This is a genomic window from Cryomorpha ignava, assembly GCF_010686655.1.
GTDB lineage: Bacteria > Bacteroidota > Bacteroidia > Flavobacteriales_D > Cryomorphaceae > Cryomorpha > Cryomorpha ignava.
Map to the genome: position 1 here is coordinate 1 of NZ_JAAGVY010000027.1, position 57,671 is coordinate 57,671.

Annotated in this window: 46 protein-coding genes and 1 pseudogene (1 of these 47 running past the window's edge); 30 read left to right on the plus strand and 17 right to left on the minus strand. The window is 39.9% G+C overall.

Going from position 1 to position 57,671, the window contains the following annotated elements; genetic code table 11:
- Nucleotides 1-55: 55 nt before the first annotated feature.
- The 3 genes from asnB to G3O08_RS13320 are packed head-to-tail and all read right to left on the minus strand — an operon-like array spanning nucleotide 56 to nucleotide 4,277.
- Nucleotides 56-1,909 carry an asparagine synthase (glutamine-hydrolyzing) gene (gene asnB, locus G3O08_RS13310; RefSeq protein ID WP_163285877.1) on the minus strand — a complete coding sequence of 618 codons (1,854 nt, stop codon included), beginning with the start codon at nucleotides 1,907-1,909 and terminating at the stop codon, nucleotides 56-58.
- Nucleotides 1,909-3,027 carry a glycosyltransferase family 4 protein gene (locus G3O08_RS13315; RefSeq protein WP_163285878.1) on the minus strand — a complete coding sequence of 373 codons (1,119 nt, stop codon included), beginning with the start codon at nucleotides 3,025-3,027 and terminating at the stop codon, nucleotides 1,909-1,911. Before G3O08_RS13315 ends, asnB begins: the two co-directional genes overlap by 1 nt.
- The gene (locus G3O08_RS13320; RefSeq protein ID WP_163285879.1) at nucleotides 3,006-4,277 is read right to left on the minus strand and encodes a hypothetical protein; all 1,272 of its coding nucleotides are present in this window, start codon (nucleotides 4,275-4,277) and stop codon (nucleotides 3,006-3,008) included. Before G3O08_RS13320 ends, G3O08_RS13315 begins: the two co-directional genes overlap by 22 nt.
- A gap of 693 nt (nucleotides 4,278-4,970) precedes the next feature.
- Between G3O08_RS13320 and G3O08_RS13325 the strand changes: the two genes are divergently transcribed.
- The 6 genes from G3O08_RS13325 (at nucleotide 4,971) to G3O08_RS13345 (ending at nucleotide 8,615) form a co-directional block, all read left to right on the plus strand.
- Entirely contained in the window at nucleotides 4,971-5,222 is a 252-nt protein-coding gene (locus G3O08_RS13325) for a type II toxin-antitoxin system ParD family antitoxin (protein ID WP_163285880.1), read from the plus strand.
- Nucleotides 5,215-5,514 (plus strand): type II toxin-antitoxin system RelE/ParE family toxin, encoded by a 300-nt coding sequence (locus tag G3O08_RS13330; RefSeq protein ID WP_163285881.1) that lies wholly within the window; start codon nucleotides 5,215-5,217, stop codon nucleotides 5,512-5,514. The genes G3O08_RS13325 and G3O08_RS13330 overlap by 8 nt, the downstream gene beginning before the upstream one ends.
- Nucleotides 5,515-5,584: 70 nt before the next feature.
- Nucleotides 5,585-7,144: an outer membrane protein assembly factor BamB family protein gene (locus G3O08_RS13335; RefSeq protein ID WP_163285882.1), complete on the plus strand. Its 1,560-nt coding sequence runs from the start codon at nucleotides 5,585-5,587 to the stop codon at nucleotides 7,142-7,144.
- Between the two features lie 276 nt (nucleotides 7,145-7,420).
- Nucleotides 7,421-7,762, plus strand: coding sequence for a hypothetical protein (locus G3O08_RS21215; RefSeq protein WP_239541218.1), 342 nt, complete (start codon nucleotides 7,421-7,423; stop codon nucleotides 7,760-7,762).
- A 219-nt stretch (nucleotides 7,763-7,981) separates the two neighbouring features.
- Complete coding sequence (locus tag G3O08_RS21220) at nucleotides 7,982-8,164, plus strand: hypothetical protein (RefSeq protein WP_239541220.1); 183 nt, start codon at nucleotides 7,982-7,984, stop codon at nucleotides 8,162-8,164.
- 22 nt (nucleotides 8,165-8,186) lie between these two features.
- Nucleotides 8,187-8,615 (plus strand): PIN domain-containing protein, encoded by a 429-nt coding sequence (locus G3O08_RS13345; RefSeq protein ID WP_163285883.1) that lies wholly within the window; start codon nucleotides 8,187-8,189, stop codon nucleotides 8,613-8,615.
- 135 nt (nucleotides 8,616-8,750) lie between these two features.
- Here G3O08_RS13345 and G3O08_RS13350 read toward each other — a convergent pair whose 3' ends face one another.
- Nucleotides 8,751-9,197, minus strand: a complete 447-nt coding sequence (locus G3O08_RS13350) for a hypothetical protein (RefSeq protein ID WP_163285884.1) — start codon at nucleotides 9,195-9,197, stop codon at nucleotides 8,751-8,753.
- Nucleotides 9,198-9,835: 638 nt separating this feature from the next.
- On the opposite strand from G3O08_RS13350, the gene G3O08_RS13355 reads away from it, so the two are divergent.
- The 20 genes and pseudogenes from G3O08_RS13355 to G3O08_RS13450 all read left to right on the plus strand — a co-directional run bounded on the left by G3O08_RS13355 (nucleotide 9,836) and on the right by G3O08_RS13450 (nucleotide 35,546).
- Nucleotides 9,836-10,396, plus strand: coding sequence for a restriction endonuclease subunit S (locus tag G3O08_RS13355; protein ID WP_163285885.1), 561 nt, complete (start codon nucleotides 9,836-9,838; stop codon nucleotides 10,394-10,396).
- Nucleotides 10,397-10,399: 3 nt separating this feature from the next.
- Nucleotides 10,400-11,971: a type I restriction-modification system subunit M gene (locus G3O08_RS13360; RefSeq protein WP_163285886.1), complete on the plus strand. Its 1,572-nt coding sequence runs from the start codon at nucleotides 10,400-10,402 to the stop codon at nucleotides 11,969-11,971.
- Nucleotides 11,971-13,191, plus strand: coding sequence for a restriction endonuclease subunit S (locus G3O08_RS13365; RefSeq protein ID WP_262888963.1), 1,221 nt, complete (start codon nucleotides 11,971-11,973; stop codon nucleotides 13,189-13,191). The genes G3O08_RS13360 and G3O08_RS13365 overlap by 1 nt, the downstream gene beginning before the upstream one ends.
- An 11-nt stretch (nucleotides 13,192-13,202) precedes the next feature.
- Entirely contained in the window at nucleotides 13,203-13,445 is a 243-nt protein-coding gene (locus tag G3O08_RS13370) for a DUF2188 domain-containing protein (RefSeq protein ID WP_163285888.1), read from the plus strand.
- Nucleotides 13,446-13,447: 2 nt separating this feature from the next.
- Nucleotides 13,448-14,464, plus strand: coding sequence for a CBASS cGAMP-activated phospholipase (locus tag G3O08_RS13375; RefSeq protein WP_163285889.1), 1,017 nt, complete (start codon nucleotides 13,448-13,450; stop codon nucleotides 14,462-14,464).
- Nucleotide 14,465: 1 nt separating this feature from the next.
- Nucleotides 14,466-15,482 carry a CBASS cGAMP synthase gene (locus G3O08_RS13380; protein ID WP_163285890.1) on the plus strand — a complete coding sequence of 339 codons (1,017 nt, stop codon included), beginning with the start codon at nucleotides 14,466-14,468 and terminating at the stop codon, nucleotides 15,480-15,482.
- Nucleotides 15,479-15,907 carry a hypothetical protein gene (locus G3O08_RS13385; RefSeq protein WP_163285891.1) on the plus strand — a complete coding sequence of 143 codons (429 nt, stop codon included), beginning with the start codon at nucleotides 15,479-15,481 and terminating at the stop codon, nucleotides 15,905-15,907. The genes G3O08_RS13380 and G3O08_RS13385 overlap by 4 nt, the downstream gene beginning before the upstream one ends.
- Nucleotides 15,908-16,771: a cyclic GMP-AMP synthase DncV-like nucleotidyltransferase gene (locus tag G3O08_RS13390; protein WP_163285892.1), complete on the plus strand. Its 864-nt coding sequence runs from the start codon at nucleotides 15,908-15,910 to the stop codon at nucleotides 16,769-16,771.
- On the plus strand, nucleotides 16,735-17,544 hold the full coding sequence (locus G3O08_RS13395; protein ID WP_239541222.1) for a GGDEF domain-containing protein: 810 nt from the start codon (nucleotides 16,735-16,737) through the stop codon (nucleotides 17,542-17,544). Before G3O08_RS13390 ends, G3O08_RS13395 begins: the two co-directional genes overlap by 37 nt.
- 65 nt (nucleotides 17,545-17,609) lie before the next feature.
- Nucleotides 17,610-18,689: a Fic family protein gene (locus G3O08_RS13400; RefSeq protein ID WP_163285893.1), complete on the plus strand. Its 1,080-nt coding sequence runs from the start codon at nucleotides 17,610-17,612 to the stop codon at nucleotides 18,687-18,689.
- Between the two features lie 221 nt (nucleotides 18,690-18,910).
- Nucleotides 18,911-22,138, plus strand: a complete 3,228-nt coding sequence (locus G3O08_RS13405) for a type I restriction endonuclease subunit R (protein ID WP_163285894.1) — start codon at nucleotides 18,911-18,913, stop codon at nucleotides 22,136-22,138.
- The gene (locus G3O08_RS13410; RefSeq protein WP_317164074.1) at nucleotides 22,135-22,833 is read left to right on the plus strand and encodes a M48 family metallopeptidase; all 699 of its coding nucleotides are present in this window, start codon (nucleotides 22,135-22,137) and stop codon (nucleotides 22,831-22,833) included. Before G3O08_RS13405 ends, G3O08_RS13410 begins: the two co-directional genes overlap by 4 nt.
- Before the next feature lie 171 nt (nucleotides 22,834-23,004).
- Nucleotides 23,005-27,387, plus strand: coding sequence for an AAA domain-containing protein (locus G3O08_RS13415; protein ID WP_163285895.1), 4,383 nt, complete (start codon nucleotides 23,005-23,007; stop codon nucleotides 27,385-27,387).
- A 209-nt stretch (nucleotides 27,388-27,596) separates the two neighbouring features.
- Nucleotides 27,597-28,361, plus strand: a complete 765-nt coding sequence (locus tag G3O08_RS13420) for an HNH endonuclease (protein WP_163285896.1) — start codon at nucleotides 27,597-27,599, stop codon at nucleotides 28,359-28,361.
- 168 nt (nucleotides 28,362-28,529) lie between these two features.
- Nucleotides 28,530-29,567, plus strand: coding sequence for a hypothetical protein (locus G3O08_RS13425; RefSeq protein ID WP_163285897.1), 1,038 nt, complete (start codon nucleotides 28,530-28,532; stop codon nucleotides 29,565-29,567).
- Nucleotides 29,568-29,639: 72 nt separating this feature from the next.
- The gene (locus G3O08_RS13430) at nucleotides 29,640-30,527 is read left to right on the plus strand and encodes an energy transducer TonB (RefSeq protein WP_163285898.1); all 888 of its coding nucleotides are present in this window, start codon (nucleotides 29,640-29,642) and stop codon (nucleotides 30,525-30,527) included.
- Between the two features lie 111 nt (nucleotides 30,528-30,638).
- Nucleotides 30,639-30,890 (plus strand): hypothetical protein, encoded by a 252-nt coding sequence (locus G3O08_RS20915; RefSeq protein ID WP_204336879.1) that lies wholly within the window; start codon nucleotides 30,639-30,641, stop codon nucleotides 30,888-30,890.
- Between the two features lie 123 nt (nucleotides 30,891-31,013).
- Nucleotides 31,014-32,011 (plus strand): annotated as a pseudogene (locus G3O08_RS13440) (virulence RhuM family protein).
- 224 nt (nucleotides 32,012-32,235) lie between these two features.
- The gene (gene pta, locus G3O08_RS13445; RefSeq protein WP_163285899.1) at nucleotides 32,236-34,344 is read left to right on the plus strand and encodes a phosphate acetyltransferase; all 2,109 of its coding nucleotides are present in this window, start codon (nucleotides 32,236-32,238) and stop codon (nucleotides 34,342-34,344) included.
- A gap of 14 nt (nucleotides 34,345-34,358) precedes the next feature.
- Complete coding sequence (locus G3O08_RS13450) at nucleotides 34,359-35,546, plus strand: acetate/propionate family kinase (protein WP_163285900.1); 1,188 nt, start codon at nucleotides 34,359-34,361, stop codon at nucleotides 35,544-35,546.
- Between the two features lie 474 nt (nucleotides 35,547-36,020).
- Here G3O08_RS13450 and G3O08_RS13455 read toward each other — a convergent pair whose 3' ends face one another.
- From G3O08_RS13455 to G3O08_RS13505, 11 genes are all read right to left on the minus strand, one after another.
- Nucleotides 36,021-37,817, minus strand: coding sequence for an acyl-CoA dehydrogenase family protein (locus G3O08_RS13455; RefSeq protein WP_163285901.1), 1,797 nt, complete (start codon nucleotides 37,815-37,817; stop codon nucleotides 36,021-36,023).
- 210 nt (nucleotides 37,818-38,027) lie between these two features.
- Complete coding sequence (locus tag G3O08_RS13460) at nucleotides 38,028-39,203, minus strand: acetyl-CoA C-acyltransferase (RefSeq protein WP_163285902.1); 1,176 nt, start codon at nucleotides 39,201-39,203, stop codon at nucleotides 38,028-38,030.
- Between the two features lie 77 nt (nucleotides 39,204-39,280).
- Entirely contained in the window at nucleotides 39,281-39,664 is a 384-nt protein-coding gene (locus tag G3O08_RS13465; protein ID WP_163285903.1) for a four helix bundle protein, read from the minus strand.
- 200 nt (nucleotides 39,665-39,864) lie between these two features.
- Complete coding sequence (locus tag G3O08_RS13470) at nucleotides 39,865-42,273, minus strand: 3-hydroxyacyl-CoA dehydrogenase/enoyl-CoA hydratase family protein (RefSeq protein WP_163285904.1); 2,409 nt, start codon at nucleotides 42,271-42,273, stop codon at nucleotides 39,865-39,867.
- 15 nt (nucleotides 42,274-42,288) lie between these two features.
- Nucleotides 42,289-42,744 carry a MarR family winged helix-turn-helix transcriptional regulator gene (locus tag G3O08_RS13475; RefSeq protein WP_163285905.1) on the minus strand — a complete coding sequence of 152 codons (456 nt, stop codon included), beginning with the start codon at nucleotides 42,742-42,744 and terminating at the stop codon, nucleotides 42,289-42,291.
- A gap of 321 nt (nucleotides 42,745-43,065) precedes the next feature.
- Nucleotides 43,066-43,455, minus strand: a complete 390-nt coding sequence (locus tag G3O08_RS13480; protein ID WP_163285906.1) for a type II toxin-antitoxin system VapC family toxin — start codon at nucleotides 43,453-43,455, stop codon at nucleotides 43,066-43,068.
- The gene (vapB, locus tag G3O08_RS13485) at nucleotides 43,452-43,661 is read right to left on the minus strand and encodes a type II toxin-antitoxin system VapB family antitoxin (RefSeq protein WP_163285907.1); all 210 of its coding nucleotides are present in this window, start codon (nucleotides 43,659-43,661) and stop codon (nucleotides 43,452-43,454) included. Before vapB ends, G3O08_RS13480 begins: the two co-directional genes overlap by 4 nt.
- A gap of 255 nt (nucleotides 43,662-43,916) precedes the next feature.
- Nucleotides 43,917-46,085 (minus strand): choice-of-anchor L domain-containing protein, encoded by a 2,169-nt coding sequence (locus G3O08_RS13490; protein WP_163285908.1) that lies wholly within the window; start codon nucleotides 46,083-46,085, stop codon nucleotides 43,917-43,919.
- 319 nt (nucleotides 46,086-46,404) lie between these two features.
- Nucleotides 46,405-47,535: an ATP-binding protein gene (locus G3O08_RS13495; RefSeq protein ID WP_163285909.1), complete on the minus strand. Its 1,131-nt coding sequence runs from the start codon at nucleotides 47,533-47,535 to the stop codon at nucleotides 46,405-46,407.
- A 100-nt stretch (nucleotides 47,536-47,635) separates the two neighbouring features.
- On the minus strand, nucleotides 47,636-49,699 hold the full coding sequence (locus G3O08_RS13500; protein WP_163285910.1) for a T9SS type A sorting domain-containing protein: 2,064 nt from the start codon (nucleotides 49,697-49,699) through the stop codon (nucleotides 47,636-47,638).
- A gap of 170 nt (nucleotides 49,700-49,869) precedes the next feature.
- A complete protein-coding gene (locus G3O08_RS13505) occupies nucleotides 49,870-50,322 on the minus strand; it encodes a DUF1573 domain-containing protein (protein WP_163285911.1) in 453 nt (150 codons plus the stop codon).
- Nucleotides 50,323-50,475: 153 nt separating this feature from the next.
- Here G3O08_RS13505 and G3O08_RS13510 point away from each other — a divergent pair, with 153 nt between their 5' ends.
- Both G3O08_RS13510 and G3O08_RS13515 read left to right on the plus strand, forming a co-directional pair.
- Nucleotides 50,476-53,106, plus strand: coding sequence for a valine--tRNA ligase (locus G3O08_RS13510; protein WP_163285912.1), 2,631 nt, complete (start codon nucleotides 50,476-50,478; stop codon nucleotides 53,104-53,106).
- A complete protein-coding gene (locus G3O08_RS13515) occupies nucleotides 53,103-53,999 on the plus strand; it encodes a Ppx/GppA phosphatase family protein (protein WP_163285913.1) in 897 nt (298 codons plus the stop codon). The genes G3O08_RS13510 and G3O08_RS13515 overlap by 4 nt, the downstream gene beginning before the upstream one ends.
- Nucleotides 54,000-54,058: 59 nt before the next feature.
- Here the strand turns inward: G3O08_RS13515 and G3O08_RS13520 are convergent, their stop codons facing one another.
- Both G3O08_RS13520 and G3O08_RS13525 read right to left on the minus strand, forming a co-directional pair.
- Entirely contained in the window at nucleotides 54,059-54,610 is a 552-nt protein-coding gene (locus G3O08_RS13520; protein ID WP_163285914.1) for a toxin-antitoxin system YwqK family antitoxin, read from the minus strand.
- Nucleotides 54,603-55,595: an isoaspartyl peptidase/L-asparaginase family protein gene (locus G3O08_RS13525; RefSeq protein ID WP_163285915.1), complete on the minus strand. Its 993-nt coding sequence runs from the start codon at nucleotides 55,593-55,595 to the stop codon at nucleotides 54,603-54,605. The genes G3O08_RS13520 and G3O08_RS13525 overlap by 8 nt, the downstream gene beginning before the upstream one ends.
- Nucleotides 55,596-55,706: 111 nt before the next feature.
- Here G3O08_RS13525 and G3O08_RS13530 point away from each other — a divergent pair, with 111 nt between their 5' ends.
- Together G3O08_RS13530 and G3O08_RS13535 are read left to right on the plus strand one after the other, a co-directional pair.
- Nucleotides 55,707-56,300 carry a YqaA family protein gene (locus tag G3O08_RS13530; protein WP_163285916.1) on the plus strand — a complete coding sequence of 198 codons (594 nt, stop codon included), beginning with the start codon at nucleotides 55,707-55,709 and terminating at the stop codon, nucleotides 56,298-56,300.
- A gap of 603 nt (nucleotides 56,301-56,903) precedes the next feature.
- Nucleotides 56,904-57,671: the beginning of an ATP-dependent helicase gene (locus G3O08_RS13535; protein ID WP_163285917.1), read on the plus strand. 1,554 nt of this gene lie beyond the right edge of the window; only the first 768 of its 2,322 coding nucleotides appear in the window; its start codon is at nucleotides 56,904-56,906; its stop codon lies beyond the right edge, outside the window.

Sequence of the window (57,671 nt, forward strand, 5' to 3'; positions counted from 1 at the left end):
GACGCGAGCGTGTGCGTGTGTGCCGTCGCTCGTGTCTCGTGTGTGTGCATGTGCGCTAGAAGTTTATTTCTTCCCAAATCCGAAAGGAAATCAGTACGTAGAGAAGAGCGGATTGATCCTGCTGGCCGGATTTGTGGGCAGTGATAAGCTTTTTAATTGCGTCGGCATTGAAGTATGGGCGGTCGCCAAAATAGTCGAGAGGGAGAAGGCGGTTTAGCACTTCGTCTTTCGCAAGCAGGCTGCGCAGAGGCATTCCAAATCCGGCTTTGCGACGTTGGGTTACATAAGCGGGGATTTCGGCGGAGTAAGCTTCTTTCAGGATCTTTTTCGATTTCATTTTCCAGTTTAGCTTGTAGTCTGTGGGCAAGCCCGCAGCAAATGTTACCAGCTCATGGTCTAAAAAGGGTACCCGGCTTTCGAGTCCGAAGGCCATGCTAGAGGCATCGAGGTAGTGAAGGTTTTTGACCAGAAAGTTTTCCATTTCAAAGTCGAATAAGGCATCAAAAGGATCTTTGCCGGAAGAGAAATATGGGGCGACATATTCGTCAAATCCCGCATCGCCATTGAATACAGAGAGTGCAGAATCCACATCGCCTACTACGCTGTAGCGGCTTGCTTCATACTTTTTGCCCATGTTGTTGCCCCACTTTTGCAGGTAGCGGCGGTAGGCTTTGAAAGGGCCTTTGCCGGCATTGACAGAGCGCATCGCAGAACCTATAACGGGCTTGAGTCCGGGAATGCGCTGCGACATTTGGCTTAGCCGAAGCAGAAAATGTCCGTTATAACCCAAGAAGAGTTCGTCGGCACCCATACCACTTAGCACCACGCGGTGATCTGTGGCTGCTTTTTGGGCAATGAGCATGGCTGGAATGATTGATCCATCGGCAATTAAATCGCCGCAGGAACTTACAGCATTGCGCAGATTTTCTTCGGTAAGGGTGTCTTGACCAATGCTGATTTTGCGTAGGTCTAGACCCCAGTCGGCGGCCAGCTTTGCGGCGTAATATCCATCTGATGTTGTGCCCTCGGCCTGCAAATCGCTTTGATTTTTTACAGCGCAGAAATGCACATTGTCACCACCTTTTAAGTAGTGGGCAATAATAGAGCTGTCGAGCCCGCCCGAAAGGTAATTGGCAATGGGTACATCGCCGATCAGGCGGCTCTTTACTGCGTTTTCTACAAGATGCCTCAGTTCAGATTTGGCATCAGCGTACGAACCTTTAAACGGAACGATTTCACGCGATAGCTCCCAATATTTTGAGGTGTTTTGTCTGCCGGTGCTGAGGTCAAATTCAAGTATGGAGGCCGGCATGAGTCTGCTTACTTCCGTAAATAGGGTTTCACTGCCCGGCGAATACTTAAAAGCCAGATACCGCCCAATTCCCTGCGTATTCAGCGAAAGCGAAAGACCGGCAGCCTTAAAAGCACTGATTTCGCTGGCAAAGGCGAAGACACCTCCATGCTCATAAATGTATAATGGCTTTACGCCCATACGGTCGCGTACAAGGAAGATTTCTTGCTTTCGCCTGTCTAATATGGCAAGTGCAAAATCGCCACTTAACTTATTCACAAAATCAATTCCATAGCGGATATAGAGTTTTAGAATTACCTCCGTATCTGTTTGTGAATGAAATGCCTCGCCGGAAAGGTAGGTGCGGCGCAGCTCTTCAAAATTATAGACTTCGCCATTGTAAATCAGGGTAACGTGGTCTTGGGTCATGGGCTGGTTTCCGGCGGCGCTCAAATCTATAATTGACAAGCGACGATGCCCTAGCCAGACCCGGCTGGCAGCGCAGGTTTCGGCTACAAAACCATCAGAATCGGGGCCGCGATGTTCCAGGCTTTGGAGTGCTGCAGCTGTGTTTATCCCATCCAGGCTGGGCGCAATAAATCCGACTATTCCACACATTAGCTTTCCAGAATTTGGTTAAAAACAGTACCGAGATTCTTGACCATCGCGGCGGCGGTAAATTCGGCTTCGTACATAGCCCGCGATTTGGCACCCATTTCTTCGCGTAAAGCGGCATTTTCAATAAGGGCAATTAATTTTCCGGCCAGGATTTCCGGAAACGGATCCGCGAGTAAATATCCATTTTCGCCATTTAATACACTTTGCGAAATCGCTCCTCTGTCGGTGGTAATTATTGGCAGCCTGGCAGCCATGGCTTCCACAATACTCCAGGGGTGTCCTTCGGGCATGGTGGGCGCAAAAACAAAAATATCGGTATCGGCTAGCACCTGCCATTTGGCCGAGCCACTCACTGCTTGGTTTAGTGTAACTTGGGGCAGCCTTCCGGCGATGGATTCGCATTGGGCGCGATAGGCTGGGTTGTCCCAGTTGCCATATCCATTAAATTCAAAGGTGGGCAAGTTGCGCTGCTGCGAAAGCAATTCAAGCGCCTGGAGGAGTTCCAGAATTCCTTTTCCCGGAAGGTAATTAGCGAGATAAGTAATGCGCAGCCCTGTTCTTACCCTGTCGACTGTTAAGGAGTGCGTAGGTACGGGGAATGTATAATCGGCGCCGTTGGGAACCGTAAATATCTTTTCGTCGGCAATCAATCCTTCAAATATTGGACGGAGATTATCGCCCAGCACAATAGCTCCGCTCACCCTGCTTAGGCTTTTCATTACCGCCATTCGCCGAAAGGCACCCGAACTGTTAAACCAGCTACGCCATGCGCTCCCGCGGAGTTGGATGACAACCTTTGCTCCCGATTTTGCTGCCATGCGGATAAAGGGCATATCTTTAAAAAAGCCTGCTGTGGTTTGACCAATGGGAATGAGCACAAGCTGCGGCTTTACCTCTTTAAGCATCGCTTTAAATGCCCGGTACTTACGGCGAATGATCTGAATTTTAGCCAGTTTTAACCTACCCATATCAGCCACCGATTCGTTGATGCGCGTATCGAAATGGTGCAAATTATACTCTTCGCGCAGGCCTGAGCCCAGAATAATCTCCGTAGCCAGCGCAGGACCCATAACAGGCGGCGGGAGCTTGCCGAGAATCAGTACGCGCGGTTTTTCCATTGTGTAAGTTTATTTCCCGTTAGAGCGACATACGCAAAAACAGTTAAGACGAAGTACATAAACGGAGCGTATAACGTGGGCGTGACGCTGATGCTGTAAAACAAAAGAGCTGTAAAGCTGGCGGTGAGCAGGTAGCGCTGGGCGGGGCCGAGAAACACACGGCGCATCCAAAAGTTAACCAGGAGAAACAGGTAGAGAAATAGGCCTACAATACCCGTTGAGAAAAGGATGCGTACAAAATCGTTGTGAGAGCCGATGCCTATAAACTGATAGACATAATCTAGCTTGAGCGGATAACCAAAAAACTGGATGGCTACCGACTCTGACGAGAACTTTCCGAGCATCATACGCCAGCGCCCCACGCGGCCGTGTAGCAGGCGATCTGAATCTTGAACACCTGAATATACCTCAATATCTGTTTGCACCAAAGGTGAAATTTGCTCATTGATAATTTGCGATCCCCAGAAGCTGATGACTACCCCGGCTACAAAAATGATGGCAATGGCTACGCTTCGGTTTTGTAAACGGAAATTGAAAAGAATAAATAGCAAAAGGAGCAGAACGAATACTGTATAAGAGGCAGTGTGATGGATGTTTGCAAGACCCAATAGTGCAAGTAAGGTTACGGCAATAACGAGGATAAGTCGGCGATTTTTAGTGATCAAATGCTGGCGGGCAAAGAAATAATAGGAGGCTACGATGAGCGAAAACGTAATATACATTCCGTAGCTTACCACATCGCCAAAGCTTGCTTGAATGCGCACCATTCCACGGCTTTCTTCTATTCCAATTGGGTTAACGAATACTTCGTAAACGAGTAAAACGGCTACGAAAATGGTCGAAAAAAGAAAGCTTTGCAATACGCCGTGAAGATCGCGCAAATCTGTAATAAACAAGCGCAAAAAGAAATAGATGTAAACAGGCATTGATAGTTTGAGCACAAACTCAATAGTGAGCAGCGAAAACGGATCGTAAAATAGCAGCAGGAGTACCCCAAAAATCACGGCCACACTCCAGTACAAAAAGGCTTTATCGGCGGTATTAAACTTTGGAAATTTATACCTTACGAAAGCATTGATACAAAGTATTGGCGTAAGCACACCCACAATATACGGCGGCGAAAGCACCGGGCTCACCTCTTTAAGAAAGTAGAGATTGTCAATAACAGGCCTAAGGATGACCAGCACCGGAAACCACTTAAAGGCCCATGGCAAGTCTTTTAACCAGGCAGTCCATTCAGTAAATGTCACTCAATTTGTTTAAGGAGACAAAGTAAATCATTTTTGGTTCTTTGTTCTTTGTTTTTGGTTTTTAGTGTTTGGTTTTTGGTGATTTGCTGATGGAGAATGGGTGGAGAGGATGTGTGGATGCGTTGCAGTGAGCGGCGGTTATCGAGTGGTTATTGAGCTTGTCGAAATGCGAATATGAGATGAGTCGAAGTGTGCGGGGTTGCGTGCGACCTGAAAGGTATTTCTCTCCTCATGGCTTCTGCCATGCCGATGGCTTGATCCAAGGACTTGATCCGAGTTTTGAGATCTTTTTGGATTATTTGTTGGAGAGTAGCCTGCGGCTTGATCAAAAGACTGGCGCGCTTATGGTTTTTCACGCAAAGACGCAAAGACGCAAAGAAAGAGAGTTTGACGTGTTTGGTAGCTTTGAGGGCGCGCCGTACGGACTCTTTGCAGTCGAAAGGGTGCAAGCACGCTGAGAAGGTCGCAAAGGGGTGGCGATCCTGACGCTTTGTAGGTTTTTAAAGGTGATGGGTTTGTTGGTTGCAGCCTTGCAACCACCGGGCGCCCGTATGGGCTATTGAGCTTCATGATCCAGCCACTTGAGTGTATTGACAGACTCTAAGTAAAATTGCATGTATCTTTTTGTTGTGTGTAATTTGATGATTTGGATATTATACCATTTTTTGGTATGTTTGAAACAACAATAACAAAATGAACAAAAACACATCAGTATCACTCGGAAACTATTTCGACGAGTTCGTTCAGAGCCGAATAAAAGAAGGCCGATTCAAAAATGTTAGCGAAGTTATACGTGCAGGATTAAGGCTTTTGGAAGAGGAAGAAAGCCAAGTAACTGCTTTAAGAAACGCGATTCAAGAAGGAATTGACAGCGGAATTGCGTACGACTTTGACCCTAAAAAACACCTTGAATCTTTAAAAGCAAAAAAGCATTTGAATGGCTGAATATAAACTGACCAATAAAGCGGTTAGGGATTTAGCTAAAATTTGGGATTACACATTTGAGGTTTGGTCGGAGAAACAAGCCGACAATTATTACCAATCTCTTATTTCTAATTGTCAGGAAATTGCAGACAATCCAGATTTAGGCAAAAACTATGAGGGAATAACTCAAAGTTTACTCGGACTGAAAGCAAATCGACATGTCATTTTCTATCGACCCCTGAATAAAGATTATATTGAAATTACGAGAATTTTACATGAGAGAATGGATTTAAAAAAGAGAATAGCCGAATAATAACCACACACAATAAACAATATACGTCATTAAAAAACGGCGCATATTATAGTCGTTAAAAAATTGACCTATGAAACTTAGTTTGATAAAACTGCTTCTTTTTGTTTTGATTTTATTGCCTTTGGAAATGTGGGCGCAGGAAAGTCCGATGCTTTTGAGGTCTGAATGTAATTCCTGGCGGGGTACTGAAATTACTGCTGGTACCGAGTCGCTGTGTTTTTCTGCGACGGGTGTTGTTCAGGAGATTCATGTGGATTCATCTCACGCTATCTTATATGCGCTTATTCGCGAAAGCAAAAGAGGTAATTTGAAGAGAGACGGACATGTGGTGGCGTATGATCTTGGTCAGAGCCGGGAGCTATGGACTATCCCTTTTGACTTTATTCGCGATCAATTTTTTCTGGTGGATAGTTTGCCTGTCATTACGGGAAGGGATGAAACTTTTTGCGTAAATCGACAATCTGGTGTGGAGCTGTGGCGTGTTAATTTCGAAATCGGTTTGGTAACGAAGCGAGGTGTAGGCTTAGGGAAGGATTTTAATGTTTTATTGGGTTTAGATTTGCGAAATGGAAAGGAGCTTTGGCGGAAGTCGGGCAAATTTGATGAAATAGAATCTTTTGAAATTCATGGTGATACGGCGGCTGTTTTTTTGAGAAAGGGATTAAACTTTCTGGATTTGCAAACGGGTGCGGGTTTTGTTGTGGAGGCTAAAACACTGGAAGGAGCGAATGCGGCGAGCGGAGCAGGAATAGGAGCAGCGGCTGCATTTGGAGCATTAGGCGGACTCGTAGGCGGACTGCTTTTAGGCGTTGCTGTAATAGTCGTTTCTGCCGATGCCGGTCCAGCAAACCAACGAGCTGATAATTCGCTAACCTCAATTTACATTTATGAAGAACACGTATTTTTTACTTCAAAAACAGAATTGTATAAAGTAAATCTGAATGGCGACGTAGTTTGGAAAGAACCTGTTGAAAAAGCGATTGGCTCTGCCCGAAAAGTGTTTGTAGTCAATGATGCCGTTTATTTGATTTCTAAAGGAGTCCTTTCTACACCTAATGGACCCATCTATAGCGATGCGGTGCTACATAAAATGAATGTGGATGGAAGGGGATCTATACTTGGCGTACAGCTCAACACCGGAAACCGGGAGTATGTGGAGGATTTTTTGATAAAAGACTCGACCATTGTGATTGCGCTTAAGAATAAACTTGTAGAAATAAGACTTGATGATTTGAGTACGATGCAGGAGGAGTCTTTTGGAAGATCTAATCAACATGCGGGTTTTGGGGCTATTCTCAATCCGCCGGCTATTCTTTTTTCCGATTCGACTTTTGTAATGGCTGCCGAAAAATACCCGGGCGATTTTTTTGTGGCAAATACCGGTGGAATGAAGATTCGGTTTTCGGAAGGATTAGCGCCGGTGGAAGCTATTCGCGAAAAGAATTATTTTGCAATACGCCAGAAGGTAAACGGGAATGATATGTTTATAACCAATGGCACCGATGTTTACTTGGTAGATTCAAAAGGTGAAAGGTTGAGTGATTTTAGTTTTACTACTGGGATGAAATATGTTGGTGGGAAGGTTCATGATTTTGAAGATAATCGGATTTTTGTTGTTGAGGGTTTTTGAGTTAGGATGCGCTGATACTGACGCTTCGGTCAGCAAGTTCCATATGCTGATGTGCGAATGTTCTGATGGCGAGTATGGTGGAGAAAGTTTATTAAGGCGTTGATCTGAGCTGTCGATATGCCTTTCAAAATGTACCGAATGTACTTCATGTTCTCCGAGAAGACTGGCGATTAAATTCAAAACGTTATCGTTTGTTTCATCATCAAGACGGAACATTTCAATCGATTTGCCACGAATTAAAACTGGTATTAAAAAAGAAGATTATATTTGTTGTAAGTGGATAAAATAGGCGACATAGAAATCAGAGTGATTGGGAAGTCAGGAAATATGGACTTGACACCTGATAATTATGACATCAGTCAAATAGCTTCTATTCTTAAAAATGTGGAAGATTTATTGTTTCCCACGAGCAAAAAGGACAGACCGCTGGTAACTTACAACATTGAAGAAGGCTCGGTGCGTCATATATTTAAAACCTCTATTCAAACGGTTATTGGCTTTAGTGCGGTGATCGCACAGGTTCAATCCGCAAACTCGATAGAATTTCTTGATTTAAAATCGGCCAGAGCATTTGAGAATATTCAAAGCCTTGCACGACAGAAAGACTATGAGTATTAGATAAAGACTTCACTAAATATAAATGCGGAACTCATTATTAGCCCAAATACTCATTTCGTTCGTATTAAAAATCTTTGGGTTGAGGCGTAGCTTTATTTTTATGGTATTATAAAAGACGCAGGGGGGAAGAATAAAGCTAATATTCACATTGATACACCTGACGGATACATTGCAATTGAGACCGGAGAAGATTTCCTAAAAGGACAAGAAGAAAACCTTTTGTACAAGAAATATGGTGTTCGCGCAGTTGGGCTTCAAAACATTGAAACAGGAGAAGTCGATACAAAATCTCTGAAGTTGAAAGAATTGATTGACTACAGTCCTACTTATGATTCTGCTTATCTGGACGGGCTTATTAATCGCGCAAAACAGAGCTGGAAGAATATAGACCCTGATTCATAGTTATTAAATCTTCGCGGTGGGTATGAAGCATAGTGTATTGCTTGACACGAGCTTTTTTATTCGATTCCTTAACAGCGAAGATGAACTTCACTCCAATGCTAGGGGATATTTCAAATACTTTTTGGAAAATGAAATAACCCTTAAGGTATCGACCATTTCAATCGCAGAGTATTGTGTAGTCGGACAGCTTCAAGATTTGCCCTTAAGGAATGTCCAAATTCTTCCATTTAATTTAAAAGACGCAGAGAGAACCGGCGAATTTGCTAAAATTATTTTTTCTGAAAATCATATGAGTTCAGAAAAATTGTCGCCTCGAGCCATTATACCAAATGATTCAAAGCTTTTTACTCAAGCCGATATTGATGAAACGATTACGCATTTGGTTACTTCAGACAGTCGATCCAAAAGTACTTTGTCATTACTTAAAAGGAGAACAAACCCAAAGTTTTAATTTATTAGCATTGATATTCCTTTTAATGTAAAATTTGGGATTTGGGATATTTGATATCTGGCGTATTTAATTCTGTGAATTTCAAAATTAGAAATTTGTCTACAGAATTATCCAAACACCAAAACTAAAAACCAATCACCAAAAACTAATGAGGGTGGTTGGGTCTGTTTCGGCAATATGAGGTTTTTCCCTGATAGTATTCATGGCCGGAGGATTGAACTGATAATCTACCAATTGCATCATGGCAGTTTCAGTTGGCTTTCTCTTTCCTTTGGGATTTTCTTTGTCGTATTTCGCGAAGATGCGCAGCTTGCCAACCATCTTTTCGTGTGCGGTTCCCTTGATGTTGGCCTTAAATTCCTTTCTGTTTATCGTGTTGTAAATGGCAGTGGCCATGAGGGATGCTTTGCCAAATTGGGTTGAATTATTAAAGACCTCTATGTACTTGTCATCTTTGCCATTCTTGAGACCCTCTGATGTAAAGCCTCCAGGCAGGGAGGTTATAAAAACTCCGTTTAGTTTGCGGCCTACTACCTCTCCGAGTTTGCCGGTAAATGGGTTGATTCCGTGTTGCTTCGCCATGATTTCTTCCTATTTGCGAATAGTCAGAAGAATAAGGGTAAAATGGTTCTAACTACTTGCTGGTGTTTAGTTAGCTAACGGTTAATTAGGGGTTGTAGTATGGTTGTATAGGAGTTGCACCGCCAGCAACCCGCTAGCATGGCGCTATGATCGCGCTAGCATCGCGCTATGACCTGTTTGTTTTTTGGTTGTTTTTAGAAGGATGTGTGGCGGGTGACGTGACCATTTTTTGTTTTTTTGAATATTATGTAAGATAGGGAAATAGTTTGAGAAATGGAACTATGCGGGGAGAAAATTTATTTTTCTTACTTAATGAAAGCAACTGGTGTTATGCTTTAAGGGGTCTGTCAGTAAGCCTCTCTTACCTTCCTATAATTGGGAAGTTTAGAAAATTTCTCTCAGAGTTGATTGTCAAATTATATGCAATTGCCATTCCCAAGCTTTCAATATGTATTAATATATTTTTTTTGATATGGATTTTGCCAATGTTCCTTAGAAAACATCAAGATAGAGACCATCTCAATGGGGGATTTCGTAATTTGTAATCATTCTACTTAAAAATTAAATCACTTTTTTACTTGTCTTATTGAATTTTCATTTTATATTTGTAGCCGTCGTACTCAATAAATAAGACAGAAATGAAAACAGAGTTGAAAAATATTGCTAATATCCAAACCGGAGTTTTTGCTAAGGCTGTAGCAAAAGGGGATATGGTGTATTTACAACCCAAGTACTATGATGAAGACGGAAACCGGGTTACCGAAGTTGTCCCGGATCTGAATTCAATTGGGATTTCAGCTAATCACCATTTGCAACCCGGAGATATATTGTTTTCATCTAAAGGTACTAAGAATTTTGCGACCTGTTTTGATGATGAAGACATGAACGCTGCGGCATCTACTTCTTTTTTTGTTGTCCGGTTGCAAGATAGGAATGTGCTCCCAGAATTTTTAACTTGGCACCTGAATCAACCAACAACCATGTCTTATTTAAAAGCCTTTGCGAAGGGTTCTTCGATACCTTCCATTTCAAAAGAAGTGCTCGGCAAAACGGAAATTACGGTTCCAAGTATTCAGAAGCAACAGTTGATCTGTAAAATAGCTAAGCTAACTACTTATGAAAAGCAAATCCATTCAAAGCTTATGGAACTCCGAAATGAATTTTACCAACAAAAACTTTATACCGCTTTAAACAACTAAAAAATGGCAAACAAAATTACACAACAAGTCATTAATAACGCAGTTTGGAAAGCCTGCGACACATTTCGGGGAAGTATAGATCCAAGTGTTTATAAAGACTATGTGCTTACCATGCTTTTCATCAAATATCTTAGCGATGTGCATGACGACAAGTACGCAACGTATCTTGAAAAATACAATGGAGATGCAGAACGTGCGAAGCGCAGCATGCAGCACGAACGCTTTGTAGTTCCAGAGCAAAGCCATTTTAAATTCCTTTACAACAGCCGAAATGAATCTAATATTGGTGAGTTGATCAATATTGCTCTAACAGATTTGGAAGAGGCCAACCGCGAAAAACTTTACAGCGAAGATGGTGCGGGGATATTCCAAAACATCGATTTTAATAATAGCAAATTGGGCGAGCCAAAAGACAAAAATACCCGGCTTAAGAATCTACTGTTAGACTTCAATTCAGATAAACTGGATTTACGTCCATCACATTTGGATGGAAATGATATTATTGGCGGAGCTTATGAATACCTGATTGCCAATTTTGCCAGCGATGCGGGGAAGAAAGCGGGAGAATTTTTCACTCCAAGCGAAGTTTCAACCCTCTTGGCCAAACTCACTAAATCTAAGCCCGGTTCGCGCATCTGTGATCCAACTTGTGGTTCAGGATCATTGCTGATAAAAGCCGGAAATGAAGTTGGCTCACCCAATTTTTCGCTTTATGGACAAGAAGCCAATGGAAGCACCTGGGCTTTGGCTGTGATGAATATGTTTTTGCATGGATTTGACAATGCCACGATTCGTTGGGGAGATACCATTCGAAACCCGAAACTGAAAGAAGGGGATGAATTAATGAAATTCGACACGGTAATAGCAAACCCCCCGTTCTCATTAGATAAATGGGGTAAGGTAGAAGATAAAGAAGAAGGTAGAAACACCACTTCTTATGATCCTGAGACAGATCAATACAATCGTTTTTGGAGAGGTGTTCCACCTAAGAGCAAAGGCGATTGGGCATTTATAACCCACATGATCGAGACCACCTACGAAGGTACAGGCAAGGTGGGAGTTGTCGTGCCCCACGGTGTATTATTTCGAGGGGCGAGTGAAGGAAAAATTCGCAGAAAAGTGATTGAAGAAAACCTGTTGGAAGCGGTCATTGGCTTGCCGGCCAACTTGTTTTTTGGAACGGGGATCCCGGCAGCAATATTGATTTTTAACAGAGGGAAGGCTGATAATACTGACGTTTTATTTGTGGACGCCAGCCAATGTTATGAGTCTGCTAAAAACCAGAATAAACTCCGGATGGAAGAAGACATTATCCCCATTGTAAAAGGCTATGAGGAGTTTAACCAAGGCAAATTAAAACCCGGAGTGGTAAAAGACAAATACAGCTATGTAGCGACTTCTGAAGAAATAGCGGAGAATGATTTTAACCTCAATATCCCTCGTTATGTGGACACTTTTGAGGAAGAGGCAGAGGTGGATATTGCTGCGGTGCAAAGTGAGATTGAAAGTTTGGAAGATGAATTGAAAAGTGTGCAGGAGGAGATAGGAAAGTACTTAAATCAATTGGTGGACTAATGGCAGTTGAGACACTAAAAAGCATACCCTATTATGACATAAGAATTCCAAGTGAATGGGGTGTGTACAGATTGGAAGAAATTGTAAAAAAACCAATAGTTTATGGAATAGTACAGGCTGGTGTAGAAGTTTCAGATGGAGTCCCATATATCAAGAGTACTGATGTTGGTGGTGATATTAATATCGATAAATTGAGTAGAACATCCCTTGAAATCGCAAAGAAATATAAGCGATCGGAAGTTTTCCCAGGGGATATAGTTTTTTCTTTAAGGGGAAATATTGGTGAATTGAGTATAGTACCCTACGCCCTCTCGAAGGCAAACTTAACACAAGGGACTGCGCGAATTTCCGTTGAAAATACCAAAGCGGATAGTCGCTTTGTGTCATATGCGCTTAAATCTTCACAAGTTTATAAAAGTATTATCAAAGCGTCAAAGGGTAGCACATTTAGCGAAATATCTCTTGGTGAATTGAGAAGGATACAAACTGCATTACCATCACTATCAGAACAAGAATCCATCGCAAAAGCCTTGAGTTTAATGGATGAAGCCATTAACACCAACAACCACCTTATCGCTCAAAAAGAGCTGCGCAAAAAATGGTTAATGCAGAATTTATTAACCGGCAAGAAGCGTTTGAAGGGGTTTTGTGGGGAGTGGAGGGAATATTCTTTGGGTGAAATGTTTTCTGAAAGAAATGAAAGGGAAACAGAAGGGCTTACTCTTTTATCTATTGGCCAAAATGGTGTTTACCCGCAAAATCAATCTGTAAAAAAGGATACATCGAATGCTGACAAGTCAAAGTACAAAAAGATTTGCGTTGGCGATATCGGATACAATACAATGCGGATGTGGCAGGGAAGAAGTGCTCTTTCCGGCCTGGAAGGGATAGTTAGCCCCTCATATACGATTGTAAGGGCAAAAAAAGGAGCAGACGCCTTATACTTCTCGTACTTTTTTAAGACTCCAAAAATGGTCAATCTCTTTTGGAGAAATTCCCAAGGTTTGGTTGGTGATACATTGAATTGTAAGTTCAAGGATTTCTCAATTGTAAAAGCAATCCTACCGCAAAAGGAAGAACAAGTGGCGATTGCTCGATTACTTCAAAAGGTGGATGAAGAAATGAATATTCTGAGATCAAAAACCGAAAAATTAAGCGATCAGAAGAAATGGATGATGCAGGTTTTATTGACGGGTAAGAAACGATTAAAAATAAACTAAAATTGAAAATTATGCCAAAAAGGAAAGAAATACATGTAGTACCTAATGGTGATAGAGGTGGCTGGGATGCAAAAAAGAATAATGCTGAAAGAGCATCAAAGCACTTTGATAAAAAAGATGAAGCGATGCAATGGAGCAAAGAGAGAGCGAAGAAAGATGGAGCAGAATTGATTCCCCATAAACGAGATGGGAAAATTCAAAACCCAAACAGCTATGGCAATGATCCAAATCCGCCAAAAGACAAAAAGCACTGAGTATGTCGGAAAATAAACCGTTTAAAATATTATCAATTGATGGGGGCGGTATAAAAGGGCTGTACAGTGCTACCGTACTCTCGCGACTCGAAGAAAAGGCAGGAAGAAGGGCAGGAGAATGCTTCGATATGATTTGTGGAACATCTACTGGAGGTATAATAGCCTTGGGAGTTGCATCAGGTGAAAAGGCTACAGACTTAGCTAAATTATATTCTGAACATGGGAAAAGTATCTTTCCCACAAGTAACTATCGTTTCTTTAGATATTTTCAATCTAAAATACAAGCTTTAAAACAAACTCTGTTTTGGGGAAAGTATTCGGCAAAGCAGTTAAAAAAACAACTAACCAATACATTTAAGGAAAAGAAATTAGGTGAGCTTGACAATTTAGTATGTATTCCAAGCTTTAACTTAACTTCTGGATTGCCACGCGTCTTCAAGTTCCCGCATAAAGAAGGTGGATTCTTTATGGACAAGGAAATTCCATTAGTTGACGCTGCTTTAGCAACCTCTGCTGCTCCTACATATCTACCCATACATGAGTATAACGACACAATGTTTGTAGACGGGGGTGTCTGGGCAAATAACCCTTCATTGTGCGGTTTGTTAGAAGCTTTAAAATTTTTTGTTGGTGATGAAGGCAAAAATTATACCCACGTTGAGCTTTTGTCTATTGCCAGTATATCTCAGGCCAGCGGATGGGCGGCTAAATCAAGAAAGAGAAGGTCTTTTATTGGATGGAAATCAAAGCTCATGCAAACATCCATGGATGGGCAAGCTTATTTCACCCATTTCTTTATTCAAAATGCGATAAAAAAAATTGACCCAAGGGCAAAATATGTGCGTATCGAATCTCCAAAACTCTCCTGTGAGCAAATGGAAGTTTTAGAAATGGACAGAGCTGATAAAAGGGCATTAGCGACACTTAAATCATTGGGTAATCAGGATGGATATACAAATGCAAATATTGAAAGTGTAATGAATTTCTTTAAAACAGATAAAACCTATAAAACACAATAATATGTCAAACTGCCACAACCTTTTTCAAACCTTTAATCGAGAATTGAATATCAAGCCAACTAAGAAAAAGAGCTTGATGACATCTCGTGATAATCTAAGAGATGAGATTAGAGACTATTTCAAAAAAAATCATAGTGACTATATTCCTTTTTTCAGAGGGCAGGGATCGTACTCCTTAGGTACTATGATTCGCACCAAGGACGACACATGTGATCTTGATAACGGAGTGTATTTTTTCCCAAAGCCGAGTGCAACAGGAACCGCGCTTCAAGGTTGGGTATGGGATGCTGTTGAGGATGTTACATCGGTAAAGCCACAGCACAGACAGCGATGCATTAGAGTTGTTTACGTAAATGATTACCACATTGATTTACCAGTTTATTATAAGAGTAGTAAAACTGACGACAACGAAAAGCCGCATATAGCAGTCAAAAATGATGAATGGTCAAAGAGTGACCCAAAGGAGTTTAGCGATTGGTTTTACGATGTAAAAGACGCGAATGGTCAATTAGTGAGAATTGTAAGATATTTGAAGGCATGGTGTGATAACCGATCTAAAAAGATGCCAAATGGATTGACAATGACAGTTTTGGCAGCTCAGCAAATAGTATATAATGATCGAGACGATATTTGCCTTAGGGATACGCTTAAGAAAATTAGGACGAGCTTAAAAGCAGATTGGTCATGCGTGATGCCCACGACTCCTAAGGATGATTTGCTTGAGAATTTCGGCGGAAGTAAAGATTACTTTTTCGAATCTCTTCAAGCTCTTATTGAAGATGCGGATATAGCAATAGATTCAGAAAAAAACCAATTAAAGGCGAGTAAACTCTGGAAGAAACATTTGGGATCATACTATCCGGAAGGCGAGGATAAGGATGTTGATAAACAAGAATCTAAATTGTCTTTAATTGCTGCTTCGATTCTCACTGGTAAAGCTAAACTTGATGATCAAGGCATAATTCAGGAAAAGACCGGGGTCGGTCATTTGCCCCATAAAAATTTTGGAGGCCAATGAGTTTTTTTAAAAAGAAATATATCAATCCATTAGTGATTGCGCATCGGGAGATGAAATTGCTAAACGCAAATTATTCATTTCTGGAATGCAAGATTCAAAATAGTGTATTGTACTGTTATGGAAGCATTCAACCAACAGAAGAGTCTATAACATATGACTACCGGATTAGGTACATTCCTTCGATACGACCAACAGTTACAGTCACTAATCCGATAATCGTATACAATGATGATATTCATATGTACCCTGCGGATAATTCATTGTGCTTGTATCACAGCTCCGATTTAGTTTGGAATTCAACTTGCCATTTGTACAATACAATTATTCCATGGACGCATGAATGGTTTGTGTTTTATGAGTTGTATAAAATTACGGGTAGGTGGCTTCATCCATTTGTACCACACAAAAAAGAAAAGAAGAAATAAATGGGGAACGCACACAATCAATTTTTACAGTTTGAAAGGGCGATATCCCTGAGTCCTGTTAAAAAAAGAAAGCTAATAATATCTCGAAGAGCATTGGAGAAGCGTATTCGTGAATACTTTAAGGCGCATGTCAACTTTCTTACGCCAAAATTTTATATTCAAGGCTCATTCAAAATGGGGACAATGGTCATTAAAAAAAATGGTACTTATGATGTTGATGTTGGCGTTTACTTTTTGGAGAAACCTAAGATAAAGGCCTTGAGCTTGCAGGCAAATGTATCGAAGGCAGTAAATGGACACACGCGTGGTGGTGTAGGGCATCGAGAGAAGTGTATCCGTGTCATTTATCAAGGGGCCTTTGATGTTGATCTTCCTGTGTATTACAAAATACCGCAAGACAAGCATCCCTTCATAGCCACTAAGAAAGGCTGGCATCAAAGCGACCCCAAAGAATTGTGCGATTGGTTTGAAAAGAAACGGAAAGAAAAGGATACTGATGGCCAGATGCTGCGGCTGGTGAAATATTTTAAAGCTTGGGCAAATCAAAGGGAGAAAAAAATGCCAAGTGGTATAGCGTTAAGCGTATGGGTGGCGAACCATTACAGGTTTAATAAGAGAGATGATATTGCATTTTTCGAAACTGCAAAGTCTATTAAAAGCAAATTTTGGTGGGAAGTGGTTTGTAAAAATCCTGCAACACCCGGTGATGATTTCTTAGCAAAATTGGATAGAAACCAAGTAAGCAATTTTAAAAAATCCTTTTATCTCTTAGTTAGCGAGGCAGAACAAGCTATCCTGCAAGATAATCACATTAAAGCCTCATATATTTGGAGGCAGCAATTCGGAGAAAAATTCCCCACATGATAAATAATGAAAGGATGAATAGCTACTTTATTGAATCCATTAGAAAGTTCAAGAACGACATATTGTCTAAGGGTATTTATGATATAGTTAAGTGGCTTGTAATCATATTGTTTATATTTGTTTTCACCAATTTGGTTCCTGCTGTTGATAATCTTCTGTCAAGCACACACGTCATTTCTTTGTACTGGATTGTAATATTAGTAATCTCCTTCACTTTATTAACAATAATCATTGTTAGCAGTGTTTTTAGAAACAAAATAAGCAAAATTTTAAAAAAATATCATACTGATGAACTTACGGGATTAAAGAATAAACATGTAATAAAGGCATATTTAAATCAAAAGATCGATGAGTTCAGAACGAAAGATGAATCAATGTCTATTATTTTGTTGGACATTGATAACTTTAAAAAATTTAACACGGAAATGGGTCACAATTCCGCTGATCAGATTATCAGGAAAGTTGGTGAACTTCTTCGAAATGACAAAAGAGTTACCGATGAAACATTCAGATATTTTACTGGGGATGAGTTTCTCGTAGTTGCTTGTTATACAAGTTTAAGCCAAGCATTGCAAGCCGCAGATCGAAAAAGGGATCTAATTCACAAAAATCTATTCGCAGTAAATGGAAAAAAACATATAGTTACCGTGTCTTGTGGTGTTGCTGAATTCAAAAAGGATGATGATTACATATCATTCACGAATAGAGCAATAGAAGCATTGAATGAAGCAAAAAAAGTAGTTGGTAAAAACAATACGAAATCAATAGTTTAATGGGATCTCCAAGTTTCAAAGAGTATTGTTTCAGTTCGTTTTTTCTATAATGAAAAATTAAAAATATGCCATACAAAATCCCACAACTCCCTTTTGATTTCGATATAGAAACCAAAGCCATCATGAAGAAAACAGCAGTTGCGCGAAGTGCTTTGGCAGAGATGAAGGGTGCGGCGTTGAGTATTCCCAATGAAGATATTCTTATTAGTTCGCTTTCGCTGCAAGAGGCGAAGGATAGTTCGGCCATTGAGAATATTATCACCACCCACGATGAGCTTTTTAAGTCTGATTTTATGGCACAGGATTTTACAAGTCTTGCCAGTAAGGAAGTGCATAATTATGCTGCCGCCTTGCGATGGGGTTTTCAAACCGTGAAAAAATTAGGTTTCTTGAGCAACAATCATATTACCGACATACAGGCCGTTTTAGAAGAAACGAAGGCTGGATTTCGGAAAGTGCCGGGGACGGATTTGAAAAATGAGCAAACTGGAGAAGTAGTTTACACCCCACCTCAAACGTATGATGAAGTAGTGGCGCACATGGTAAATCTGGAGAGCTTTATAAATAACGACGATTTAACGGATTGGGATCCATTGGTAAAGATGGCAGTTCTCCATCATCAGTTTGAAAGTATTCACCCTTTTTATGACGGCAATGGGCGTACGGGTAGGATAATAAATATTCTTTATCTGGTAAAAGAAGGCTTGTTGAACTTGCCTATCCTTTATTTAAGCCGGTATATCAATCGGAATAAAGCTGACTATTACCGTTTGCTTCAAAAAGTGCGTACTGAAAATGCCTGGGAAGAATGGATTTTGTTTATCCTCGACGGTGTAGAGGAAACCGCATTGCAAACCATTAAAATCATTGAAGGAATTAAAAACTTGATGAAAAGCCACAAGGAAAGAATCCGAACAGAGCTACCTAAAATATACAGTCAGGATCTCCTTAACAACCTATTCCGACATCCATACACCAAGATTGATTTTGTTATGCAAGATACCGGCGTGAGCAGAAAAACGGCTGCCAAGTATCTGGACGAACTGGATAAACTCGGAATCGTATTCAAGCAAAAGATTTGGAAGGACAATTATTATATCAACACAGATTTATTTAACCTTTTGCAGCATGTCAACAAATTATAGTCAGGTGCATAAATGGATAAAACCTACCCACGAGGACTCTCTCATGGGTAAATTATTCCGTTTTTTACCTATGACAAACCTGTCGTGTGTAAAAAGTGCGCAAAAACTGCGCATGAACAACCTAACATGTATAGAAAAGCACCGGAATCTATACATGCCAAGCGTGATATGTATAGAGAATGCCACTTTTCTATACATGAAATAAAGAAATTAAAGAATGTATGGACACACCCAGTTTTAAAGAAGACCACATAAGCCAAATACCGGCATTGCAAATGTTGCAAAAATTGGGGTATCAATATCTCACACCCGATGAGGCTTTGCAGATGCGCGGTGGAAAAACGACCCAGGTTATTTTGGAAGATGTTTTACGTAAGCAGCTCACGGAAATCAACAGCATAAAAGTAAGCGCAAAGAAAACCAGCTTCTTTTCGAATGATAATATTGATCGTGGCATTATGGTCTTGAAAGAGATTTTGATGAATGATGGCTATATAAATGCTTGCGAAACGGCGTATAATCTACTCACCTTGGGCAAGGCGTTGGAGCAAAGTATTGATGGTGACAAAAAGAGTTTCAACTTGCGCTACATTGACTGGGAAAACATGGGAAACAATGTATTTCATGTTACCGAAGAATACAGCGTAATGCGCAGCACCAGCAAAGACCATTACCGACCTGATTTGGTTTTGTTTATTAATGGTATTCCAATTACAATAATAGAATGCAAACGCCCAGATATGAAAGAGCCGCTAAAACAGGCTATCAGTCAGCATTTGCGCAACCAGCAGGAAGATGGCATCCGGGGATTATATATTTATTCGCAACTTACTTTGAGCATTGCAACCCAAGAAGCGGCTTATGCTACCAATGCCACACCAGAAAAGTTTTGGTCGAAGTGGAAAGAAAAGTTTGAATCGAAGCAGGACGAAGAGCAATACAAGGAGACGCTCCATGAGTTAAAGAATAGTCCCTTAACTACCGATCAGAAATCAAAACTGTTTTCAGATCGCTTCCGCTATGTTAAGTCCTATTTTAATGCATTAGAAACCGAGGATATTCTAACAACGGTTCAAGACGAATACCTTTTTGGTTTATGTCGTCCCGAGCGTCTCATGGATATCATGCATAACTTCATTCTGTTTGATAATGGGGATAAGAAAATAGCCAGATACCAGCAGTATTTTGCCGTTAAGAAATCAATGAAACGCATTCAGCATATAGAAGGAGGCAGGCGCAAGGGCGGAGTGATTTGGCATACGCAGGGAAGTGGGAAATCTCTCACAATGGTTATGCTTGCTCAAGCCATTGCGATGGATAAGAATATTCGCAATCCTAAAATTATTCTTGTAACAGATAGAACAGATTTGGATCGCCAAATTACCGGCACGTTTCGTAAATGCGGGATGTTTGTTGAGAATGCTTCTACCGGGCAACGTTTGGTTGAGCTGCTTGAAAGCAAAAGCGATGCGGTGGTTACTACCGTTATCAACAAATTCGTAGCTGCGGTTAAAAAGATTAAAAAACCGCTTCAGAGTCACGATATATTTGTGTTGGTAGATGAGGGGCACAGATCTCAAGCCGGTACCTTTAATATTGAAATGCAAAAGACATTACCCAACGCTTGTTTTATTGCACTCACAGGTACACCGCTTTTCAAAAAGGATAAGAGTACTGCAGCAAAGTTTGGAGGTATTATTGATGATTATACGGTAGATCAGGCGGTAAAAGACAAAGCCGTGGTTCCCTTGTTGTATGAAGGCAGGTTGGCAAAGCAAACAGTTAATGCCAGTCCTTTAGATACTTTTTTTGAAATGGTTTCGGAGCCATTAACAGTTTACCAAAAAGCAGATTTCAAGAAAAAATTTAGCCGCGCTGATCAGCTCAATAGTGCAGAGCAAAAGATTTATGCCATTGCCTGGAATATCAGTTTACATTTTAGAGATAACTGGCAAGGCAAAACTCCATTTAAAGCACAACTTGTATGCGATAAGAAAGTGAATGCAATTCGCTACAAGCAGTTTCTGGACGAGATTGGTATTGTATCAAGCGAGGTGTTGATTTCATCTATTGATGACCGTGAAGGTGAGGACAGTGCTTATGAGAAATCATCAGAAAAGGAAAATCGCTTTTGGAAGCGAATGATGGATGAACATGGGAACCAGAAATTATACGAGAAAAACATAATCAGTCGATTTAAAAACCAAAAGGATCCTGAGATAATCATCGTTGTAGATAAGCTCCTTACGGGCTTTGATGAACCTAAAAACACTGTTCTATACCTAACAAGAAATCTTCGAAATCATAAGCTACTGCAAGCTATTGCTCGGGTTAACAGGATATATCCTGACAAGGAATTTGGCTATATCGTAGATTACTATGGAGTTATTGAAAACTTGGATGATGCTCTCTTGATGTATTCATCTTTTGAAGATTTTGATGAGGAAGATTTGGAAGGTACGCTGACCAACATTGCTGAAGAAATCAAGAAGCTTCCGCAAAAGCATTCTGAACTATGGGATATTTTCAAAACCGTGGCAAACAAGCGAGACGCTGAGGCATATCAGGTTTTGCTTAAAGATGAAGCGATACGTGCAGTGTTCTATGATAAATTGGCTGCATTTGCCAAAGGATTGAAGTTGGCACTTTCATCAATGTTGTTTCACAAAGAAACAGAGGAAAAGGTCATCGATCGATACAAGGAAGACTTGGCGATGTTTATGAAATTAAGAATGTCAGTAGTTGAGCGGTACTCTGATGCTGTAGATTACAAGCAATATGAAGGGCAAATTCAAAAGCTGATCGATACGCACGTCACCAGTGAGAAAGTGGAAGTGATTACTGAGCTGGTAAATATTTTTGATAAAGATAAGTTTCAGGAGGAAGTTGAGAATACAACCGGCAAAGCTGCCAAGGCGGATAAGATTGCCAGCAGAACCGCTAAACACATCTCTGAAAAGATGGATGAAGATCCTGCTTTTTATAAAAAATTCTCGCAGATGCTAAAGGATGCAATTTCCGAATACGAGACGAAGCGGATAAATGAAGCTCAGTATTTACGTAAAGTCCAAGATATTATGGAAAATGTGCTGGCCAGAACCGACAGTGATATTCCTGAAGCTTTGAAAGATAGAGATGTGGCCAAGGCATTCTATGGGTTGACTCTTGAGGCGCTAACGGATAAGATAGAAAATATAAACTTGAGCACCGAAATTGCTTTGCATTCTGCGCTTGAAATTGATGATCTAATAATAAATGCTGTACTTGATAAAGGCAAAGCAATTGTTGACTGGCAGCAAAAATCCAGCATTACCGGAAAACTGCAAATTGAGATTGGAGATTATCTCATTGATGAAGTTAGAGACAAATATCACATTTCATTAAGTTTTGGTGAAATGGATGAGATTGCAAATAATTGTATTGAGGTTGCTAAATTAAGATACAAGTGATATCAGCTAATATTCAATTCGGATCTAAACAGATTGAGTTTAGGGTAGAATACACCGATCGAAAGACGCTTGGAATTACCGTTACACCTGAAATGGATGTGCTGGTTAAGGCCCCGAATGATAGTACGATGCCCAAAATAAAAGAAAAGCTCCAAAAGAAAGCAGCTTGGATTTTAAAGCAGCAAAGCTTCTTTCTGACATTTCATCCGAAGGCAACTGATCGTAAATATATCTCGGGAGAAACGCATTTGTATTTGGGCAGGCAGTACATTCTTAAAGTAGATGAAAGTGATCAGGAATCAATAAAGCTTAAAGGAAAATTTATTGAAGTAAAAGCGCGTAATAAATCAAGAGTTAAAGACTTGATTAAGAGCTGGTATTTGGAACGCGCCAGGTCTAAATTTCATTCGACCGCCCAGCCTCTAATTGAAAAATTCAAGAAATATAATGTTGAGCCGAGCTCAATTGTATTAAGAGAAATGGCAACTCGTTGGGGTAGTTGTACTCCAAAGGGAAAAATTATATTAAATCCTGAATTGATTAAAGCTCCTAAAGGATGTATCGAATATGTGATTATCCATGAGTTATGTCATTTAATTCACCGCGACCATACTCAAAGGTTTATCGATTTGCAAACAAAAGAGATGAAGGACTGGGAGAAGTGGAAGGGGAAATTGGAGAGGTTGTTGGCTTGAAAGGGTTAACGCTATGTGCAATTACTCTATAAAAATCGTAAATTTCGCGCTAAAGCCAAAGATAGAGTGAACAGCATTTAGGATTTCTTGAAAGTTTTAAATATTACTCATGTAGCAATACCATAAACTCACAAGGGATCCAGTTTTTAATGGTTTTGGCAAATAAAAGATATGGAGATAACCGAAAAGCTATTAATTGAGTTACAAAACCGGCTCAAAATTGGTAACCGAAGAGGTGTTCACTTAAATGCCATTCCGGGTCGTTCAAGATATAAATTTGATCTAACACGACTTTCTCATATTGACGAGAATCTCCCGAAGAATTTCATTAATTCTTTGCTGACTGAATTACCTTTAAAGTTTAAAATAAGTTGGAAAGACAATGTTCCTGATTTGAATTCGCTGTTTGAAGAAGATCAAACTCAATTAGTGAAAATCACAAAATCCTTTGAGAATCTAATCAATCAGACTGATGCGATTGAATCAGAAAAGGGATTAAATACGTTTGGTTTTGGTTTTCCAATATTAATACGCAGAGATGAATCAGATAATAAACTAACAGTTGCTCCAATCTTAATCTGGTCTTTAAGAATTAAACGAACAAGGGAATTTAACACTTGGGAAATTCAACGAAGTGAAGATGATCCGATATATATCAATGAGGTTTTAATCAATCATTTACATAATGATTCGAAAATTGGGATTGAACAAATCTCGAGCGAACATTTGGATGATGGATTAATTGACAGGGATGAACTCTTGGATATTTGTGTAAATATTATTGAATCAATAAATAGCACTTCGCCGAGCGACCTACGAGAAACCTTTGCCCAAAAATTAAATAAGATCAAGCCAATAGCTGATAAAAATCATTATGAAAAGCTACCATTAACTTCAAATAATTCATTCATAGATTTCGGAGGGCTATTTTCCATTTTCGAAGTGCAGAAACAAAATATTATTCACGATTATGGAAATCTACTTGAGCTTCAAGGGGCAACAATTAACCTTGAGGATATGGACGAACATTCTTTTCAACCTATTTCATCGGTGGAAACTGACCCATCTCAACAAGGCATTTTACATTCTTTAAAAACCTCGAGGAATATTCTTATTCAGGGGCCTCCCGGAACAGGCAAAAGCCAGTCTTTAACGGCTATTTTGGTTAACGCTCTTGAGAATCATAGGAAGACCATAGTAGTTTGCGAGAAGCGTACCGCTTTGGAAGTTTTATTCAATGCATTGAATGAGAAGGGGCTTGGTGATCAATCCATTTTAATCAAGGATATTGTAAAAGATAGGAGACAAGCGGTTAATTCAGTCAGAGAAAGAGTTGATAATTTTTCCTATCGCAGATCCGGATATGCTTATTCTAAAGAGACGCTCGATAATATAATTGAGAAATCGAAAACTCTCATTGATGCAATAAACAGGAGGCACCAAAAGTTGGATGAGAAGCTTATTGGGAATAAAAATTGGACAGATATTGTAGGTTCCTTACTTCTTGAGTTAAAAGATAATTCTGAAGATTATAATTTGGATTTAAGTAGGGAGAGCTTTTCTTATCAATCGGCTGAACTTAATGGTTTACTTGAAATGATTAGACAGGGTCAAAATTTGTATAACGATTATAAGCCATTTCAGGAACTATCGTTTTTAGAGCCTTCAAATTTAATAGGTGACAATCCTTTTATTATTGAACGTAAAATTGAGGAAGATTTTTCGTTTTATAAAAATGAACTTGAGAGTATTAGGAAGCTAAGCGAAAGCTACGAGCAAGAATTTTATTGTATTCGAATTGAACAGCTAAATAAGCAGGTGTCTGAAATTGATAAAATATCTGGTCTCTTATTTGAAATATTTTCAAAATATGAATCATCTGATGATTTTTATGATGAAGAAAAAACGAGTAGTCTTTTCTTCAAAGCGGTATCCATCTTTTCAAGGAAAAGAAAATTAGCAATTCAAGACCAATTGCAGGTAAATAGTTTGTTTGCCAAATATTTAGAACAATCTAATTCCTGTAAAGACTTAGTACAGATTTCATATGTAGATACCATCAGTAATAAGAAATTAAGTCTTTTAGACCATCAGAAAGTTCTTAAGGACATAAAGAATAACTTTCAGGCTAAAATTTCAAATGAATTTAGCGAGTTAAATGTGCTTAGGGTTGATAGGAAACAATTTGAAACCGACACATTAATTTTTATTATAAAAATGGTTCATGGCTTATTACGCCGCATAGTTGAAGATGATTGGAGTTGTCCAGATCTTAGAGGTGATGATCTGAATTATTATATTGAAAGTATTCAAGAGATTATCAACCAAAAAGAAAGATTCTTTGGAAACGAAAACGACCTCTTTTCGATTGAGTTCAAATGGTTTCAGTATTATAATAGCATTTCGTCTGAAAATAAATTGATTATCGATCAATTAGTTGAAAAATTGGATTGGAGAAAAACATTTTTGCTATTCTATTTAAATTCAATGCTCGTGAATTCAGCTAATATGGATTTGCCCACAAGTGATAATGACCACTTAGAATTGGGTAAGTCTTTATCAGAACTTGAAAAAGAACAAATAAGATACATAAGGGGCCATTGGTTTTCGGAACAAATTGATGCCACACGGGAGTTTTATCTCGATAATCCGAATTTGGCTGTTGAGAATCTCTATAATAAGCGGGCAAGTACAAACCATAAAAGGCTTTCGTTACGAGAAATTGTGAAGATGGATTTGGATTTATTCACTACTTTCTTTCCTGTTATTCTTACAACACCGGATGTTGCAAGTAATCTTTTCAAAGGACAAAATCAATATTTCGATATTGTAATGTTTGATGAGGCAAGTCAATTGAAGTTAGAAGATAATTTGCCAGCGCTATTAAAGGGGAAACAAATAGTAATAGCCGGAGACGAACATCAAATGCCGCCTTCCAATTATTTTAGCAAAATCTTTGATGGTACTATAGATGATGAAGATGAATTCGAAGATGAGGTAGATAGAATTCGAAACGATTTAAGCACTTCTTTACTGGACTGTGAGTCACTTCTTGATTTTGCGTCTGAACTTGGTTTTGAAAAAAAGCATTTAGATTTCCATTATCGTTCGCGACATCCTTACCTGATAGACTATTCAAATTACGCCTTTTATAATCAACGGTTAAAGCCTTTGCCCAATAGCTTTGAATATGTTCCAATAAAATATATTCCTGTTAATGGAACCTATACAAACACTTCGAATGATTCTGAAGCAGAAACGGTTCTTTCAATTCTTGAGAACAATATTGCAAGATTTTCGGATGGAAATTACCCAACAGTTGGGGTTGCCACATTCAACATAAATCAACGAAACTTAATTTTAGGAAAAATAAATGATAGAAGAAAGTTAGAACATTATAAAGACTTTAATGATAAAATCGTTGAGCTGGAAGAGAATGGATTCTTTATAAAGAATTTGGAGAATATTCAAGGCGATGAAAGAGACGTTATTATTCTTTCTACAACATACGGGATTAATAACGAAGGTAAGTTCGCGCAGCGGTTCGGTTCAATTAATCACCAAAAAGGGTATAAATTATTAAACGTAATAATTACCAGAGCAAAATACAAAATATATGTTTGCTCATCTATTCCGCAAGAGGTGTTTCTAAACTACAAAGAACACTTAATTACAGAGGGTTCTAATAATAGGAGAGGTGCTTTCTATGCCTATTTAGCCTATGCCAAAGCAGTAAGTGACCAAGATAATGAGACCAGAATTTCGGTATTGAACGCACTTGCCGAAAACTCAACTAATAAGACGGCTATTGACAATTTCAATGCTGATCTGGAATCACCATTTGAAGAAGAAGTTTATGAAGCGCTAAAAGAGCATTTTGATCAAGACAAAATAATACCACAGCTTCAATTTGCTGGTTTTAGAATTGATTTAGTTTATGACACAAAACGAATTGGTTTACCCAGAATTGCCATAGAATGTGATGGAGCTGCATACCACTCCAGTCAAGAAGCTTATTTACATGACCGACATCGCCAAAAGATTCTTGAAGGACATGGTTTTGTCTTTCATAGAATTTGGAGTACAAATTGGTGGAGAAATCCGAAACGAGAAACCCGTAAACTAGTTGAATTCATTCAAAGCATTGAACATAGCCAGCCATCGCTTTTTGAGGATAATCATAGAACTGGTTTTGCTTTTACTGATGATATAGTCATAAAGGAGAATGACCAAGCCAGGATTGTTACTGATGCCATGGAAAATCTTGAATTCCGAATAAATTCAAAACGTGGAAATGAAACAACTCAAACTGAATTATTCAAAGAAATCATAGGTTTAAATAGTAAAGTAAAAGTCAAATACTTGAATGATAACAAAATATTGAAAGTTCAGTTAGTTGACCAAACAGTTTCAACATTAGAGAAAGTAAGCGGGATTCAAAAAATCAATATAAAATCTTCAATGGGAGTTGCATTAATTGGAAAATCAGTAGGTGATATTGTGAAAGTTGGAGCTTTGGATACTTATGTGGGAATATTGGAGATATTAGAGTAAATCACAGATAAAATTATCATGTCACCAATTTTCGCTTCGTTGCATTCACAGTGTTCTAATAATTAGGCTTTTCCATCGCTTGTCTATTTCATTTCAATAACAATCATCATATGCGTGGGCACTTACCTCTCCTTAATGATGATTAGCTTAAAATGAGTTGCTTCCTTGAACTTTGCCGTCTTACTTGAATTCCTATCTTTCACCACCACATGAGAAACCCTAAATGGCATCGGGATGAAATAATTCTTGCTTTGGATCTATATTTTCAATTAGAACCTGGGCAGATCAATCATTCCAATCCGCGTATTATTGAGGTATCCAAAAATCTAAATCGATTGCCGATTCACGATACCCGTCCGGATGAAGTGAAGTTCAGGAATCCCAATGGGGTGAGTCTTAAGCTCAGTAATTTTTTAGCAATAGATCCATATTATCATGGGAAAGGCATGCAGAGCTTTAGCAAACTTGACAAGAAAGTCTTTGATGAATTTATCACAGACAAAGCACGTCTTCATCGATTAGCTGAACAAATACGATTGGCCACTCAAGATGATGATCGCAATTTCGCCCTTTATGAGATTCCTCAAGCCGAAGAATTTGACCCAATAGAAGTTTGGGAGGGTCAGGTGATTTATAAATTGCATAAACTTCGCGAACGCAATTCTAAGATTAATCAACGAAAGAAAGACACGTTTTATAACCAATTTGGAAAACTCGAATGTGAAGCCTGTACTTTTGATTTTGAGAAATTCTATTTGGAGCTTGGAAAGGGATACATTGAATGTCACCACCGTATTCCTCTGGCCGATTTAGAGGCAGAAAAGAAAACAAGTCTTGATGATTTGGCACTTGTATGCAGCAATTGTCACCGGATGCTTCACAGAGAAATCAGCACGCTATCGGTAGAAGAGTTGAAATGGCGAAACAATGGAAGTAAGTCTTTGTACTTTAATTTTGAGAGAATGCGTTTTTAATAGAAAATCGAAAAGGGCAAGAATGCTGTCAAAACCTCCACAGCCTCCAGTTGCACCTGCTAACTTTCCTATCTTGTAAAAAAAAATACCCAGAGCTTGCCAATATCTGATTAACACACCCGAAAAAATCCGTTAACCTTTGTATTTTAGCCATGCCTAATTACTGCTATGTCAAAGATATATTTTACCATCTTGTTTTTTGCCTTTACGGGATTTGCTTTTGCACAAACAGATACCACTTCATCTCCCCCTGAGCCCTTAGGCGGAATAGAGCGATTAGCGCTGCGGTATTACGACATTGAATTTACACCCGAGCAGCGACAATTACTGAAAGGTGTGGATGTGGAAATGATATATTTTGTGAGTGATTCAGGTGTAGCGCGGCTTGAATCGGTAAACGGAATTCTGAATCGAGCCATCAGGGACAGTCTTTTTTCGCGGACCGATGACCTGCCGCGCTTTAAGCCGCAGATGACCCGGGGTATTGCAAAGCAGTCACTTTACTTTATGCAGATGCAATTTCCGGAATATATCATCCGGCCACAAGACCCTTTGTACAATTCACCGATGTACTTACAAAAACTCGAAATGGATGATTTCGAATTTATTGAATTGTCTGAAGCCAGGTTAGATATGGTCATCGGTGGCATGGTAAATACCTTTATTGGTAGTCCTGCAGATTATCTCAACACGGGTGGCGGAATGAAGTTGCTGCTTGCGGCGACGGGTGAAAACAAGATGTTTTATGGAATGAATATGAATTTTTATGGCAATAAACGAAAGGCACAATACGACGTGAAGAGCACCCTCGAGCAGTATGAGAATCCTGGCACATTATTTATTGGAATTACCGCGGGTAGATGGTTCAATCCGTTTTCGTTGCAGGTAGATTTGAATTATGCTATCCAGAATATTACAGAACGCAAGGAAGACGATGATTCGGAATGGATTCAATTCCGCGGATTCAGTCCGGGTCTGATAGCTCATTATCCGCTGCAACTTGGCAAAGATAAATTATCAGTCAACGCACTCTATGGTCGCCCTAGCTTTGTAGCCCATTACCTAAGCTTTAGTTTTGGTATGCGTTACATGTTTATGAACCACTCTGCTGCAAGCGGCCTCATGGCTGAGGTGGGAGTTAGTTATCGCCTGACCACGAAAATGGTTGAGTCGTATAAAATTAAAGATTCATTTTATGAGCGGTGATGTTCGTGATAAAGGTTCAGTCTTTATTTTTTAAACGAAGAGTTGTTTATCTTGTTCCATCAAACTACTCCCATGATAAAACATACCATTTCCATATTCCTCTTTTTTCTCCTATCAGCAAGCGCCATCGCCCAAGACACCACCATCACCTGGATTAATCAGATTGAAAAGCCGGTTGGGCGCGAGTTAGCAGCTTATGAAAGGTATTCCTGGCAAGAAAATGATAGCATCTGGCAAGTGCGGGATTATTTTCCGGAAGGAGATTTGCAAATGAGTGGAACCTGCGCTGACGCAGATTTGAGCGTGAAGCATGGGGAATATCGTTATTTTGCAGAAAATGGCACATTGACGACAGAAGGCCGCTATGATCAGAATGTTCGGGAAGGCTTTTGGAATAATTGGTACGACAATGGAAACCTGATGGAGCATGGAAAGTTCCTGAGTGACGACACAGACCTGGAGCGCGACAGTATTTGGAACAGTCTCATGGAAATGAAAGAGATTGCCCGATTTTATATGCGGGAAAGTTTAAAAGACAGTACCTGGGAATATTTCCATGAGAATGGAGTGAGAAGTGGCCTGGAAGAATATGAATCCGGAATTTTAATAGAAGGCCAATATTGGAATGCAGATGGCTCGGAAGTCGCATCGGATGCGATTGTCAACAGGTTTCCTGAATACCCAGGAGGTTTGGAGAAAATGATGCGTTACTTAACGAGAAATATGGAATATCCTAAAGCAGCCAAGAGAAACGGGATTGGAGGGACTGTTTATATCAGTTTTGAGGTTGATAAAGAAGGTAACGCTAAGAATTTTGCTGTGGCTAAGTCTGTCTCACCCGATCTCGACGCTGAAGCACTACGTGTATTGCAGTCGATGCCGCGTTGGACTCCGGGGATGGCTCAAAATCGCCTGGTAAATGTTCAATATACGATGCCGATCAAATTTACTTTGAGGTAGGCGATTAGTTTACTGCAATAAGTGAGTGATGAGGTGGAATCAAAATAAGGCAAATTAGATGTTGTTTTAGATGAAGAAACTGTTTGGCTGATTCAGGTACAACTGGGGCAATTGTTCGGAAAAGACAAACGCCCCATTTCAGAGCATATCAGAAATATGTTTAAAGAGGGAGAACTGAAAGAAAATATGGTTGTCCGGAAATTCCGGACAACCACTCAACATGGTGCTATTCCAGAGAAAACGCAGGAACATGTTAAGAACTTTTTTATAGAAAAAGAACTTGAAGCAGATCGAATTAGTTGGAACTTCCGAACAGTTCAAACCGAAGGTTCAAGTACGGTTGAAAGAGAAATAGAGCACTAAGCAAGAATTCAATCCTTTTCATCGGCAAGCCAACTTTGTCAACCCTTCTTTGTATTTTTGAAGAGAGAATTAACGCGGCCTACTTTTGTCAAAAAAATCAGAGCAAAACAATAATTTACAACCATGAATACCAGCGACATTCTTATCTACCAAAACCAAGACGGCAACATCAAAATAGATGTTCGCTTAGATGAAGAAACTGTTTGGTTGACTCAAGCACAGCTTTGTGAGCTATTTCAAAAATCGAAAGCCACTGTTAGCGAGCACATTAAAAATGTGTTTGAAGAAGGTGAATTAAAAGAAAGTTCAGTTGTTCGGGAATTCCGAACAACTGCCGCTGATGGCAAAAATTATGCTACCAATCACTATAACTTAGATGTGGTGATTTCAGTAGGCTATAGAGTAAAATCCCAACAAGGAACGCAATTTCGTATTTGGGCTACCCAACGACTAAAAGAATACATTGTCAAAGGTTTTGCGCTGAATGATGACCGTTTTAAGTCGGGTAGTTCGATGAACTATTTTAATGAACTGCAAGGCCGTATTCGCGAAATACGCCTATCTGAAAAGTTCTTTTACCAGAAAATAAAAGAGATTTATACCACCAGTATTGACTACGACCCAACGAATGAAAAAACGATTGCATTTTTTAAAATAGTACAAAACAAATTGCTTTGGGCAATTAGCCAACAAACCGCAGCAGAATTAGTGTATAGGCGTGCAGATGCGCAACTACCTTTAATGGGAATGCTCTCTTATGATAAAAAGCAGGCAGCTTCTATCAAAAAAGCTGAGGTGAGCATTACTAAAAATTATTTAGGCGAAGATGAGATGAAACTATTGGGTTTATTGGTAGAGCAATATCTCGCATTTGCCGAGCCATGGCACAGCAAAAGACTCCAATGTATATGAGAGATTGGGCTGATAGGCTAGATGCTATTTTACAACTCAATGGAAGAGAATTGCTAACCCACGCAGGTAAAGTATCTCATAAAATGGCTTTGGAAAAATCGGGAACAGAATATGAAACATTTAAGGAGCAGCTAAAATCAACTGAAAAAGAAGAAAGCCTAAAAGAGCTGGAAGAGGATATTGAAAATTTGAAAAAGCTTCAAAAGTGAAGTTTGCCGGAATCTCATTCCCTCTCAAAGCGTCCCAAGAATCCTCAAAATCTCTACCCCAACCTTCTTGCCTTACTCCCGCCAAATCCTTTTACTTCCATGATTTCTTCCGGAATAGTGGGTTAATTAGGAAGGAATAATTAAGAACAGTCACTTGCGAATTCTTAATTCACCATTCGTAATTCCTAATTGGCAAAACCATAACTTCGCCCCAAATACCTGCTATGACAGATAAAGAAACCAACAAAGCCATTTACATCGCCACGACTGAGCCGAATAGCGGTAAGTCTATTATCTCTTTGGGGTTAATGCAATCGCTATTGGGAAAGGCGGCACGAGTTGGCTATTTCAGACCGATTGTTGATGACTTTAAGCCCGGAAAAATCGATAACCATATCAATACCGTCTCAACTTATTTCAACCTGGACTTGAAGTTTGAGGATGCTTATGTTTTCACCCGGAGCGAGGTGATTCGAAAGAAGAATGAGAACAAAGACGATGAGATAATCGGTAAGATTATTGAAAAGTATAAGGCACTTGAAGAGCGGTTTGATTTTATTTTGGTAGAAGGCACCAGTTTTACCGGCGAAGGTTCCATTATAGAATTTGATATTAATGTATTGATCGCCAAAAATCTGGGTGTTCCGGCAATAATTTTAGCCAGTGGTATTGGCAAAACATTGGAAGAACTTGTGGGCAACTTACAAATGGCTTTTGATACTTTTAAAGACAAAGGTGTTGAGGTTTTGTCTGTGATCGCGAATAAGGTACAGCCCGAAAATCTGGAGCTTGTGGTTTCTGAATTGGAAAAATACTTGCCTTCAGAAGTCATTGTAAGCGCTATTCCATTGAATCCTGTTTTGGCGAATCCGTCCGTTAAAGAAATTGTGGAAATTCTAAATGCCGAAGTCCTTTTCGGAGCGGAATTTATCAATAATCAAGTGGGTAATTTTAGTGTGGGCGCCATGCAACTGCACAATTATCTGCTTTTTCTGAAAGAAAATGATTTGGTAATTACGCCGGGCGACAGAGCCGATTTAATTGTGGGAGTGTTGCAGGCAAATATGTCAGACAACTATCCAACTATATCAGGCATTGTGCTTACAGCGGGTCTACGCCCTGAAAATTCAATTATCAAACTCATTGAAGGGCTTCCAAATATTGTTCCGATCATTTCGGCAAAAGAAGGAACATTTACGGTAACGAATAGTATTGGAGCCATAAAATCACAGATCTACGCTGAGAACACAGAAAAGATAACTACTTCTATTCAGGATTTTGAAAAGTATGTAAAAGTGGATGCTCTGGTGGAAAGACTTATTACATTTAAATCAAATGGAATTACGCCCAGGATGTTTCAGTACAATCTATTGAAGAAAGCCAGAGCGCACAAAAAGCATATTGTTTTGCCGGAAGGACTGGATGAGCGCATTTTAAGAGCCACAAAACATTTGGTTGATCTGGATGTAGTGAAAATCACATTGCTTGGCGACAGAAAACAAATAGAAGAGAAAGTAATCATGCTTGATATTGGGCTGGATATCAACACGGTTAACATTATAAACCCTATTGAATCTGTCCAGTTTGAAGCGTATTCAAAAAACCTCTATGAGCTTCGGAAACACAAGGATGTGAATCTTGCGATGGCTAAGGATTTGATGGAAGATGTTTCTTATTTCGGCACCATGATGGTAAATAATGGGGATGCTGATGGGATGGTTTCGGGTGCCATACATACTACCCAGCATACGATTCGGCCTGCCCTGCAAGTTATTAAGACTAAGCCGGATACGTCGATTGTCTCTTCGGTGTTTTTTATGCTTTTGGAAGATCGCGTTACGGTATATGGAGATTGTGCGATCAATCCCAGTCCCACAGCCGAGCAATTGGCAGAAATTGCGATTTCGTCTGCAGCCACCAGTTTGGCTTTTGGGATTAGTCCTAAAATCGCTATGCTATCCTATTCTTCTGGTACTTCGGGTGTGGGAGAGGAGGTAGAAAAGGTGAGAAAGGCAACAGCAATCGTAAAGCAGAAAAGACCCGATCTAAAAGTGGAAGGGCCAATCCAATACGATGCAGCGGTTGATATAACAGTCGGTAAATTAAAGCTTCCCGATTCAGAGGTTGCCGGTCAAGCCAATGTCTTTATTTTCCCGGATTTGAACACAGGGAATAACACTTACAAAGCAGTGCAAAGAGAGACCAAGGCAATGGCGATTGGACCTGTCATTCAAGGCTTGAACAAACCGGTTAACGATTTAAGCCGTGGCTGTACCATCGACGATATTTTTAACACAGTGATCATTACTGCTATTCAGGCGCAGGGCATTTAAATTACAATAGACCTATGAATATATTGGTAATCAATTCCGGAAGTTCTTCTGTGAAATTCCAGTTAATCGAAATGCCTTCTGAAGTTTTGATTTGTAGTGGATTGGTAGAGCGGATTGGTCATGCCGATGCCATTCTAAACTATAAAACAAGAAGTGGGGTAGCCTTTCGGCAAATAGATCATATAGAATCGCATAGCGAAGGACTTCGTAAAATTGTAGAATTATTGCTTGATCCTGAAAAAGGAGTTATAGCGAATAAAGATGAAATTGCCGTGGTGGGCCATCGGGTTGTTCACGGAGGTAAGTTATTTTCAGAGACCATCTTGATCACTCCAGAAGTAAAGCAAAATATTGCGGAATATTCTGCTTTGGCGCCTTTGCACAATCCGCATAATCTGGAAGGTGTTTTGGTGGCCGAAAAGCTTTTTCCTAATGCAAAACAAGTTGCGGTTTTTGATACTGCTTTTCATCATACTATCCCTGAAAAGGCAAAAAAATATGCGATTCCAAACGAGTTTTATGAGAAGCATGGTGTTCAGGTATATGGTTTTCATGGAACGAGTCACCAGTATGTTTCCGCGAAAGCGATTGAATATTTAGGACTTAAAACATCAAAAATTATTTCTATTCATTTGGGCAATGGTTGCAGTATCACTGCGGTGATGGATGGCAAAAGTGTAGACCATAGTATGGGATTTTCGCCCTCTCCGGGTTTGATAATGGGAACCAGAGCCGGAGATATCGATCACGGTGTTATTTTCTTTTTAATCAATAATTTGGGTTACAGTGCTGATGAAGTTAACAATCTGCTCACCAGACAAAGTGGAATGCTGGGGCTTACGGGTCATATGGATTTGAGGGATATTCAGGCTGAAGCCGAAAAAGGAAATGCTCATTGTCAGCTCGCTTTAGCGATGAATGCTTATCGGATTCAAAAATATATTGGTTCGTATGTTGCTGCTATGAATGGATTGGATGCTATTGTTTTTACTGCTGGGATTGGTGAGAATTCGAAGATGATGCGTAGATTGGTTTGTGCCGATATGGATTTTTTTGGGATTGATTTGGATGATGATAAGAATGAATCTGATTCTAAAGTGATGCGGGAAATTAATGCTGCGGCTTCGAAAGTTAAGATATTGGTTATTCCTACCAATGAGGAATTGGAGATTGCTAAACAAGCTTTTGAGTTGGTGAGGTAGGTTTTTCTCTGGCCTATTTGGTTTTTCTTCAACCGCAAAGGGCACAAAGATTTTATGCAATGGCCGCAGAGGGTTTTTGTTATGAATTATGAAGAACTTGTTAGGGTTTCATGCGGTTCCGGCTTTCTTAATAGAGTCTATCATTGACGTATTGTATCAAGTGTTGATATACAGCATTTTAGTCGTGTGCGCTCCGCAGCGGTATCTACCCTGCGGAAAACATCTATAAATTATAGACTGAACATTTTAAAGCAGCGGTTATCAATATTTACTTGAAATTAATGGCCTCAGGGGTAGATTACCCAGCGGAGCAGTTTTCTAAGATTTAACGTCATCATATCCGTTTTTCAATTTTTTATTGAAGCAGATCTCGATGTGACGAACACTTAGGAATATTGTAACCTAATCCGAGAATCATATTACAAAACAAATAACCCCGCAAGATGCGGGGTTATTCACTATTCAACTATCTATTTAATAAGGAAATTTTCCTTCTTCAATCAGCGTTTGAGCAATTTGCTGACGCAATTCTTTCACGTTTTCACCATCGTTTTTAGTAAAGCGTTTTAGACCCATCAGCATCATTCGTTTCTCATCTCCCTCAACGAATGAGTTTATCGCATCTTTTGCCGCTTTGTTCATACGGTCTGCGGTGTCATAAAGCCATAATTTTGTCATGGCGATTTGATCTTTCGCAGCAGCTTCGCCTTTCATCTCAACTATTTTTTGTGTACGTAGCAAAGTGCTTTCGCTTACATAAGTCCAAATGGCCAGGTCGGCAATATTCATCAATATTTCCTGCTCTTTAGACAGGGTTTGGATTAGCTTTTGTGCGGCAGATCCTGCCACCATCAAAACAACTTTCTTAAAGTTTTCTACAACCTTTTTCTCTGCTGCAAATGCACCGTCATCACCATTTCCAAACTCGGGAATAGATGTCAATTCCTGGGCTACCTTCATTGCCGGGCCCATAAGGTCAAGCTCGCCTTTCATCGCTTTTTTCAAAAGCAAATCAACGGTGAGCATTCGATTAATTTCGTTCGTTCCTTCAAAAATACGGTTTATACGAGCATCGCGGTAAGCACGCTCTACACGTGTTTCGGCACTATAGCCCATTCCACCATAAATCTGTACACCTTCGTCGGCCACATAATCAAGCACTTCCGATCCGAAAACCTTCATCATAGCACATTCGGCTGCAAAGGCTTCGATTCCCTGAAGGATTGCATCGCCTTTGTCCATACCTTCGTCAATTCGCCTATCAATGGCGTTTTGAATGTCTTGCGCTGCACGATAGGTTGCAGATTCGAGCACATACGTGCGCATTGCCTGTTCGGCTAGCTTAAAGCGAATGGCTCCATATTTCGAAATTTGGCGACCAAATTGATGGCGCTCGTTGGCGTATTTAATGCTGTGGTTGATAATATCTTTGGAACCACCAAGAACGCCGGCTGCCAATTTAATCCGTCCGATGTTGAGTATGTTCAAAGCTATTTTAAATCCTTTTCCACGCTCGTAAAGCAGGTTTTCTACCGGCACTTTTACATCGTTGAAAAATACCTGGCGGGTAGAGCTCCCTTTAATCCCCATTTTTTTCTCTTCGGGATTTAGTTGAATACCATCTATATCGCCATCAACGATAAATGCGCTTAGGTTTTCATCATCGTCAATTTTGGCGAAAACGATGAATACATGTGCAAAACCAGCGTTGGTAATCCACATTTTCTGACCGTTAATTACGTAGTGCTTTCCATCGGCAGTAAGAATAGCCTTGGTTTTACCAGAGTTAGCATCAGATCCTGCGCTTGGCTCGGTAAGAGCGTAGCTTGCTTTCCACTCGCCTGTAGCCAGTTTTGGGATGTATTTTTTCTTTTGCTCTTCGTTTCCGTAATAGAGAATAGGAAGTGTTCCAATTCCTGTATGCGCACCATAAGCAACTGAAAACGAATGCCCTGCGCCGAGTGCATCTGCAGCAAGCATACTCGACTTAAAGTCAAGACCCAGTCCGCCGTACTCTTCTGGAATACTTATTCCCAATAGACCCAGCTCCCCGGCTTTGTCAAGCGCGTTTTGCATAAACCCTTCTTCCATGCTGTCCATTCTGTCCAGATTTGGAACAATTTCAGTCTCCAAAAAGTCGTAGCATGTTTGGGCTATCATTTTATGTTCTTCACTCCACTCTTCGGGAATGAATATGTCGGATGGGCTTGTTTCGCGAATGAGAAATTCACCTCCGCGCATTGATTTTTTCTTATCAGTTGTTGTTTCCATGTTATCTTAGTTTTTAGTTCTTGGTGATTAGTTTTTAGACATGATGCAGACTGATTTCAGTCTATTCATGTAAGATATTCCTAATCAATGCTTATTTTTATTATCAAATGGGTTGTTAATTAATTCCTTACATCATAACTTTTGCTGATGATTTTAATCTTTGGTCAAGTTAGAGTGTCCAAAAACCAAAAACTAATCACCAAAAACCAATTAATTCAGTAGCTCAAAAACTCCAGCAGCTCCTTGCCCCGTTCCAACACACATGGTTACAATTCCATATTTGTTCTTTCTACGGCGCATTTCGTTAAAGAGTTGTACACTTAGTTTTGCTCCTGTGCAGCCCAGTGGGTGACCAAGTGCAATGGCTCCACCATTTACGTTTACAATTTCTGGGTCTAAGCCCAGTTCTCGTATTACAGCAAGTGATTGTGATGCAAATGCTTCGTTTAGCTCAAATAGCTCTATGTCACTCTGTTTCAATCCAGCTTTTTTAATTGCTTCTGGAATGGCATAAATTGGCCCAACACCCATAATGCGCGGCTCTAAAGCTGCTACATGGTAGCTTTTTAGCTGAGCGATAGGAGTAAGGTTGTGCTCTTTCAGAAATTTTTCTGAAACGATCATCGTAAACGCGGCGCCATCAGATGTTTGCGAAGCATTTCCAGCTGTAACGCTACCTTTTGTGTCAAAAACAGGACGCAATCTAGCGAGTGCTTCCATATTTGTTCCGCGACGTGGCCCCTCATCAGTGTCAACAGTGTATGTGCGCGTTTGGCGTTTGTCGTCTTTCAGAAAAACTTCTTCAACTTCTATCGGAACGATATCTTCCTTAAACCGACCAGCATCAATTGCTGCCACAGCGCGATGATTTGATTGCATTGCAAAGGCATCCTGATCTTCACGTGAAACTTTGTACTCATTGGCTACAGCCTCTGCGGTAAGGCCCATGCCCCAATACCAATCTGGATCTTTTTTGGCTACAGCAGCATTTGGCACCAGGCGCCAACCTCCAAAAGGGATAGGCGACATGCACTCAACACCACCGGCAATAATACAATCGGCCATGCCAGAGTGTATTTTCGCGGAAGCGATAGCAATCGTTTCTATACCCGATGAACAATACCTATTTACGGTAACGCCCGGCACTTTTTCTGTGTCAAGACCCATAAGCGAAATCATTCGGCCCATGTTTAGACCTTGCTCGGCTTCGGGGGTTGCGTTTCCTACTATTACATCATCAATTCGCGTAACATCCAAATCTGGATGGTCGCTCAAAATTTTCTTAATTACGGCCGCGCCTAATTCATCAGGTCGCTTGAAGCGGAATACGCCTCTTGGGGCTTTTCCAACTGCTGTTCTGTATGCTGAAACTATGTATGCGTTCATATGAGAGAGTTTTTAGTTCTTAGTTTTTGGTTCTTAGTTTTTGGTGTTTGGTTTGGTGCGTGGTTTTGGAATAAAGTTTATTTCTTTTTCGACTTTTCGTCATCAATTGATTTTTGAACTGCTCTTTTAAGCTTATAAATCATTTTATGCAATACTTCCAATTTTAGCTGTAGTGCTTCAAAATCCGCATCCAAAAAGAATTTCAATTTATTAGCGATAATTAATTGTGTATTTAATTCGGCGGCAGAACCGCTGGCAATACTTAAAAATCGGTTAAATTCAAGTTGACTGTTTCTTCCTGCACCTTCAGCAATATTGCTTGGAATTGAAACTGCCGATCTTTTAATTTGATCTGAAAGTCCGTAAAGTTCCTGCTTCGGAAAAACTTTCACTTTTTCGTAAATTTCAACAGATAGTTCTACTGAGTCGTTCCATATTTTTAATTCTCTATAATTATTCATAATGCACGTTTTTAAAGGTTTCTGATAATTTCTAATTTGATGTTTTGATTGAATTAAGTCATCCAATAACCAAGCACCAAAAACCAAAAACCATTCTCAATTTCAATAATCACATTCTAAAGATTTCTATTTTTTGAAGTTCAATATTTGCATTGAAGTAAGTCTTCCAAAAACCAAACACCAAGAACTAAAAACCAATATCAATTCCTCAACACCTTCCCTTTCTGCACCATAGATTGTAATCTCTCCAAGGTTTTACGCTCCTGACACAGTTCTACAAAGGCACGTCTTTCAAGTCCAAGCAAGTAATCTTCACTCACTTCGGTAATTTCAGATAAGTCTCCACCAGCCATAACAAATCCAAGCTTCTCGCTAATAAGCTGATCGTGCTCTGAAATATAATGTCCAGATTTCATGCTGTTTGCACCTACGTAAACGATTCCAAGAGCTTCTTTTCCAAGCACTTTCACATCTTTACGTTTGATTGGCTTCGTATATCCTTTTTGCGCAAGCAAAAGTGCCGCCTGTTTGGCGTAAGCCAACTGATCATCGCGGTTTACAACCACCTCGTCAATGCCTTCTCTTAGGTAACCCAAATCAAATGCTTCGTAAGCCGAAGTAGAAACCTTGGCTTGACCGACTGTCAAAAACCGGTTTCTAAAAGTGTTTATTCTAATATCTCCATCGTGCATGGCGTCACCTGCTCGCATAGCGAACTCTTTGGTTCCGCCACCACCTGGGATAACGCCAACGCCAAATTCAACCAATCCCATGTACAGCTCTGCATGAGCAATTACTTTATCGGCGTGCAAACATAGCTCGCAACCGCCACCAAGCGCCATTTGGTGTGGTGCAGCCACAACCGGAATGCTTGAATAGCGCATACGCATCATTGTGTTTTGAAATGAGCGTATGGCAAATTCCAACTCGTCGTATTCCTGCTCTGCAGCCATCATGAAAATCATTCCCACGTTGGCTCCAGCGCTAAAATTGTCGCCTGTATTCGAAACAACCATTCCTTTGTATTCGGCTTCCGCCAAATCAACTGCTTTGTTGAGTCCCTCTAATACGTCGCCACCAATGGTATTCATTTTGGTGTGGAATTCAACGTTGATTATTCCATCGCCAAGGTCTTTGATTGTTACGCCAGAGTTTTTCCAGATTATACCTTCTTCAGTAATATTGTCAAGGAAAATCTGACCTTCAAGCGTTGGAACTTCTTTATAAGTTTTAGAAGGGATATCGTAGAAATATTTCGTTCCTTTTTCAATTTTATAAAAGCTTTCTTTTCCGGAGTCAAGCATCTCTTTAACCCAGCTATTAACTTTTAAGCCGGCTTCTTCCATGTTTTTCATGACTTTTTTCACCCCAATGGCGTCCCATTTTTCAAAAGGACCCATTTTCCAGCCAAAACCGGCACGTAAACCAGCATCGATTTTATAAAGTTCGTCTGTTATTTCTGGAATGCGGAAGGAAACATAGCTAAACAAACCGTTGAACGATTTGCGGTAAAACTCACCCGCTTTATCTTGGCCACCATAAAGCATTGGTAGTCGCTTGGCCAGATTTGATTCTGCCTTGGTCATTTCCAAAGTAGGGAATGTTGTTTTTTTCTGCTCGCCATATTCCAAAGTTTCCAGGTTGAGCGATAAAATATCAGATTTACCACCTTCGCCTTTCACTTTCTTATAAAAGCCCTGGTCAGATTTGCTACCAAGCCATTTGTTGTCAACCATTTTCTGAACGTAATCTGGAATGGCAAAGACTGCATTTCGCTCATCATCTTTACAATTGTCTTTTACCCCATTTGCAACGTGCACAAGCGTGTCAAGACCAACCACATCGGCTGTTCTAAAAGTTGCAGATTTGGCATGACCAATAACTGGCCCGGTTAGCTTATCAATATCTTCTACCGAAAGTCCAAGCTCTTTCACCAAATGGAAAATCTCCATAATGGAATAAACGCCTACGCGGTTGGCGATAAAAGCTGGGGTATCTTTACAAAGCACTGTTTCTTTTCCAAGAAAACGAGACCCGTATTCCATCAAAAAGTCAATTACTTTTTCGTCTGTTTTCGGGCCTGGAATTATCTCCATCAGACGCAAATATCGCGGTGGATTAAAAAAGTGGGTTCCACAGAAATGGTTTTGGAAATCTTCGCTGCGGCCTTCGCTCATCAAGTGAATAGGAATACCCGATGTATTAGATGTAATCAAGGTACCTTCCTTGCGATGCTTTTCTACGTTTTCGAAAACCTGTTTCTTAATATCAAGGCGCTCTACAACCACTTCTATAATCCAGTCAACTTCGCCAATGCGCTTCATGTCATCATCAAAGTTTCCTGTTTCTATTCGGCTCGCAAATTTCTTATCGTAAATAGGAGATGGGTTGCTTTTGAGTGCCGCTTGAAGCGAATCATTTACGATTCTGTTTCGCACTTTCGGATTTTCCATATCCATTCCAGCACTTTTTTCTTTATCGTTTAGCTCTCGCGGCACAATGTCTAAAAGCAAAACCTGTACGCCAATATTGGCAAAATGGCAGGCAATTCGCGATCCCATAACTCCGGATCCAAGAACTGCTACTTTTTCAATTTTTCTCTTGCTCATGGTATATTCTTTATTTTATCGGGTTCTCATTTTTTTATCAGAAAATATGGTCTTTTCTTCAAGTAATTCATTCATTTGAGTAGCGACTTCAAAAAAAGTTTTCAATTTCTCTGGCTCAATATTACTTTGAAGGTAAGCATTAAGGCGCAAAACCACTTCGCGTGACGTATCGCGGTATTTTTTACCCTCTTCGGTTAAATGTATCAGAACTAGTCGGCCATCATTTTCAGACTGGGTTCTGCTTATAAGCCCTTTTTCTTCCATTGTTTTCAAAGTGCGCGTAAGGCTGCGCGATTCAATGCCCATTTTTGGGCCGAGCTTGGTGCTCGGCGTGCCTTCTTTGTCGATGTTTAGCAAAATATAGCCTACCGACATGGTACCAGTAAACTTGGCAGCTTCTACATTATACAGTCGCATAATCTTCTGCCACAGCCACCTAAGGTGAAAATCAATGGTTTCTTCAGGTTTCATTCTCGTAAAGATATAAATAAAAAAGGTATGCACGCATACCTTTACTGTTAAAATGTAATATGGCGGTTTTTAGGAATTGTTACTTTAGTTAATGGTAAGTGCAGAATGGGCTTGTTTTCTATGTGACAATCATTTCAAAAAAAAGCTTCTTGACATTATGCCCGTTTCTACCGGGCTCCCTTGATCATTTCATCCATAATAAAAGACGTTGCTTTTGTTTCAAAGTCGTAGCGTTTTCTTTGCCAAGCCTGCAGTACTTGTAGTCTATGAACTCATCCAACTATTTTAGTTAACTGCTCAAATATTATAGTTCTTCATTGCCTATTTTTCCCAAACCGTTGGTGTGTCGTAATTTTCAATTTGACTATCTTTTGTCACAATTATCATTTTTTCACTCATAGCCTGAGCAATAATAATCCGATCAAATGGATCTTGATGGTGAAATGGTAAACTTGCATTTCTCAATATGTGGTTCGTTGTTACAGGGATTGCATCAAATCCTGTTTCTTCAATTATATTGAAAATGGTCTTCAAATCAGATTTTAAGTCAAGCCTTCCTATCGAATTTTTGATTCCTATTTCCCAGTAAGTGGCAATGCTCACAAAACAGCGGTTCTCTTTATTCTCAATAATCGTTTTGGTCTTTTGGGGCAACTTTTCATTATCGGTTATAAACCAAATTAAGGTATGGGTATCCAGTAGTAAATTCATTTCAAATAAGGGTCAAAACCTTCAATTGGATCATCAAAATTATCTTTCATCGCAATAAGTCCCTTGGCTTTACCAGCTATTCTCTTGCTGTTTTGTTTATCTTTCTTTTTTGACCTGAATTTCAAATAATCTATAAAATCTGATACTTCAGCTTTCAAACTTGAAGGCAATTCAGCCAATTTCGCATACAATTGAATGTCCGTCATGATTTTGTGCTTTAACTTCAAATTTATACATTTTTTTCATGGTTATCTCAAATAGTGTTGGGTCACACATCAATGAACCCCTGAAATTCAAGTGGCGTAATAATTTCATCAAAAGCTTACGCATAAGCGTTGAGACGATATTTGTGTTTAATTCCTAAACTTCTTAATTTACAGTGAGTCCGAGTCTTTTACAAAACCTTTTTCGATTGTTCTATATAAGATTGAAATTTGGATCGCTATTTTTCCGTTTTCAAATCAATATTTCACAAATTTCTGCACGCCAAGGCTATTTTCGTCATCACCAATCAATTGAATAAAGTAAACCCCAGTATCTAAATTCGACACATCGGCATTCACCCTATTCCCAGAGACTCGTTGAGACTTTACCAAGGCACCCAGCATATTGTAAAAGCGCAGTTCCGTAAAGTGGTTTTCTGCAATAATATTTACTACTCCCGTGTTATTGGGGTTGGGATATATTGTAAAACGGGTTTTGGCGTGATCTTCTATTGCGGTTGGCACTATTAAAGTTGTACTTACCATATTGGTGATTATCGGCTCGTTAAAATCAAAGAAAATTGCCGCTTCGTTGAGTATAGATTCGTTCACCTGCATATTGGAATAAGGTGCAATTCTAAAGGAAATAAATCCCTGACTTCCCAAAAAGTCGGCACCGCTATCGGGCAGCATTATGTTTTCGAAAAGCACCGTTAAGGTATCAGTATTAAATTCCAGATCATAACCTTGATGCGAGGTGGCAACAAATTGCATCGTGGACATGTCGAGCTGATCAATTGGTAAAACATCCTCAATTTTAACGTTGTGAGCTTCTGCAGTTCCGGTATTCATAAAGCGAATGGTGTAATCGAGTTTTTTGCTTTCTGTGATAAACTGCGGAACAATAAACGCATCACTTACCTGCTTGTCATTCGGGTCAAAAGAGCCTATAATTATTTCGGTATAAACAAAAGAATTGTTTAATGGTGTCTCATCACTACCATCAAATGATATTGAAACATTGGTGACAATGGAGGAATCCAATATGGCAGTTTGGTTCACTAAATAATCAACATAAAAAGTGAAATTTTCCTGTGGGCAAATTTCATCCAGATTGTATGATAAGGAATTGGTATTTTCAACAATTCCCACAAGATCTGAACCAATGTAGGCAAGGTTTGTATCCACGCTTATGTCAATATCGCTATCGGTGATGCATACAGTACCTTCATTTTTGAAATTATAATAAATTCTATGCTCAAAGCCCGGCGCCGGCGAAGAAGTGGCATGAACGGAATGCACAGTCAAATCTGAAAAGCTACCCAATGAATTTAGAATAAAGTTAGCCGTTTCACTACCACCTGCCGCGTCAAATTGAAAAGGGACGGGGTTGGTTACAATAGAATAATAATTCGGCACTTCAACCAAGGAAATATCTCCCTGCAAAAGTGGCTCGCACAAGCTGTAATGGCCATTTTCATTGGTAAACGCATAGGAGCCTGCGCTCTGGCCTTGAATTAATTTGTCGGCAAAACGTAATTCATTTGTCTCTGCAGTGTCATTGTTGTTGGCATCTTCAAATACTTTTCCGCTCAGGGAACCCCAGTCTAGGCATGGGCCAAGCTCAGCTTTGGCTTCTAAGAAAACAGCGCTATCAAAGGCACCGTCCAAGGCGTCACCAATTGCCAATTTAATATGGTAGGTTTCGCCAAAGGTCACAGTTGTTTTGGCTTCTAAGGTCACTGTGAGGCCATTCATCACAAAATTATCTTGGGGCGGATTGTTGGGTATAAAGTAAATTGAATCATCAATCCAATTTGGATTTGCATCTTCACAAATACTTGCATTGCCTGGATTGCTCGATTGACCAGAGTTAAGTGTGTTTATGGATACGGGAATCTGAGACTCGGGAATTATTGCCAGATTAATTGAATTATTTGAAAATGGACCACTTATGCCTGGGCCGCTAATAAGCAAAGCAAATGGATCATTAAACTGAGAGCAAGTAAAGCTAGCATATTCATCACTGGCAAAGGAATAAAAGAAGCTCAAGGTATCGGCGTACACCGTTATGTCAAATTCCACTATGGCAGCATCATTTATATTCTGTCCAGATATGGTCATAAGGTCGGGGTCATTTACTATTGTATTGGTTAAAAAACCGCCAAATTCACCAACGATAGACTGCGCACTTCCAGTTACCATTACAAGCCCGGAATCAATAGGAATTACGGAGTTATTATTTTGAAAAAATGAAAATTGAGTGCTGTCACCTGAAAAAGTAACATTGGTGATGTCCACATTGTCCCCATTAAAAATAGCCTCGACTAATTCTTGTGGGGTATGGTTAAGGTTGTTTACGAATAATTGAGCCGATGCATATTGCATTGTTAAGATAGCGGCAATAAAGAAGTAAAGCTTTTTCATGGGAAGGTTATAAGAGATTGATGCAAGCAATATAAGAAAAATTAATTAACTTTTTTTTACGTTTGACTGGACGAAATAAAAATGAATTGGTTGTATAAGTATAGGTTTTGTAGCATCCCCGGTTAGGTTTAAATCTAGTTCTCGATAAATTAAAAAAGAGAAAGCCAATGAATGAAGGGGTTTTGCTTGAGTATGATTTGAGAGCTGCTCTTATAATCGTGATTCGTATTTTATTTCGGGTTACTCATTTAAATCGCGAGTTCATGTAACTAAATATAGATCAGAATTACTAATGATCGTGTATTTAACATAGATCAGATCACACATTAATAAACTCTTGAAATTCGAGCGGAGTTATAATCTCAGTAATAGCATCGGGATAAGCATTTGTAAAGGCACGCGTAATTTTATGCTCCTTATTTCTGTTCCATTTCATTTCAAAACCATATAGTTCGTTTTTAAACTCTTCCAGATAATCAACTTCGCTTTGGTTGTAGTTTCTCCAAAAATAACTATTCATACGCTCATCTTTATAAGCCTTCATTTTCATCCGTTCTGAGACGATGAAATTCTCCCAAAGTTTGCCGTGGTCGTTTCGCAGTTCCAGCGGATTGAAGTCGTTGATCACAGCATTTCGAACACCATTGTCCCAAAAATAGACTTTTGACATTTTCGAAACTTCTTTTCGCGGATTCTTACTGTATGCGTTAAGTCTGAAAATAACGAATGCTTTTTCTAAGAGATCAACGTAGTTTTCTATGGTTTCAGCTTTCACTTTTAAGGTGTTGGCCAATTCATGGAAAGATACTTCCGAACATACCTGATAGGCAAGAAGTTTTAAAAGTGATTCTAAAAGCTGGGGTTTGCGAATGTCTTTCCATACCAAAACATCTTTGTAAAGATATTGATCGCTCAAGTTGTTTAAAATCATTTCGGCATCTGGCTTATGGTTTACCACATCTGGATAAGAACCAAAAACAAGATGAAAAGGCAGTGCTTGTTCCCATTCAAATGCTGATTTTCCGGGGTACATTTCGGCCATTGCGAGTGGGTAAAGGTGAAAAAGAAACTGACGCCCGGTGAGTGGTTCAAATACTGTTTCTGAAATGTCTAAAGCAGACGAACCCGTTGCCACAAACTGAACTCCTTTGAAGTTATCGACAAGTAATTTGAGCAGCAGCCCTGGATTTACAATTCTTTGAACTTCATCTATTACGACTAGTTTGTAATTTCCAATCACAGCTTTTAAACTCTGAAGCGAAGGGTTCGTCAATCTCTCACGCAGGGCTTGTTCATCGGCATTTAGCCAAAGCATTTCCGTTTTGTTTTGAAATAAGTCTTGAAGTAGTGTGGTTTTGCCAACTTGTCTGGCGCCGGTTATAACCAGAACTTTTCCCTTAAAAAGCTGTTTTTCCAGCCTTCGTTTTAAAAGTCTATCAATCACTTGCATACCCTAAAAGTATGAAATTTTCCGTTATATCGGAAATATTAGTACTAATTTTTCCGTTGTACTGGAAAAATTCATTGTTTCGACATTTTCAAGGTGTGTTCTATTCCACCGTTAGCTTTCGCGAAAGCTGAAACTCATCACTAATAACGGTATAGGTGTATATGCCGGCCGCTAAATCACCGCGCTGAAAATTGTAGGTGCGTGGAATTCCCGCAGACGTAATACCCATATTTCTGCTGAAAACCAGCTTTCCGGTTAAGTCTCTTACTTGTAATTCTATTTGTGATGTTTTATTGGTTCGAAACTGTATTGTGGTTTCATCGTGAAAAGGATTTGGATAGTTTTGAACCAGTTCCAATCCATTTTTTGAACTTACTTTTTCTAAGCCCACTGCTGTTTGCGTTATCAGGCGTATTGGCAATATTATTCCAACACCATTTGCAGTGTCGCCTAGTGCTTCCCAGTTTCCGATGTTAAAATCATAACGCACAGATCCATACGGTTCTTCTGTAACTCCTACGGGTTGATAAACAATTCCAACAGGAGCGACTGGTACGCGCATTTCTGCCTGATAAATATCAGAAGGGTTGACCAGAATCGGGTAGGGGAATTCAAATGATGTCCAGTTAAATTCGTTGCCGTCATCCGGATTCCACAAGTTATCTTGGGTTATAATGTGTTCCAGCGAGGTATCATCGTAGAATACCGGTTCTTCTGAATCATAGAAAACAGACGTAAAAGTGGAGGGGTTATTTGTTTCCTTTAGTACAGACCCACTCCTTAAATTGAAATAAACCAATTGATTAACTTCAGTTTCGGCCACCTCTTGGTCATAAAGAAAAACTGTTTCTATACCGGTTATTATTTTGTATTCATCTGGCCCTGTTGGTTCTGGAAAGGCATAAACGGTACCTAAAATAACATCTTCGGCTACGTCTGTCAGAGTGCTTTCGTATACCTCACGGCCATTTTGAATAACCGCACCCGGAAGATTGAAATCATCGGTAATAAAAACACTTCTAGTTTCTCCCAGATTGTCTTCAGGAATGGCGTCTTCGTTATCCTGACTTAGGATATAATAAAAAACATATTCGCCGGGAAGGATGGGCGAAGCAATTTCATTGAAAGCGATCTCGTCGAGTTGAATCGTATCTGTAACTCCCGGTGCTAAGTTAATGGGCTGTGATGAAAAAGTTTCAGGAATATCGCCGCCGGGAATAATTACAGAAACGGTTAATATGACATTGTTTTGAGTTGTAGAACCAGCATTTGTTACCTCTGCGGCAAAATTAAGCTTGCTGGCAAAATAGTCGGGCTGTCCCTCGTATTCCAGACTTCGGTAATACGCCAGAGGAGAGATCTGATTTGTTTCAAAATCGCTGATTTTCGTGAAGTACTCGTTGTAAAAGGTTTTGCCTGCCACGAGGTCATTTTCGGGCAGTGCTTCTATTTTAATATCATCGAGCATCCAGAAAAAATGAGAGTTACCTCCATTCCAACGATACCTGATGCGGCAATCTGAGATATCGCTCACTCCCGCCAATAATGAAGAGAGGTTAAAAGTCATGCTCTGATCATTTGGCTCCTCAAGCGGGAATTCGAGCTGGCTTTCAAAGCCGAGATCTGTCCAGCTATTTCCACCATTGGTGCTAAACTCTACTTTCACAAATCCAGAAAAATTTGAGCAGCAAATTTTTGAAAAAGTGTAAAACGTCAATGTTGAAAATGGATTGCCGGTAAGATTAATAGGAGGCGATTCTAAAATTGAAAAAATAGGATTTGTAGTAGCCGTGCCTTCAGGAAAAGTTGGTGTAGCGGTAGAATTAAATCTATCAGCGTCAAGCATTGCTATTCCATTAAAGCGGGTAGGCGAACTAATTAAAGCCGTATTTTCAAAGAACAATGGAATGTGTTGGCCATACAAAGGGCTGGCATTTGGAAGAGGCGCTGACGAATTATATTGGCCGGCAGCCGTTTTAAACCAAAGCTCACCATGGATGAGGCCAAAAGTCCAGCTACCATCTGTGCCATCAAATCCATTGCTGAAATCTTCAGACCACAATACATCATTATCGCGACTGGTAGATGATTTGTTTATGTTTTGTGATAGGGATTGAAAAGTAAAAGTAAGAGTAAATAGAGCGAGGAGAAAGACAGCTTTCATATTTAGATTTTTAATTAAATAGCTGCTAAAAGTACTTTTTTTTAGGCGAATAGGCATCAGCGCTTACTCAAACCACAAGATATTAACAGAAATAAGGACAATAAAAAACCGCATCGGCAGCTTTCGCCACCGATGCGGTTCTTTTTCACACTTAATACTAAACCAATATTTTAGTTAGTCATAGGAGCCATTGTTTCCTTTTTTACCGGAGCATCGCCGGCATTTTCAGAAGCAATTACATTACCTTTAATGCGTACTACCTTTGATTCTGCATTTGTTGCATTAGAAGAGATTGTAACAGATTTATTAATCGGTCCAACTCGTTTTGTATCGTATTTTACTGACATTACTGCAGAAGCACCAGGCATAATTGGTTCTTTTGGCCATTCTGGAACTGTACATCCACAAGATCCTTTAGCACGAGAGATAATTAGCGGCTCAGTACCATTATTAGTAAGTTTGAACTCAGATGTACCATTTCCACCTTGCTTAATAGTTCCGTAGTCATGTACTTCTTTGTCAACAGTAAGTTGTGGTCCACCGGTTACAGGTTTTGCTTCTTGAGAAAAGCCTGACAATGCAGCCAAAGCGACCATGGCGATAGATAAGAATAGATTTTTCATTTTATTTAGTTTTGTTTTGATGAGATAAAAGTACGCAACAGGGAATGTTATGTTCTATTCCTTAACAAAACTTTAACATGCATTATAAATATCCTTCCCTCGCTGCATTTTTCTAAATTTGCACGGATTTTGACGTTCTACCTTCACCCTCATATGGAAATAGCTAAAGTTTACAACCCTTCACAACTTGAATCTAAATGGTATAAGTATTGGATCGAGCACAGATATTTTAATTCTGTTCCAGACGATAGAGAGCCCTATACTGTCGTAATTCCACCGCCAAATGTTACTGGCGTATTGCATATGGGCCATATGCTCAACAATACCATCCAGGATATTTTGGTTCGCAAAGCGCGCATGGAAGGCAAAAATGCTTGCTGGGTTCCGGGTGTTGATCATGCATCTATCGCCACGGAAGCCAAGGTAGTGCAAAAACTACGTGCCGAAGGAATTAAAAAGAGCGATTTGAGCCGCGATGAGTTTATGACCCATGCCTGGGAATGGAAAAACAAGCACGGCGGTATAATTCTGGAACAGCTCAAAAAGCTCGGTGCCAGCTGCGACTGGGAGCGAGAATCGTTTACAATGGATCCCGATTATTCGCGGAGCGTAATAGATACCTTTATTGATTTGTATCAAAAGGGGTTGATCTATCGCGGAAAGCGCATGGTAAACTGGGATCCTTCTGCAAAAACGGCCCTTAGCGATGAAGAGGTAATTCACAAAGAAGTAGATTCTAAACTCTATTATGTTCAATATAAAATAGTTGGAAGCGATAATGAGTACGTAACGATTGCAACTACACGTCCTGAAACCATTTTGGGCGATACTGCCATTTGTGTAAACCCTAAAGATGAGCGGTTTACCCATTTGCATGGGAAAAAAGCAATTGTGCCTCTTGTAAATCGGGAAGTTCCGATTATTGCTGATGAGTACGTTGATATGGAGTTTGGTACGGGCTGTTTGAAAATCACGCCTGCGCACGATACCAATGATTATGATTTGGGTAAAAAGCACGATCTCGAAACAATTGATGTGCTAAATGCTGACGGTACCATGAGCGAGGCAGCTCAATTTTACATTGGCGAAGACCGCTTTGAAGTACGCAAGAAAATAACCAAGGATCTCAAAGAATCGGGCAACCTGATTAAAGAAGAGTCTTATAAAAACAAGGTAGGATATTCTGAGCGCACAGATGTACCCATAGAGCCGCGCATCTCGCTACAGTGGTTTGTGAAAATGGAAGAGTTTAGCAAGCCGGGGCTAGAGCACGTCATGAATGACGATGTAAAGTTTTGGCCGCCAAAGTTTAAAAATTCGTACCGCCACTGGATGGAAAATGTAAAAGACTGGTGTATTTCACGTCAGCTTTGGTGGGGCCATCGCATTCCCGCATTTTATTTTGGTGAGGGCGAAGCCGATTTTATTATCGCTACCAGCCGCGAAGATGCCATGGAAAGATTAAATGCTCTGGGAAAAGTAGTTAATCCCGAACATTTAAAACAAGACGATGATGTACTCGATACGTGGTTTTCGTCATGGCTTTGGCCAATTTCGGTTTTCAATGGCTTTTATTCTGACGAAGAAATAGATTATTATTATCCGACCAATGATTTGGTTACGGCTCCCGAAATTATGTTTTTCTGGGTGGCGCGAATGATTATTGCCGGATACGAGTACCGTGGCAAGAAGCCGTTTGAAAACGTGTATTACACAGGAATTGTGCGCGATCAGCAAGGTCGAAAAATGAGCAAATCGCTTGGAAATTCTCCTGACCCAATTAAGCTGATGGAGCAATACGGTGCCGATGGTGTACGTATGGGAATGCTCTTTGCTTCGCCTGCCGGCAATGATTTGCTTTTTGACGAATCGCTTTGTGAGCAGGGGCGAAACTTTTCTAATAAAATATGGAATGCTCTAAGGCTTTTAAAAAGCTGGACACCTGAAGATAAACCGGCTCCTGAAGTGGCAAACCTCGCCTTAAATTGGATGGACAATAGGATGAGCCAGATAGTGGAAGAGATAAACGAACATTATTCAAAATTCCGTATTTCGGATGTGGTAATGACGTGTTATAAATTTGCCTGGAACGACTTCTGCAGTTGGTATCTTGAAGCGGTAAAACCAAACTATGGCGAGACTATTGATTCGCACACGCTCGGTCGGGTGGTAAATCATTTTGAAACCCTCCTTAAACTCTTGCATCCACTTACACCTTTTATTACCGAAGAAATATGGGATTTGCTCGATGAGCGAAATTCGCCACAAGACCGAGTGGTAGTAGCACGTTGGCCATTGATTACAGCATACGACTCTACTTTTATAGATGGGTTTACGCGGGCAACTGAGCTTATAACCCATGTAAGAAACATTAGAAAACAAAACAATATTCCCAATAAAGTTGCAGTTGATCTTTTCATACGCGACGATGAAGAAGCTGATAGCGTTTTTTATCCATTGCTAAAAAAGCTCGCCAATATTGATACTTGTCACCGCAATACCGAAATGCCCGCCGAAGCATTCACATTTGTACTGGGACGAGCAGAATATGCAGTGCCTTACGGCGAAGAGGTGGATGTGGAAGCGCAAGTGGTCAAAATGCGCGAAGAGCTTGGGTACACCCGCGGATTTTTGAAAGCTGTTCAGCAAAAACTTTCGAATGAACGTTTTGTAAACAATGCTCCAGATCAGGTCGTACAAGTTGAGAAAACAAAAGAGGCAGACGCTTTGGCAAAAATAGCCTTGATAGAAGAAAAATTAAAGACAATGGGGGAAGCGTTTTGAGGTTTGCCGCTATAGACATAGGTTCCAATGCAGTGCGTTTGCTTATTGCAGATGTAATTGAAACCGAAAAAGATTTATCGATTAAGAAACTATCGCTTACCCGCGTACCCATTCGTTTGGGGGCATCGGTATTTGATACCGGAAAAATTACGAGCAGCAAGGCAAAGGCATTGGCGAAAACAATGAAAGCCTTCCGTTATTTAATTGATGTATATAACGTAAAAGATTTCAGGGCATGTGCTACATCTGCCATGCGCGAAGCGGATAATGCTGAAGAGGTTATAGAGAAAGTACACGAATATTCGGGAATTAATATTGAACTCATAAATGGCCACACCGAGGCCAATATGATATTTTCGACTTTTAAGACACAGAAACTTGACCCCATGCAAAACTACCTTTACATAGATGTTGGGGGTGGTAGCACCGAAATAACATTGCTTAAGCACGGCAAACGTATTAGTGCGCGTTCTTTTAAAATAGGAACAGTACGGATTTTAAAGGGAAAGGTAAAACCAAAACTTTGGGACGAAATGCGACAGTGGGTTGCTAAAATTACAGCCAACGAAACCAATGTAACTGCCATAGGTACAGGAGGAAATATCAACAGATTATTTAAAATGAGTAAGCTGGGATATGGCGAGCTGATGACCCGTGACCAACTCGAAAAACTTCATGCCGAAATTAAGGCGATGCCATTTAAGCAACGCATTGAAAAACTTCGACTTAGGCCAGACCGTGCAGATGTAATTGTACCAGCAGGTGAGATATTTACCACGATTTTGAATGTTGCTAAAATTGACAAGATGTCTGTTCCAAAAATCGGACTTTCAGACGGTATAGCACTTTATTTGTACCGGCAGCATGTGGCGAGTATTAAAACAAAAGTTTAGAGTAGGTTCTATCAATTTTGTTTTTCGGTTATTCTATTTGAGCTTTTAAAAAGTGGGTTTCATTCCCACTCCTTAAAGTGCATTTGCTGCTTTATCAGGGTACCATTTACGTAATCGTACTCTTTTGCAAGCCTGCCTTGCTCGTCCCAAACCAATACTTTTCCATCTAAAGTATTCTCGCTAAAATTACGTTCAGTATATTTTCCACCTCCTTCGTACCACGATTTCCAAACGCCTTCTTTGCTTCCGTTTTTATAAGTGTAATCGTATTTCAGCTGTCCATTTTTATAGTACTCTTTGTATTCACCATCATCCTCTCCATTTAAAATACTTCCTGTTTTTTCAGGCTGCCCATTTTCAAAATAAACTGTCCAAATGCCTTCTTTCTTGCCCTCGATAACAGCTGTTTCAGTGTGTTTATTTCCATTGGGATACCACGAGCAGATTTTCCCCGAAAGGGGCACCATATGGTAATAAGTTAAACCGTTTGTTGATTCAGTTTCGCTTAATGCTATACACGTTGCCTCTCCATTTTCACTATTATCAGAGCCTTTCGGGGATTGGGCGCAGGAATGAATTAAAATCAGTAAAACTAAAACCGTTTTACTCATCGCCATAAATCATGACTTTTTCGTCAGTTGCATTTTTGTATCCGCGATACATTCCCGGAGTGTTAAAAACCAATTCAAAATTTCCGTCCTTGTCCATGGCGATAATTCCACCTTGGGCATTCATTCCGCTAAGGTGTTCATTAACCGTATATTCTGCTGCTTCTTTTAGGGTTTTTTTACCAAATTTCATCTGGTCAGAAATTTCTTTCGCTACGCCAATGCGAATAAAATACTCGCCGTGACCGGTACACGACACGCCACATGTTTCATTGTCGGCATAGGTTCCGGCGCCAATAATTGGGCTGTCGCCAATGCGGCCGTATTTCTTATTCATCATACCACCGGTAGACGTTCCGGCTGCAATATTCCCATCTTTATCTAATGCTACGCAGCCCACGGTTCCAAATTTCGAAAATTTTGATTTCGGTACATTGCTACCTTCTCCCTTATGCGATTCGTCCCATCTTTTTTGGATACGGGGCGTGGTGAAGTAAGTATTATCTACCATCTCAAGACCTTCTTGTTTGGCAAATTCTTCTGCGCCCTCGCCTGCCAGCATTACGTGAGGTGAGCGCACCATAACTGTTCGCGCGGCGAGAATCGGACTTTTTACGGTTTTAACTCCGGCCACCGCACCGGCGTTCAGGTCTGATCCATCCATTATTGAGGCATCAAGCTCGTGGGTGCCAACATCTGTCATTACGGCGCCCTTTCCGGCATTAAACTCGGGGCAATTTTCCAATAGCGTTATGGTTGCTTCTACAGCATCTACAGCAGTACCTCCATTTTCTAATACGGCATATCCGGCATTTAGCGCATCTTGAAGCGCTGTTCGAATAATGGTTTCTAAACTATCTGAAAGCAAATGACGTTCTATAGTACCGGCACCACCGTGAATGACAATTGCAGGGCGATTTATGGTCTGGCCAAATACATTTCCCGAAAGGGCAAATAGAACAAAAATGAGTGAAAATGTGAGTTTCATTGTGTTGAGAATCAGGATTCAAATAATTAACTACTTATGTGTTTACAATTCAAATTAAGTACTATAACTTTGTATTCGCAAAAACCGTTAAAGTCTTGCTAAGGTAGTTTTATGTGGAATTCAATTAAGCGTTATCATTTCTTTTATCACCGTAAGGGTTTTTACACCTTTTTAAAACAGGTATCAATTAAGTTTGGTATCCTAATGGGTGTTATTTTGCTGGGCTTAATTCTTTTTGAAAGGTTTACTCCCGGCATTTCATTTTACTTCGCAAAGTACTCACTAATTGTTTCTCATGAAATAGTTCTTGCGGTATTTTTTGTAAGTGAAACAATTTTAGGTCTTGTACCGCCTGATTTATTTATAGTCTGGGCTAAGCAGTTTACTAACCCTTATGCGGTAGTTTTACTGCTCGCGGCGCTTAGTTATAGTGCAGGCCTGGTAGCATATTATATGGGTATAAAACTCGGTGCCATAGAAAAAGTAAGTGCTATTATCAATGTTAAATTTGCCTCCCAATTTAAAATGCTGCGCAGCTGGGGCGGTCTTATTATAGTTATTGCAGCATTGCTTCCATTGCCCTACAGCACTATGTGTTTAGGCGCTGGAATGCTTAAATATTCGCTTAAAGCTTTGCTCATTCTGGGGCTTTTTAGGTTTGTGCGTTTTTTTGCTTATGCCGCTGTGCTTTATCAGGTGGTTTAGTTTACTAATAATCAATAGGCAATTTGCAATAGGCAATAAGCAATTGGCAATAAGCAATAAGCAATTTTCAATAACGATCTTAATTACTACTCAAATCCTTCCAATTAGATTCTAATTTTTATTATACCTTAAGGTAAACTCCCTTTCCTGCATCCGACGAGGCTTTTCGCCGAGAGGAATGCACAAGGGCGGCAATGAGCAATAGGCAATAGGCAATTCGCAATAGTCAATAAGAGACAGGTAATTGGCAATAAGCAATATGCAACCTGAAAATATTTAATGCTAGCCCAGTATATTTTCAACCGTTCGCTCCGCAGTCATTTTCTATGCTTCGGTCTTCCGCTCAACGTTCAGTCGTAAATCAACTCTGCTTCCAGAAGTTTTTCATCTCACCGTGGATAAGATGGTCTGTTTAAAATCAATGTGACAAAAGGAAATCTTAAGGCTACGCTGATTTTATTGCAAATCATATTCCTCATTTTGCAAGTCTGAAAACCCAACGACCAAAGGGAGCCCGTATGGGAAGCCAAAAACCAAAAACACCATTCAAAACATCAGCATTGAAATGACATAACGTCATGTAGATTTCCTATTTTTGCGGTAATGGATTACTTAGATCAATTAAATCCTGCACAAAGAGCGGCAGTAGAGCATACCGAAGGGCCATGCATGGTTATAGCCGGCGCAGGATCGGGAAAAACACGCGTGCTTACCTATCGCATAGCCCACCTTATCAATAAAGGGGTCGATCCTTTTAATATTCTCTCGCTTACCTTCACCAACAAGGCGGCACGCGAAATGAAAGAGCGTATTTCTAAAGTAATAGGCGGAACCGAGGCGAGAAATATCTGGATGGGAACCTTCCACAGCATCTTTGCCCGCATACTGCGTGTAGAAGCAGAAAAGCTGAATTATCCCTCTAATTTTTCCATTTATGACAGCGCTGATAGCAAAAGTCTGCTCAAAAGCATCGTTAAAGAAATGGCTCTTGATGATAAACTCTATAAAGTAGGTTTTGTACAAAGTCGTATTTCCAAAGCGAAAAACAATCTGATTTCGCCAAAAGCATACCGTGAGAATGCCGAAATAATGGGCGATGATGAGATGAGCGGCAGAACAAAAATTGTGGAGATTTATTATGAGTACAATTTGCGCCTTTTTAAATCTGGCGCAATGGATTTTGACGATTTGCTTTATAAAACCAACGTTTTATTGCGCGATTTTCCGGAAGTGCTCCACAAATACCAACACAAGTTTAAATACCTGCTGGTTGATGAGTACCAGGATACGAATTTTAGCCAGTACCTTATCGTAAAAAAACTGGCCGCGCTTAATGAAAACCTTTGTGTAGTTGGCGATGATGCCCAGAGT

Excerpts from the sequence above, each read along its gene's own strand:
- G3O08_RS13525 (WP_163285915.1), bottom strand. The coding sequence starts at position 55,595 with ATGAAACTCACATTTTCACTCATTTTTGTTCTATTTGCCCTTTCGGGA.
- G3O08_RS13380 (WP_163285890.1), top strand. The coding sequence starts at position 14,466 with ATGTCAAACTGCCACAACCTTTTTCAAACCTTTAATCGAGAATTGAAT.
- G3O08_RS13430 (WP_163285898.1), top strand. The coding sequence starts at position 29,640 with ATGATAAAACATACCATTTCCATATTCCTCTTTTTTCTCCTATCAGCA.
- G3O08_RS13465 (WP_163285903.1), bottom strand. The coding sequence starts at position 39,664 with ATGAATAATTATAGAGAATTAAAAATATGGAACGACTCAGTAGAACTA.
- G3O08_RS13530 (WP_163285916.1), top strand. The coding sequence starts at position 55,707 with ATGTGGAATTCAATTAAGCGTTATCATTTCTTTTATCACCGTAAGGGT.
- G3O08_RS13335 (WP_163285882.1), top strand. The coding sequence starts at position 5,585 with ATGAAACTTAGTTTGATAAAACTGCTTCTTTTTGTTTTGATTTTATTG.
- G3O08_RS13360 (WP_163285886.1), top strand. The coding sequence starts at position 10,400 with ATGGCAAACAAAATTACACAACAAGTCATTAATAACGCAGTTTGGAAA.
- G3O08_RS13385 (WP_163285891.1), top strand. The coding sequence starts at position 15,479 with ATGAGTTTTTTTAAAAAGAAATATATCAATCCATTAGTGATTGCGCAT.
- G3O08_RS13315 (WP_163285878.1), bottom strand. The coding sequence starts at position 3,027 with ATGGAAAAACCGCGCGTACTGATTCTCGGCAAGCTCCCGCCGCCTGTT.
- G3O08_RS13365 (WP_262888963.1), top strand. The coding sequence starts at position 11,971 with ATGGCAGTTGAGACACTAAAAAGCATACCCTATTATGACATAAGAATT.
- vapB (WP_163285907.1), bottom strand. The coding sequence starts at position 43,661 with ATGACGGACATTCAATTGTATGCGAAATTGGCTGAATTGCCTTCAAGT.
- G3O08_RS13330 (WP_163285881.1), top strand. The coding sequence starts at position 5,215 with ATGGCTGAATATAAACTGACCAATAAAGCGGTTAGGGATTTAGCTAAA.
- G3O08_RS13470 (WP_163285904.1), bottom strand. The coding sequence starts at position 42,273 with ATGAGCAAGAGAAAAATTGAAAAAGTAGCAGTTCTTGGATCCGGAGTT.
- G3O08_RS13510 (WP_163285912.1), top strand. The coding sequence starts at position 50,476 with ATGGAAATAGCTAAAGTTTACAACCCTTCACAACTTGAATCTAAATGG.
- G3O08_RS13405 (WP_163285894.1), top strand. The coding sequence starts at position 18,911 with ATGGACACACCCAGTTTTAAAGAAGACCACATAAGCCAAATACCGGCA.
- G3O08_RS13400 (WP_163285893.1), top strand. The coding sequence starts at position 17,610 with ATGCCATACAAAATCCCACAACTCCCTTTTGATTTCGATATAGAAACC.
- G3O08_RS13355 (WP_163285885.1), top strand. The coding sequence starts at position 9,836 with ATGAAAACAGAGTTGAAAAATATTGCTAATATCCAAACCGGAGTTTTT.
- pta (WP_163285899.1), top strand. The coding sequence starts at position 32,236 with ATGACAGATAAAGAAACCAACAAAGCCATTTACATCGCCACGACTGAG.
- G3O08_RS13500 (WP_163285910.1), bottom strand. The coding sequence starts at position 49,699 with ATGAAAGCTGTCTTTCTCCTCGCTCTATTTACTCTTACTTTTACTTTT.
- G3O08_RS13520 (WP_163285914.1), bottom strand. The coding sequence starts at position 54,610 with ATGAGTAAAACGGTTTTAGTTTTACTGATTTTAATTCATTCCTGCGCC.
- G3O08_RS13390 (WP_163285892.1), top strand. The coding sequence starts at position 15,908 with ATGGGGAACGCACACAATCAATTTTTACAGTTTGAAAGGGCGATATCC.
- asnB (WP_163285877.1), bottom strand. The coding sequence starts at position 1,909 with ATGTGTGGAATAGTCGGATTTATTGCGCCCAGCCTGGATGGGATAAAC.
- G3O08_RS13345 (WP_163285883.1), top strand. The coding sequence starts at position 8,187 with ATGAAGCATAGTGTATTGCTTGACACGAGCTTTTTTATTCGATTCCTT.
- G3O08_RS13455 (WP_163285901.1), bottom strand. The coding sequence starts at position 37,817 with ATGGAAACAACAACTGATAAGAAAAAATCAATGCGCGGAGGTGAATTT.
- G3O08_RS13460 (WP_163285902.1), bottom strand. The coding sequence starts at position 39,203 with ATGAACGCATACATAGTTTCAGCATACAGAACAGCAGTTGGAAAAGCC.
- G3O08_RS13490 (WP_163285908.1), bottom strand. The coding sequence starts at position 46,085 with ATGAAAAAGCTTTACTTCTTTATTGCCGCTATCTTAACAATGCAATAT.
- G3O08_RS13415 (WP_163285895.1), top strand. The coding sequence starts at position 23,005 with ATGGAGATAACCGAAAAGCTATTAATTGAGTTACAAAACCGGCTCAAA.
- G3O08_RS13450 (WP_163285900.1), top strand. The coding sequence starts at position 34,359 with ATGAATATATTGGTAATCAATTCCGGAAGTTCTTCTGTGAAATTCCAG.
- G3O08_RS13325 (WP_163285880.1), top strand. The coding sequence starts at position 4,971 with ATGAACAAAAACACATCAGTATCACTCGGAAACTATTTCGACGAGTTC.
- G3O08_RS13480 (WP_163285906.1), bottom strand. The coding sequence starts at position 43,455 with ATGAATTTACTACTGGATACCCATACCTTAATTTGGTTTATAACCGAT.
- G3O08_RS13375 (WP_163285889.1), top strand. The coding sequence starts at position 13,448 with ATGTCGGAAAATAAACCGTTTAAAATATTATCAATTGATGGGGGCGGT.
- G3O08_RS13420 (WP_163285896.1), top strand. The coding sequence starts at position 27,597 with ATGAGAAACCCTAAATGGCATCGGGATGAAATAATTCTTGCTTTGGAT.
- G3O08_RS13475 (WP_163285905.1), bottom strand. The coding sequence starts at position 42,744 with ATGAAACCTGAAGAAACCATTGATTTTCACCTTAGGTGGCTGTGGCAG.
- G3O08_RS13350 (WP_163285884.1), bottom strand. The coding sequence starts at position 9,197 with ATGGCGAAGCAACACGGAATCAACCCATTTACCGGCAAACTCGGAGAG.
- G3O08_RS13495 (WP_163285909.1), bottom strand. The coding sequence starts at position 47,535 with ATGCAAGTGATTGATAGACTTTTAAAACGAAGGCTGGAAAAACAGCTT.
- G3O08_RS13370 (WP_163285888.1), top strand. The coding sequence starts at position 13,203 with ATGCCAAAAAGGAAAGAAATACATGTAGTACCTAATGGTGATAGAGGT.
- G3O08_RS13425 (WP_163285897.1), top strand. The coding sequence starts at position 28,530 with ATGTCAAAGATATATTTTACCATCTTGTTTTTTGCCTTTACGGGATTT.
- G3O08_RS13505 (WP_163285911.1), bottom strand. The coding sequence starts at position 50,322 with ATGAAAAATCTATTCTTATCTATCGCCATGGTCGCTTTGGCTGCATTG.